We start from the raw sequence: 56001 nt of genomic DNA, 5'->3' as shown, positions 1-56001 counted from the left end.
GTTTATTGAATCTCAAAACCGGGTAGTAACCGAGGTACAGTACGATTAAAATACTCCATTTGTCGGAAGCTAAAGAAAGCACATCGCGCACAGGACATAGTTCCGGAGGATTCCGATAATCTATATGTCCGAACATTTTTTTAATTTTTTTTGCATTCTTAAGTTGCTGATTATCAATAATAGTTTCCGTTTCCATACTTAATGTTGAATTTGTAACCCAATAATTTGTAAATCGATTTGTTTATTTTTGATAACTATATATCACTAAGTTACTAAAAGTAACCGTATGGCAAAACTACTTACTCAATCTGTTCCAAAGCTCTACGGGCAACTACTTAACCTCTATACTGTTTTCAATCCAAACGACGCAGCAGAAAAAGCTTTTAAAATTTTCTGTAAAGTGAGAAAAGGTCGTGTTCTAAATAATCAAGAAGCATACTTAAACTCCGCCAAACACAAAGTTCACGACATTGCAGAACACAGTGTACAAACTTATAAGTGGGAAGGTACCAGGGAAACGGTGCTACTGGCACACGGTTGGGAAAGTAATGCATGGCGCTGGCATAGACTTATCCAAAAGCTAACGGAAGCTAATTACGATATTATTGTTTTCGACGCTCCTGGACATGGAAACTCCTCTGGAAGTTATCTTCATGTACCCTTATATGCCGAAATCTTACATTTTATGATTGAAAAGTACAATCCTAAATTCTTAATTGGTCACTCCGTGGGCGGTATGACTATCTTATACAACGAAAATTTAAGGCCCAGCCCTATTGTAAAGAAAATTGTGACTATCGGCTCTCCTTCAGAATTTCATGAAATCATAGCCCACTTTCAAACCTTGTTGGGTTTTAATGGCAAAGTACTTAGTGCTTTAGATACTTATATTCATAAAAGATTTGGATTTACGATTCGTGAGTTTTCTACTTCTAGATTTGCAAGGACCAATAGAAAAAAGGGGCTTTTATTTCATGACAGGTTTGACAAAATTACACCCTACCACGCTTCGGAACAGGTAAGTTCACAATGGGAAAACAGCGAACTCAGGACTACCGAAGGTTTGGGCCACTCCATGCATCAAGACGAAGTAAATGACCAAATCGTAGCCTTTCTAGAATCCTAGAAAAGCACTATTTTTATTGAAACTAAAAATTCAATGACCAAGGTTACTCCTTTCCATATTGCCATTCCGGTCCACAACTTATCGGAGTGTAGAACATTTTACAGGGAAATACTTAATTGCGAAGAAGGTAGAAGCAGTGACCACTGGGTGGATTTTAACCTCTTCGGACATCAATTGGTTATTCATTACAAGCCAAAAACGGATGACCAACGCCTTCACCACAATCCAGTGGATGGACACGACGTACCGGTACCACATTATGGGGTAGTCCTACCTTGGGAAACTTTTGAGTCGTTTGCAGAGGAGCTAAAGTCCAAAAAAATAAAATTCGTTATAGAGCCCTATGTCCGTTTTAAAGGACAGGTAGGGGAGCAAGCGACCATGTTCTTTTTAGACCCTGCCGGCAATGCCTTGGAGTTCAAAGCATTCAAGGATATGAATCAGCTTTTTGCAAAGTAAAAACCACCTCTATTCCTTTTTACAAGAAATTATTGTGACCAAGCTGTCGGTTTTCTATCCCAACGGTGCTTTTTCAATTCTTGATACAAGTCCGAGGACAAACCTTTTCCATCACTTGTGGCAGTATTCGCCAAAACGTTCCGCTGCTTTCTCATGCCTGGAATTACGGTTCCTACACTTTTATTCATCAAAATAAATCGCAATGCCATTTCTGCCATGGTCATTCCTTCAGGGATTAGGGGGCGTAGAGCATCCGCATGCTCCACTGACGAATTCAAATTCTCAGGGACAAAATAGGTGCCACGCCAATCACCTTCTGGAAATGTAGTCTCCTTGGTAATATTACCCGTTAATGTACCCTCATCAAAAGGAACACGGGCGATAACTCCAATATCCAATTTATCACATAACGGGAAAAGCTTGTCCTCAGGGGCTTGGTCAAAAATGTTGTAGATGACTTGGACCGCATCTAGAACACCCGTTTCTAAGGCCTTGATTCCGTTCTCCGGCTCCCATCGATTCATACTGATGCCCATGGCCGCAATCTTACCCGAAGTTTTTAAATCTTCTACCGCCCGCTGCCATTCTTCCCGATGGCTCCAACCATCATCCCAAGTATGAAACTGCATGAGATCTAATTTTTCCGTTCTCAGATTTTTTAAGGTTTTGTGAGTAAAATCCATGATGTGTTCCACCGGGTAGGACTCTTCAAAACTATATTCAGGTTTTGCCGGCCATTTGAAATTCTTTGGAGGAATCTTACTTGCCATGTATAATTTTTTGGACGGATGCCTTCTAACCAATTGACCCAGAAGTTCTTCGCTATGTCCTTCACCATAGCCCCAAGCGGTATCAAAAAAATTCACGCCATTTTCAACTGCCAGGTCTAAAGACAAAGCGGATTGCTTATCACTACTTTCCGTCCATCCGGCCATTCCCCACATGCCATAACCTACTTCACTAACTTGCCAATTGGTTTTACCAAATCTTCTATATATCATAATTTAAAGCCCTTTTTATTTATATCGATTGCAGGATTAATTTTTAAAATATCCTTTATAAAATTGGATTTATCTTTTGGCGAAATAATAATAGAACTGTACTTACCATAATTAATTTCGAGTCGGTCAAAAGATGCTGCCGGTGCACTCATAATACTACTTGTCTCCGAAATCTTTCTGATTAAATCAATAGCTAACTTTTTATCTACCACGAACCCTGATTTTATAATCAAGTCTTTACCATCAATGATGTAATACGTATTCCAAAATAGATGGAAAATAAATATTAAAACAAAAAGGTTAATGATTATCACTAAAATATTGAAAGGTAAAAAAATTATGGGAGCGATTATAATAACGATGATAGCAGCTAAGAGTCCGTAACTTATTCCTGATTTATATTTTTTCATATCAAAAATATCCTAAAACAACGTATAGTTGTTATCAGTATTGATGAAAAGCCTCGGAAACAAATCCCAAGACCGTTGGAAGTGATTCTCGCCAGTACGTCCAATTATGGGCACCTTCCCTAACTCGATACTCGTGTGGGATTTCTTTTTTCTTCATTGCGATATGCACCAAACTATTCCCTTCATATAAAAAATCATCGTCCCCACAATCTATATACCAACGAACAGATTTCACCTCATCAACAGGCGTAATTTTGAGCAGTTCTAAAACATTGTGCCGTTCAAAATATGCCTTCAGTTCGGCCTTGGTATATGTTTCTTTGTACCATTCCATCCGTTCTTCCAATTCCTTCATTGTCAAAGGACCGACATACGCGCTTAACGGGCAGGCTGATGAAAACAACTCGGGACGGTGTAGCGCATACATAAAAGAACCGCCACCGCCCATGGAAAGTCCGGCAACCGCCCGGTACCTTTTCTCTCTTTTAATCCGATATTTTTCTTCAACATGGGGCATAAATTCTTCAAAAAAGAAATCTTCGTACTTCCAATCCCCAGCATTAAAATAACCCATTCTGCCAGTATCCGCATCGGGCATAACTATAATCATCGGGGTTGCAGTACTGTCTTTTATGGCATTATCCGTTATACGTAGTACTTCGCCAAACTGTATCCAACCCGTATGGTCATCGGTAGCACCGTGCAAGAGGTATAGCACAGGATAACTCCGTTCGGAACTATTATAATCCGGCGGAAGGTAAATGGCGTACTTACGTTCGCCTTTTAACAGCTCGCTGGTCATGGTAAGGTTATCGTAAACTTTACCTGATTGAGCCAATACTACACTTAATGTGCAGGTCAAAATCAGACTAAAGAGTATTAAGTTTTTCATCTTAAATGGAATTAGACTTATCTAAAAGTAATTCTATAATTTTAAAATGGTAAATGTTTACAAACCAAATTGATTGAAATGGTGATTCAAATGATATAAGGTTAAACGTATCCATTTTTCTTTGTTCATTTTACCAAAATAAGGATGTAATCCAAATTCGAAATTCTCGTTTAACATTGAGAAATCCAATATGTGCTGTTTCAAAAGTTTTACATCGGTTGAAAAATTAATAGGTTTCGTTCCGCCACCTTCCACCTGACCAAGACCTTTAGCGGCAGGGACTGTTTTTCCGGCTTTGGACAAGGCAATGACTTCTTTGGGTTTCAATCTACCGTATTCCTCTGCCATAAAAGTACCTAGCGCAAGCCTAATTTGGTCTGTACAATGACAAACCATTTGATGCGCGTTCATCTTACCGAATAAAGGGCTACTATCTATTTTTAGCTGGTCCAATCTTTGGAAAATAATTTCTATTTCTTCCTTCATTTCTCTTAGTAGCAACGTCATTTGGTAGCTATCATCCTAAAGTCAATCCTTTTCTACGCACCCAAAAGTAGGCAAAAACCATATTCGGAACCCAACATAACCAAGCTACAACTCGGTAGGCCGGAATAAAAGATCCAAAGGCTATTGTGAGTAGCGGCAACCAAATACGCAGCGTTACAGCGGCAAAGCACGCGGCATAGCTATAAATCATAAACACCCGATGCTTATCTATATCCCTAGCTCTTATTGCCCTGTACGCCATCAGCGTAAAATAAAGCCAAACTATGCCCAAGCTTAAAAATCCAGCTTGTGCTATTAGCCCACCCGTGGCGTAAAAAGCAATACCAACACCACATAGGCCACTAATTAAAACTGCCCCAACATAAATCTTTCCAATGGTACGGTGACGCTTTAAATTGGCATTACGAAAGCGTTTGCTGAATTGCACCCAACCCACCATCAACGCTAGGCCCCCTAGGCATATATGACCGAAAAAACCGATGTTCCATGCAAGATTGGCCAACAACTCTTCGGATTTTGACAAACGCAATCCAATTTCACCATCTGCAAATACATACATAAGCGGATAGAGGCCAACCCCAATCGCCAGGAATCCAAATACAAACCACGCTACTTTGTTCGTTTTGTTCATTTGTAGAACTCTTATTTGTACCTCCAACTGGTCAAATCCGCATCCTTGGGTGCGCTCTCCGCTATACGCTTCATGATTTTTGGCACATACATGCTATTGTATCGTAATCTGCTAATGGCATTAGGCAGTTCCTGATCGCCGTTCCAACAGTGCTCGGCACGATCTCCATATAAAATTTCCCCTTCGTAATAGGGCTCCGTGGTGTTTTCTAAGAAATCCTCCATCAGATAGACCGCGTTGTTCAAATAATAGTTGTCCATATCGCCACAATAAATGTGGATTTTACCCTTTAGGTTTTCCCCTAATTTATCCCAATCCCGTTCTAGTATATGGCGAAGGTCAAAATTCTCCTTCCAATATTCGGCCACCTCATGATCAATATCCCCGGTCATTTTATCCCATATCCTTACAGGGTACCCATCGTCTCCTTGGGGAGAATAGGTAGCTTCCCAAATATCCCATTGTTGGCCCGAGCGCGATTTATCGCCCAATACCAATTCCAGATGATTGCCTTCTCTTAAGGTAGATTGAATGTTACCCAGATAATCTCTATGCGCGGGAACTTCCAAGATTTTATTTGCACTCTCGTAATAATAGGCATTTTCGTCCTCATAAATGTTGGTGAGGCAATAGGCCCTGAAATCTATGGGATCCGGGCAGGCCGCAAAACAGCCATTGTATTCCTCTGGGTATTTGACTTGTACCGCTAGAGCTTCCCAACCTCCGGTTGAACCACCGTACAAAAATCGGGACCAACCTTCGCCCATTCCCCTAAAACGTTTTTCGATTTCAGGAATCAATTCGTAAGTGATAGCATCCCCATAAGGTCCCTGATTTGCGGAGTTTACGGCATAAGAATCGTCATAATATGGTGTAGGATGCTGGATTTCTATAATGAGCATTCTGGGAAAGTCAGGCTCGTTCCATCGCTTGTAAAAATCATAGGCCTCCTGTTGTTGAATAATGTTATATCCTTCCAAATCAAAACGCTCTGAATATTCTGGTTCCATTTCAGGATCAGGAGGGGTAGTTCTAAAACCTCCAAAATCGTCCGGGAAATGACCATGAAATACCATAAGTGGATATTTAGCCTCGGGATGCTCATCAAATCCCTTAGGCAATAAGACATGGGCCCCCAGATACATATCCCTTCCCCAGAACTCGGACAGTTTTTCCGATTTTATTTTTATATGCTTAATCCACTTCGTATCTTCTGGCTCTGGAATTGGTGGGATAACCTGATCCATTACTACCTCAACATTTTCAATTCCATTCTCCACCACCCTTATCATAAAGGGTTTACTGTATAAATTTCCCGGAGAACTGCGCCATTGCTGACCTTCCCCATTATCCATAGGTAATTTTACTGTGTGGCCAGTAGAAAGATTGAAGGTTTCGTAGGTATGCAGAAGTGCTTGAACCGAATATTCCCCTGGAGGAACTTCTGCCAAACTAGAAAATGGATACCCAAAAATGGTTTCATCAAAAGTGATAATGTCCCCAGGCTTCATCCCATCAACATTCATCCCAAAAACCAGTTGTCCCGCAAGGCCGTCATTTATCTGAAAACGTGGTTCTTTTTCGTCATTATTCGAAAGCATTAATAATAGCCTACCATCTTTAGGGATTTCGCTTGCCGTATTATTGAACGAAACATGAATGGAAATGGATGGTTCTTTTTTGTTCTGATCACATCCTACAAATAGCAGAACACCCAGTAGGCCAATAATTAAAATTTTTTGCATGGTTGGAATTGTTTCCTAAAAGATACGTTATTCCCCAAAAGGAGCAAATAACAATTTCAAGATTTCTACGTTAAATTAAAGTATGTACGAGGTGATTGCACCTACTGAATTACTACGTCATGAAAAAAATAATACACTTTATGGTAGCAATCGGGTTTATGACTTTCATTATTAGTTGCGAGTATGATGACAGCAACGACATTGATATTCTTAAACCTATTGATTCCACCGCAACAGGTATGACCATATCGGACGCGCCAAAATAAAAAACCTCCAATCCTAGGATTGGAGGTTTTTCTGTTAACTAGATTTTTTTGCTACCAAATCTTGACCCGTTCTTCCGGAGCCAAATAAAGTGAATCTGTCTCCTTAACATCAAAGGCACTATAGAACTCCGGCACATTTCTTACGATACCGTTTACCCGTAAATCCGCCGGAGAATGTGGATCTGTATTAATTTGAACGCGTAAGGCTTCGTCTCGCATCTTATTCCTCCATGCTTGTGCATATCCAATAAATACCCGCTGATCTCCAGTAAAACCATCCATTACGGGAGCTTCCTCATCTCCTAAAGACATTTTATAGGCCTTGAGTGCGATACTCAGCCCTCCTAGGTCGCCTATATTTTCACCTAAGGTGAATTCTCCGTTTACATTTACTTCAGGTAATACTTCAAATCCATTATACTGCTCTACCAATGCCCCAGTACGCTTTTTAAACTCTTCCTTATCGGCATCGGTCCACCAGTTGCGCATGGCACCGTCACCATCGAATGTACTACCCATATCATCGAATCCGTGTCCAATTTCATGTCCGATTACAGCTCCGATAGCTCCATAATTTACCGCATCTTCTGCATTTAAATCGAAAAATGGAGGTTGTAATATTGCCGCAGGAAATACAATTTCGTTCATGGTAGGATTATAATAGGCATTAACCGTCTGCGGTGTCATGCCCCATTCATCCTTATCTATAGGTTGACCAAGTTTAGCTAGTTCCCTGTTATATTCCATTAAGCTAGACCTGCGTAGGTTCCCATAAAGGTCGTCGGGCTCTATGTCCAAATCGTAGGCTTTCCATTTATCGGGATATCCAATCTTTGGGGTAAACTTACTTAACTTATCCAAGGCTTCGTTTTTGGTTTCTTCGCTCATCCAGTCCAATTCCTTAATACTTACTTCATAAGCCTTAAGTAAGTTATTTACAAGGGTCTCCATATGTTCCTTGGCCTCTGGCGGAAAAATGCCTTTTTACATATACCTTGCCCACAACCTCTCCCAAAGTTCCATTCACCGTAGACACTCCTCTTCTCCACATGGGACGCTGCTCTTGGGTTCCTCTTAATTCCTTACTGAAAAATTCCCAATTCTGATTGTCCAAAGATTCGGATAAGCGTGATGCATTGGCATCCAAAACACTCCATTTCAAATAGGTCTTCCAAATATTCAAATCCGTTGAAGAAATGATTTTATCCAAAGCTTTGGTGTAATCCAGCATTAAGACCCCTAACTTGTCTTGATTGGCCAATCCGGCCTCAGAAAGAAAATTGGTCCAATTAAATTTCGGCATTATGTTGGACAAGGTATCAACGGGAAACATATTGTACAACCCTACCAAATCCCTTGTTTTTTCTTTTTCCAGGTGTTTGGAAGCAATTTTTGTTTCCAAATCCAATATTTTTTCTGCAGATTGAGCGCCATTGGGTAGTCCTGCTAAATCGAACATTGTCTCTATATGTGCAACATATTTGGACCTAATTTCCTTGGATCGCTCGTCTTCCTTTAAATAATATTCCCTATCCGGCAATCCCAATCCCGCTTGCCAAGTATAAACGGTGTAGATGGTTGGATCTTTAAAATCTTGATAAACAAACAGTCCTAAGGGACTATTAATGCCATACTTGTTAGCATAAGCAAAATAAGTGGCCAGTTCATCGTAATTCTTAATCGATTCTATTTTTTCAAATTCAGGTTGCAACGGGGCAACACCCAATTCATTTCTTTTCTCCATGTCCATGAAAGATTTGTAAAGGTCACCAACCTTCTGTTCGTCCGATCCCTTTTCGAAATCGCCAGAAGCCGACTCTTCAATAATCTTTTTTACATTGTCCTCGGATTCTTCATGGACTATATATCCTACCCCATACGAAGATTTGTCGGCAGGTATCTCTGTGTTCTTTACCCATGTACCATTTACGTAAGCCGTAAAGTCATCTCCGGGATTTACAGAGGTGTCCATATACTCCGTGAGTATTCCGGAAGTCAACTCCTTCTCAGCGGTTTCCTCTTTCTCCGTTTTACATGACGATACTACCAGAATAGTAGAAAGTATACCAATTTTAAAAATTCTTGTTTTGTTCATTTTGTTATTATTGATTTTAGCTTCTAGTTAGACTTACTAATGAGTCCTGTGTTACGTAACAAATGTTAATATTTAGAAATAAAAAAAGCCCTTTCGGACTTTTATTCTTTATTTCTGTGTCGTTCTCTTGCCAGTAAAGTATTTTTCAACAACATGGCTATGGTCATAGGCCCTACTCCTCCAGGAACTGGAGTAATAAAGGAGGCTTTCTTGCTTACATTTTCAAAATCCACATCCCCAGTAATATAATAGCCCCTTTCACGCGAATCATCTGGGACACGAGTAATGCCTACATCTATTACCACGGCATCGTCCTTTACCATTTCTGCTTTAAGGAAATTTGGAACTCCTAAAGCAGAAATAACAATATCTGCCTGAGAAATAATCTGAGTAATGTTTTTGGTATGGCTATGTGTTAAAGTTACTGTGGAGTTTCCTGGCCATCCTTTTCGCCCCATTAAAATACTCATGGGTCTCCCTACAATGTGGCTACGACCTATTACCACGGTGTGTTTTCCTTTTGTATCCACATTATAGCGCTCCAAAAGCTCTAAAATACCAAAAGGAGTGGCTGGAATGAACGTACTCATATCCAATGCCATCTTACCAAAGTTGGTGGGGTGAAAACCGTCAACATCTTTATCAGGATGCACGGCCATTATAACTTTTTGGGTATCTATTTGTTCCGGTAATGGAAGTTGTACGATAAAACCATCGATGTTATCATCCTCATTAAGTTCGTGGATCTTTTTCAATAATTCTTGCTCTGAAGTGGTACTGGGCATCTTTACCAGCGTAGACTCAAAACCAACCCGTTCACAGGAACGTACCTTACTACCTACATAGGTTAAGCTAGCACCATCGTTCCCTACAATTATAGCCGCTAAATGAGGCACCTTCTCCCCTCGCTCCCTCATTTTTGCCACTTCCGCCGCTATCTCTTGCTTTATATCGTTCGATACTTTTTTCCCGTCAAGAATTTCCATGCTAACTTGTATACTTAAATTATTACTACTTCCTAAATCACTTCATATTCTGCATCATCTGCATCATTTTTTTACCTCCGCCACCTTGCATCATTTTCATCATCTTGCTCATTTGATCAAACTGTTTCAGCAGCTGATTAACTTCTTTAACATCCCTACCGCTGCCCTTGGCAATCCTTTTTTTACGACTTGCATCCAGCTTGGCGGGCGTAGATCGCTCGTCCGGGGTCATGGAATGTATAATCGCCTCAATATGTTTAAACGCATCATCATCTATATCCAACCCTTTAAGGGCCTTACCAGCCCCGGGAATCATACCCATGAGGTCCTTCATGTTCCCCATTTTTTTAATTTGCTGTATCTGACTTAAGAAGTCATCAAAACCAAACTTATTCTTGGCAATTTTCTTTTGGATTTTGCGGGCCTCTTCCTCGTCAAACTGTTCCTGGGCACGTTCCACGAGAGAAATAACATCTCCCATACCCAAAATACGGTCCGCCATACGGTCGGGATAAAATACATCTATGGCCTCCATCTTCTCCCCGGTACCAATGAATTTTATGGGCTTATCCACAACCGATTTAATGGATATGGCAGCACCACCTCGGGTATCACCATCCAATTTGGTTAATATGACCCCATCAAAATTTAGGATATCGTTAAATGCCTTGGCTGTATTAACGGCATCTTGACCCGTCATGGAATCCACTACAAACAGAGTCTCTTGCGGCTCTATGGCTTTATGGATTTCGGATATTTCCGCCATCATTTTTTCATCCACTGCCAAACGACCTGCAGTATCTATGATGACCACATTATTACCTTGAGCTTTTGCTTGTGCAATTCCAGCTTTAGCGATGGCTACCGGATCAGTATTCTCCCGGTCGGAATATACGGGAACATTAATTTGCTCACCGACTATATGTAACTGATCTATGGCCGCAGGTCTGTAAACATCACAGGCCACCAACAAAGGGTTTTTGGATTTTTTCGTTTTTAGGAAATTGGCAAGCTTACCCGAAAAGGTGGTTTTACCGGAACCTTGGAGCCCGGACATTAATATTATAGATGGATTACCAGAAAGATTAATACCTTCCGACTCTCCGCCCATTAATTGGGTCAGCTCGTCCTTAACGATTTTGACCATTAATTGACCGGGTTGCAAGGTCGTCAATACATTTTGACCCAGCGCTTTTTCTTTAACCCTATTGGTAAATTCCTTGGCAATCTTAAAGTTGACATCTGCATCCAACAATGCCCTTCGCACCTCTTTGGTAGTCTCCGCTACATTTATCTCTGTAATCTGCCCATGTCCCTTTAGGACGTGGAGGGCTTTATCTAGCTTCTCGCTTAAATTATCAAACATCTGTCTTCAATTTTATGGGGAGAGCAAATTTAACAATATCAACGGGAAGTACCGTAGCAAGTACCTTAAAATCTATGAAACAAAAAAGCATCCATATTACATGGATGCTCTCTTTCTGGGTTGTGGGGCAAAAAAGGTGTTACGATTTTCAAATACTTCCCAGTTTAACCTCCATCAATACCGCTAACGAGGCCCAACTCATTACTGTTAGCGGTATGTATTTGGATGTTTATTTTCATTATTGTTTTTCGAATATAAGCCTGTCCACACTACCGTCCCCTCCACTTACATGTCTAAGCTCAATACGCGTACTGCTATAGGATACAATTTCCCAATCTTCTGAAATTTCAGCAAAGTTTGCAGGTGATGTAAAGAAAATATTGAAATCGATATCATCATTGTCATTACTATCGTCATCACTACTGCTAGAATCTGAAAGTATTGACCATGCACCGGAAATTGATGTAGATCCATTACTCACATTTATGATCCCGTCCGCATTGAAGCTAAATCCGTAGCCCGAAAAATTTGAGGTTTGATCCATGCCGTCCTCCTCATAAGTTGCCACAGACCAGGTGCCTGATGCTATCACGGCCTTAACCTGTTCAACATCGATTGTCGACACCTCTATAGTACCGTCATCTTCACTTTCGCAAGAGATCATCAAAAAGCATACTAGCAAGCAAGGAATAAATTTTAGAACCGATTTCATAATTAAAAAATTAGCGTTGAACAATAATTAACCTTCAGGCCGGGGGAGTACCTGAAGGTTATATTTACTTTATGGTTTTTCGAATACTAGAGTGGAAATTGAACCGTCGCCTCCACTAATATCCTTCAACTCTATCCGAGTATCGGTGATAGAAACGAGTGTCCAATCATCGGTCAACTCATCAAATGGGAAGCTATCCCCAAAATTCAAATAAACTTTAAGTCCTTCCTCACTGTCCCTAAGCGCTCTCCATAGTCCAGCACCGAAAGCTTGTCCACCTTCCAAAACTGATATCTGATGATCAGCCATGAATTGAACGCTGTAACCGTTGTAATCTACAGTACTATCCATACCATCCTCTATATAGGAAGCTACATTCCATTCACCTCCCATCATGATGTTTCGTATTTCAGGAACATCGCCATCATTAGCACTATCATCACAAACACGTTGCAATACCAGTTCGTAATCAATCTCCTCAACTTCAAACTTCAACCTATCATTTCTTAGATCGGACAGTGGCCACTCAAAACTCACACCTGGTTCATCTCCCATGGTAATGGCCATTACGAGTCTACCTTCTGTATTAAGGTTAATTTCCCAAGAACCTTCTGAAGTATTGATTCCGTTACTCAAGGTAACAACACCTTCGGCCATGAATTTAAATTCGTAACCTAACAGCCTATCAATTTCTTCCCCTTGGTTCTTAACTTTCTTTATGATCCACTCACATTCTTTCAATACTTCCCTTAACGTATTTGGATCTTTAGGTTCATCATCTTCACACACTTTCTTCATGATAATCCTATTGCTTTCCCCATTTATTAATTTTATCCGACCTTCAGCAGTCTTATAAATATTCCATTTCAGATTAAAGTCCGTTATAGATTCAATATTAAGGGTAACTGTTGCTCCGTTTTCACCAATGGTATAAGACCACGTTCCAATTGCTTCATCAAGAGTTAATCTATTCTTTAAAACAACATTACCATCTTCCATAAAATTGAACAAGTAGTCTACGTATAGCATAGTTTCATCAACATCACTATTAAGAACTCCCAAAACATACCATGGGCAATCCACTAAGTACGATTCAATATCCTCCTCATCAAAATCATCATCGTTATAATCGTCGTCGTCATCCTCATCACAAGCATCTTTGGCATTCTCTATTACTCTTGCCAATTCTTCGTTACCGTTGACTTCAACTTTAGTGCCGTCGTAAAGTTCCAATGTTATTGGGAAATTAAAACTCACTAAGTCATCATCATCCAACCCATCAAAGAAAATCCTAAGGTCTTTATCGCTCTCCACAACAACACTTCCGGTTTGTTCTAGATTAATATCAAACGTAAACAGCGTCATAGGATACACGAAATCCACGCATTCAATATCATCATCCTCACCACCTTCTTTACATTCGGCGGCCAGTTCCCTCAAATCATCGATGCCGTTAATGGTTATTTCCGTAAAATCACCAGAGGTTATGGTAATTGGAAAAAGAATTTCTAAAAAGTCCTCGTCATCATCAATCTCATCAAAAATTTCTTCTATTAAATGTAAATCTTCCCTAGAATTGATAGTTAGTTCCAATCCGTTTACTTCAACCGTGTAAGGGAATTTTATATCGATACAACTTGCACCGTCCACGATATTGTCAAAAGAACCATCCCGTGTCGCGGTTTTTTGAACTAAAATTGCGGTCGATGAATTAGCCATGATAGCTTGTGGTTCATCACCGGTATTTATTTCTTCGAATTCGTCCTGACACGAATTAAAACTTAGTACTGCCATAAGTAGGATGGCATAGACTTTAAAACTAAAAAACTTTTTCATAACGATTTGGTATTAATTGTTCGTATGGTCTTAAAACAACCCACTTCTTAAAAACCCTACCCGTTTTTTTAATTTTTTTAAAATATCTTTGAGAAAACAGCAGTATTCCATGCCAGCCGACAACCAAAACGTTTGCGAGGAACAAGTATACAGTAGTATCTTTTCAGCGCACTCAAAAACCATTTTCAACTATATTTTCTATAAGTTCGGTAACGAAGAAAAAGCGAACGATGCCGTGCAGGAAGCTTTTGTAAAGCTCTGGGAGAACTGCGCGAAGGTTACCCCGGAAAAAGCAAAATCCTTTTTATATACTGTTGCGAACAATCTTTATTTAAATGTTATAAAGGCAGAAAAAGTCCGATTAAAATATGCAGACAAAACGTTAAAAACCACGAACGAATCCCCAGAGTTTTTAATGGAGGAAAACCAGTTCAAGGAGAAATTGGACAAAGCCCTAAATGATTTACCAGATAACCAGCGCACTACTTTTTTGTTAAATCGAATCGACGGAAAAAAATATGCTGAAATAGCTGAAATGGAAGGTGTAAGTGTTAAGGCCATTGAAAAAAGAATGCATTTGGCACTTAAGAGCTTAAGGGAACGGATTGATGGAATTTAAGGGTTGATGGTTGATGGTTGATGGTTGATGGTTGATGGTTGATGGTTGATGGTAAAAAGAAAAAATAATTAAGTCGCGTACTAGAAAACTATTTACTTGTCCTACTTAATAGTAACATCTGAATACCAAATACAGAAAAGTAAAGTAGGGTTTTTAAATTGTAAGTTGTTATTAAGGTATAAAGCTAGAAATCATGCAAGAAAATTACTTGGCAAAATGGCTGAACAATGAACTCTCTGAGGCGGAACTTTCGGAATTTAAAACGTCCGAGGAATACGCCACTTATCAGCGAATTCTAGAAACTTCGAGTACGCTTGAAGCACCTTCTTTTGACGAAGAAAGGGCCTGGGAGGCAATTGTAACTAGACGTGCAGAGCGACCTAAGGTTATAACTTTATCTCCTTTTAAAACGTTCTTGCGTATTGCGGCCGTAATAGCTGTACTTTTAACCGGTTCCTATTTCTATTTAAGTACGCTAGATGAATCCTTTACTACGGATTATGCGGAAACTAAAGAAATAGTATTACCGGACAATTCTGAAATTATATTGAACGCAGAATCTCAACTATCGTTTAGCGAAAAAAACTGGGATAAAGAACGAAACATATCTCTAAGTGGAGAGGCTTTCTTTAAGGTTGCCAAGGGTGAAAAATTCACTGTAGAGACAGAACAAGGGACTGTAACAGTTTTAGGTACTCAATTTAATGTGGAAAATAGGGGCGACTTTTTTGAAGTTTCCTGTTTTGAAGGTTTGGTGAGCGTAACCTTTAATGGAAAAGAAATGAAGCTCGCTGCAGGAAATTCCTTTGTCGCAATTAATGGGGAAGAAACTAAATCTACCGTTGCGAAAAATGGACAGCCTTCGTGGATGAAGAATGAAAGTTCTTTTAAAAGTATTCCTTTAAAATATGTTTTAGAGGAGTTTCAAAGACAGCATAATCTAACCGTTCAACTTAAGAATATTGACACCTCACAGCTGTTCACAGGTACTTTTAGTAACTCGGATACAGATTTAGCCCTCAGGAGTATTAGCGTTCCTCTTCAAATAAAGTTTAAATTAGAGGGGAATAAAGTGCTGTTCTATGGGGAAAGCGCACCTTAATACGCTTGCATCTTTACTACTTCTTTTTCTATTCTTACTCTCCGTGGGTAAGGGTACGGCTCAAACCGCCCCAAATACTAAAATTAATATTATCACCCTTATCCAAGAAGTGGAGTCGATTTACAATATTAAATTCTCTTTTATTGATGAGGATTTAGAATCCATATTCATTAATCGCCCCACTGACGAAACCCTAAAAGGCATATTGGAAACCATTAGGGAACAGACACAACTTAAAATCCAAAAGTTAAGCGACAGATATTACACTATTTCCAAAAGTACTACAGTAGATATCTGTGCCCGGGTTTTGGATAATTTTGAGAACAATACCATACCAGGAGCTTCCGTGCAGGTGCTTGGTAGCTCCATTGCCGCTATTACCGATTTTCAGGGTAATTTTCAATTTGACAACATTCCAAGGAAAGCGGTAGTCCAAATAAAACACCTGGGATATAAGACCTTATTTGTTACGGCAGAGCAGTTGGTTTCGCAAAATCCCTGCATTACGATTGCTTTGGCTTTGAGCTACCAAGAACTGGACGAGGTGGTCGTTTATAAATTCTTGACCAGTGGACTCTCCAAACTTACGGATGCCAGTATTCAGCTGAACACAGCTGAATTCGGTATACTGCCCGGACTTATAGAACCTGATATTTTACAGACCATACAAGCCCTTCCAGGAATTAGGAGTGTAGACGAAACCGTTTCCGACATAAACATAAGGGGAGGAACAAATGACCAAAACCTTATTCTCTGGGACGGTATTAAAATGTATCAATCTGGACATTTTTTTGGATTGATATCCGCTTTTAACCCCTACCTGACCGATAAAGTTACCGTAATAAAAAATGGGACAAGTGCCCAATATGGGGATGGAGTGAGTGGGGTTTTGGATATGCGGACCAAAAATTCCGTCCAAAGTGAACTCTTTGGAGGAGCTGGAGTAAACCTCATTAGCGGTGATGTTTTTGCTCAAATACCTATAAAAGAAAATCTGGCCATGCAATTTTCGGGAAGACGTTCCTATACCGACTTTTTAAATACCCCTACTTATGATACGTTTTCGGAAAAAGCCTTCCAAGATAGCGACGTGCAAGCGGATAGCGATTTTTATTTTTATGATTTCACAGGAAAGGTTTTGTACGATATCAACCGTTACCAGCGCGTAAGGTTCAGTCTTATCAATATAAATAACAATTTAGACTATCTGGAAACCAATGCTGATGGAAGTCGTTCCAACGAAAGTAATCTTGATCAAACTAATATTTCCTTTGGCAGTTCATTGGAAAGCGATTGGACTGATGATTTCTCTACACATTTAAATCTGTATTACACAAGATACCGTCTAAATGCCTTAAGTATTTCCAATAATGATCGGCAACGTCTCATTCAAAACAACCTAGTACTGGAAAAAAGTGCCAAACTAACCAGCAATTATAAGATCAACGACAAACTTAGCTGGATCAATGGCCTACAGGTAACAGAAACAGGCATACAGAACAAGACCGATTTGAACGAACCACAGTTTATAAGTAATGTCAAAGGTGTTATCTACACCAACGCTGTTTTTTCAGAAGTCAATTACATTTCCGAGAACCGAAAATTCTTTGCGCAAATTGGCGGGCGCTTAAACTACATATCCAATGTGAATACCTTTGATGAATTTATTCTAGAACCCAGATTGAACATCAGTTATCAGCTGGCACCAAATTTTAAGACCGAGCTTTTAGGTGAGTTTAAAAGTCAGACGACCAATCAAATTATAGACTTGGAACAAAATTTTCTAGGTCTTGAAAAACGAAGATGGATTTTAGCGGACGGAAGCACATTGCCTGTAACCAAGAGTAAGCAAGGCTCCCTAGGTTTCAATTATGATGAGAATCGATTTTATATAGGTATTGAAGGGTTTTATAAAGAGGTAAATGGTATAAATGTACGAACCCAAGGTTTTCAAAATCAAAATCAATTCGACGGCGAGGTAGGCAGCTATACCATTAAAGGACTTGAGTTTCTTATTAATAAAAAGAACAATGATTACAGTGCATGGCTTAGTTACACCTACAATTTAAACGACTACACGTTTGAGGCTATCGCACCGCCAAATTTTCCCAACAATTTGGACATTCGTCATTCATTTACGTTAGCCGGGAATTATAATCTTAAAAATCTAAAAGTGGGAGTGGGTTTGAATTATCGTTCCGGTAAACCCTTTACGCAACCCGATACCGAAACTCCTATAAATACTTTGGTTTTCCCAAATGAAATCAATTATCAAGAACCCAACACTAGCAGGTTACCGGAATACTTTAGGGCAGATGCTTCTGCTAATTACAACTTCTCTCTTTCGCCTAGGATAAGATCCTCATTTGGAATATCCATCTTAAACTTCACGAATCGAAAAAACACTCTGAACACCTATTATCGTCTAAACGATGCCAACGAAGTGGAAACGGTGCAACGAATCTCGCTGGGAGTAACGCCGAATGCCAGTTTTAGGGTAAGCTTTTAATTTTTATTTAGTTTTTTAATGACCAACACATGTGGAAATGTGATTGCCGCTAGAAACGAAAAGAAAAATGCTAAGGACGTGCTTAAACTGTCCTTGAAAATAAAGAGAATTAAACCCATGCCTATCACCGAGATTATCCAATAAGGAAACGAGGAGAAGAAGTACTTCTTCATAGTTTTTGCATTAGTCCTTCCGTATAAAAACTGAATTTGATCAACCATAGATGGTAAAGAATGCCAGAGTATAAAATAAATAGCAAAGGCCCACAATAACGAGGCAGAATTGAAAACGATATAAAAAATGGCGATATAAAAAATCTGTTTGACTATATTAAAGACGAAAATTTTTCTTAAGTATCCAAAAGCACCAAGAAAGAAGGTCATTAGACCAAGACAAATAGTGCCATAGTGATAGAAACTATTTGCAGGACTAAAACCGCATATCTTCTCTACAATTTGAGAAACCTCAAAACTGTGTGCGGAAAAAATGAGAAAAAGAATAAAAAGTCCGTAAGAAAGAAAAAACAACGAATTAAAAATTGAATGTCCTCTTGTTTTACTGATCCAATGTTGCTCTCCAAAATGATAGCCACTAAATAAGACAAAAAGTCCCAACGCAAGCAATGGAAGAAAAAGAAAGAAAAGACCACTCCCCCCACGAACAAAACATAATAGAACAAGGTTATAAGAAAACCTTTTTTTGTATTTATCTTTTTATTTACTTTTTGGAGCAACTTAATGTCATTGGCCCCGTGTAAAATCCCAAAGGTCAGGATTAGTACATAGGCCATGATATCTTCAATATCCTTCTCAAAAGAAACCGCTAGCCACAAAGAAAAAAAAGTAGCGACTATAGCAAAACTTCCTAAATCCACATTTTTGACTAACTTTTTTTCCACAGAATATAAAATAATTTTACTTTGAATAAATAATTAACATTTTTATAGAACAATTTATGTTTAATTTTATCTAAATTTACTTAAACAAAATCAATTAATCTAAAAATTATGGAAAATTTAATGACTTCAATTCCCCTTGTAGCTAAAATGGCTACAAATGATTACGTTGGCTTTACCTTCTTTGTAGGATGTATGGCTATGATGGCCGCTTCGGCTTTTTTCTTCTTTTCTATGAACGACTTTGATAGAAAATGGAAAACCTCGATTTTAGTATCGGGATTAATTACCTTCATTGCAGCGGTACACTATTGGTACATGCGCGACTATTGGGCAACCGTAGGTGAATCTCCTACATTCTTTAGGTATGTAGACTGGGTATTAACAGTGCCGCTAATGTGCGTTGAATTTTACCTCATCCTAAAAGTTGCTGGAGCTAAAAAATCGTTAATGTGGAAACTCATATTTGCATCGGTAATTATGCTTGTAACTGGATACTTTGGAGAAGCTGTTTACAACACTGGATCCGGACCAGCTATATGGGGTTTAATTTCAGGTTTGGCTTACTTCTATATTGTATATGAAATATGGTTCGGTTCGGCAAAAAAATTGGCCGAACAAGCAGGTGGTTCAGTCTTAACAGCACACAAAACTCTATGTTGGTTTGTGTTGGTTGGATGGGCAATATACCCATTAGGATACATGGCCGGTACACCAGGATGGTACGATGGACTCGGAAACCTTGGACTTAACATGGATGTTATTTATAACATAGGTGATGCCATCAATAAAATTGGTTTTGGCCTTGTAGTATATGGTGCGGCAGTAGCTGCCTCCAAAAAGACAGCATAAAATAAAATAGCAACTATATTTAGTTGGTTATATCTTAAGTTGCTATGTGAAAGACCGCTTTTAAGCGGTCTTTCTTATTTACATTCTATCTGGAACTTCTATACCTAAAAGCTTAAACGCAGACTGTATTACCTCACCCACTTTTTGGGACAATTGTACACGTAGCACTTTTTTAGTTTCATCTGCCTCACCTAAAATGGAAACTTGCTGATAAAAGGAATTAAACTCCTTGACCAAGTCATAGGTATAATTTGCTATCAAGGCAGGACTATAGTTCTCAGCAGCCATCTGAATAGTCTCAGGAAACAATTGTAGTTGTTTAATAAGTTCTTTTTCTTTTGGATGTAGCTCATCTACCGTGTCCATCGGGGTCGACAGATTTACATGAGTATCCTCAGCTTTTCTTAGGATGGATTGAATTCGGGCATAGGTATACTGAATAAATGGTCCTGTATTTCCTTGAAAATCCACAGATTCTTCCGGGTTAAAAAGAATTCTCTTCTTGGGATCTACTTTCAAGATATAATACTTTAAAGCTCCAAGTCCAATCATTTTATAGAGATCTTGCTTTTCAGCTTCGGAGTATTCTTCCAACTTTCCCAAATCCTCGGATATTGCTGCTGCCGTTTTCGTCATATCGGCCATTAAATCATCCGCATCTACCACGGTGCCTTCCCTACTTTTCATCTTTCCGCTTGGAAGATCGACCATTCCATAACTCAAGTGATACAATTTTTCCGCCCAAGAAAATCCGAGTTTCTTTAAAATCAGAAACAGTACTTTAAAATGGTAATCTTGTTCATTTCCTACCGTATAGACCATTCCGCTAATGTCCGGGTAATCCTTTACCCGTTGAATAGCCGTACCAATATCTTGAGTCATATATACCGCTGTGCCATCTGAGCGCAATACTATTTTTTCGTCCAAGCCTTCATCGGTCAAATCGATCCAAACACTACCATCGTCTTTTTTATAGAAAACACCTTTATCAATACCATCGGCTACCACATCCTTTCCTAATAAATAGGTATCACTTTCATAATAAAACTTATCAAAGTCTACCCCAAGGTTCTTGTATGTCTCTTCAAAACCTTCATAGACCCATCCGTTCATCTTTTTCCAGAGAGAAACCACTTCCTCATCCCCGGCTTCCCATTTTTGAAGCATTTCCTGCGCCTCCAATAAAATTGGCGCTTCTTTTTCCGCTACTTTTGGATCAATTCCTAAAGCTACGTTTTGGGCAATCTGTTTTTTATATGCCTTATCAAAAGCGACATAATAATTACCAACTAGCTTGTCTCCTTTTAAACCAGTGGATTCAGGCGTTTCTCCATTTCCAAATCGCTGCCAGGCCAACATACTTTTACAAATATGGATTCCCCGGTCATTAATAATCTGTGTTTTGTAGACCTTTTTTCCCGAGGCCTTTAATATTTCAGCTACGGAATAGCCCAATAGATTATTTCGGATATGCCCTAGATGCAAAGGTTTGTTGGTATTGGGGGATGAATATTCCACCATCACCGCCTCATTATTCGCATTTACAAGACCGTAATTTATCTGAGCTTGTATTTCATTGAAAAACTTTAGATAAAAAGTATCCGCTATTATAATGTTTAAAAATCCTTTCACCACATTGAAACCGAAAACAGCTTCTACTTCCTTTTCCAAATATTCACCGATCTGTTCACCTATTTGAACCGGGTTGCCTTTCACATGCCTTAGCATAGGAAAAACCACAACGGTGATATCTCCTTTAAAATCCTTCCTGGTAGGCTGAAATTCCACTGAGGGCAAGGCCACCTTGTAAAGGGACAAAACCGCTTCTTTTACTTTATTATCAAGGACTTCTTGGAGATTCATTATCAGTGTTTCTTAAGGCTGCAAAACTAAACAATTTTAAGCTTTTATAAAGATAATGTGGTCATTCCCTATCCTTTTAATTAACTTTAAAGAAAAAGCTTAAAAAGAAGATTTATGTTGTTAAACGTGTCCTACAATAACAAAAGTATTACCCAAAAAGTAGACGAAGCTGTTGGAAAACCGTTCACCTTGAAGGAAAGATGGGCTATGGGAGGTATTGGATCCCCCAAATTAATTATTACGGAAACCAGCTTAGAAATTGGGAACCTGTTATTACTCGATAATAATAGGAATACTTGCAATATAGAAATGAGACCTAAAGGAATCATTGTACGGTTTAGATCTTTGTTGGAAACCTTTGCTCTTGTTATCCCCTATTACAAACTAACTCTTTATAAAGGAGATGCCTCAGTATATAGCATATATCGCGACAGCTATTTTATAAAAGTAGAATCCGATACCAAAGCTGTACAAAAGTTCTTTCAGAAGATTTTAGGCTATAAGGCCGATAACGCACCGACTTCAATAGAGGATTTATGAAAATTCTACTTACAGGTGCCAATGGTTATATAGGAATGCGTTTGCTGCCGCAATTATTGGATGCTGGCCATCAGGTTGTCTGTGCCGTAAGGGATGCTGCTCGCTTATCCGTTGATGATCAGGTAAAAAAGCAAATTGATATTGTTGAAATTGATTTTTTAAAAGATGTTGAACCGGACAAACTTCCAAAGGACCTGGATGCCGCATACTTTCTGATACATTCCATGAGTACGTCCACCAAGGATTTTGACGAAATGGAAGCCACCACAGCGGTAAATTTTAATACTTATGTTGCCGAAACCAACATTAAACAGGTAATCTACTTGAGCGGTATTGTCAATGACGAAAACCTCTCTAAACATTTATGGTCCCGCAAAAATGTGGAAGAAATCCTTTATAAGGGAGATTTCAGCCTAACCGTTTTGCGCGCTGGCATTATAGTTGGGTCCGGGAGTTCCTCTTTTGAAATTATACGAGATCTTTGTGAGAAATTACCTTTTATGATTACGCCGAAGTGGGTACTCACAAAAACGCAGCCCATTGCCATTAGGGATGTCATCTCTTTTTTGACCGGGGTTTTAGGCAATGAAAAAACGTATGACGAATCTTTTGATATTGCCGGACCAGATGTTCTCACTTATAAAGAAATGCTACATCGGTACGCCAATGCGAGAGGTTTCAAAAATTGGATTGTGACCGTTCCGGTCATGACCCCTAAACTGTCCTCCTACTGGTTGTATTTCGTAACCTCAACTTCCTATAAATTAGCGTTGAATTTAGTGGATAGTATGAAAATTGAGGTCATTGCCAATGATGACCGATTAGCAAAATTATTGAACATTAAGCCACACAGTTATACTGAAGCCATTGATATGGCTTTTAAGAAAATAGAACAAAATTTAGTTATTAGCAGTTGGAAGGACAGTATGATCAGTGGCCGATTCAATCGGAATCTAGAAAAGTACATCCAGGTGCCAAAGTTTGGAGTTCTAAGGGACGTTCAAACAATGAAAGTTAATAATCCAAAGCAAGTTTTGCAGAATATTTGGACAATAGGTGGTGAAAAGGGATGGTACTATGGGGATTGGCTTTGGAAATTAAGAGGATTCTTAGATAAGCTTATCGGTGGTGTAGGACTAAGGCGCGGAAGAACCCACCCGGATAAGATATATCCGGGAGACGCTTTGGATTTTTGGCGTGTTCTATTAGCCGACAAAAAAGGAAAAAGACTTTTATTGTTTGCAGAAATGAAATTACCCGGTGAAGCATGGTTAGAGTTCAGAATCGATGAGCAAAATGTTCTGCACCAAACGGCCACTTTTAGACCTAGAGGGCTAAGGGGTCGTTTGTATTGGTACAGTATTGTACCGCTACATTATTTTATTTTTGGAGGGATGATACGTAACATTGCAAAGGCCAAATCATGACAACTGCAACGGCATCTCCCGAAGTCTTTTCCCGGTAAGCCTGAAAACGGCGTTCGCAATAGCCGCACCAATAGGACCTAATGGAGGTTCACCTACCGCACCTGGAAAGTCCGAACCTTGCAAGAGGATAACATCAATCTCTTTTGGAGCATCCTTCATTAATGCCATCTGATAGGGTCCGTAGATTGTAGGCGTAAGTTCACCGTTCTCCACTTCCATCTTTTCGAACATCGCAGCACTCATCCCCATTATGATAGCTCCTTCACATTGTGCCCGTACCTGATCCGGGTTCACAGCTAGTCCAGGGTCTATGGCGCAAGTTACTTTATGAACTTTGATCTCGTTATCCTGTATGGAAACCTCAGCGATTTCCGCACAAGGCGTATTGGCATCCGTCGAGACAGCGAAGCCCATGGCCCTGCCATTGATTACTTTATCCGTGTAACCAGATTTTTTGACCACTGCATTTATGACCGATTTTAAACGTTTACCCCGTTCATCATCCTGTATTTGGGCCAAACGAAATTCAGCCGGATTACTTCCTGCTTTTACAGCCAATTCATCTATAAAACTTTCAATTGCAAAGGTATTGGCCAAAAGCCCAAGACTACGCCACCAACTTGTAGCAAATGGCAGTTTTACGCGCCACGAAATAGCACGGTAGTTGGGTATTCCACTATATTGAATCATCCCGCCCCGCCATGCGCCTAAATCGGCTCCTAATATCGGCTCCAGGATGCCGGGCAGCATAGGAGAACCAAAAGCTACGTCCCCGCTGGAAACATTGTGCTCTAAAGCATCAATCATTCCCTCGGCACTTAGTTTTCCTTTCATAACATGGTGGGTCGGGGGCCTAAACGTATCATTTTGAAATTCTTCCTTCCTAGTAAAAAAACATTTCACGGGTTTCCCAACAGCCTTTGATAAGACCGCTGCCTGTATCCCATTTGGAGTGTGTAATCTTCTACCAAAAGCACCGCCCAGAAATGTAGGTACTATATTCACTTGCTCCACATCAAAACCTAAACGCTCTGCAATTTCATCACGGGTAACACTCACCACTTGGGTGGATATCATTATAGTAGCCTTGTCTTTCTCCACATAGGCAAGTGCTCCACAAGGTTCCAATTGGGCATGCGCTCCTATCGGACTCCAATATTCCGAAACAATTGTTTGATCTTCATCCTGTAAAATTTCTTCAGCATCGCCTACCTTCTGGATAACGAAAGGCTCACCTTTTCCCATGGTGACCATACCCCTAATATCCGCTGTCTGCAATTCCTTTTGTCCTTCCCACTGGGCTTCAATGACAGCTTTTGCATTCTCGGCCTGTATCAGTGAGTTTGCTACTACACCAACAAAGTCATTTTCCTTTACAATTTTGACGACCCCAGGCATACCTTCGGCCTTTGAGGTATCCGCACCTACGTATGTTGACCCTATTCTTGATGAACGGACCACGGAACCATAAAGCATATCAGGCATGGTCGCATCCATTCCAAAGATAGGTGCCCCATATACCTTATCGATTAAATCTACGCGTGCTATGGGCTTACCTATAAATTTATAATCGGCTAGAGGTTTCAACTTTGGGGTATCCGGGATATCCCATTCAGAAACACCCTCTACCACAGCTGCAAACGTCATAGTTTTGCCCCCTGAGGAAACGATACCGTTTTCTAGGGCCAGCCCAGAGGCATCCACCCCCATTTTTTTGGCTGCCTCGGCTTTTATCATTTCTCGCATGGTAGCCGCTAGCTCCCTTAGTGGAACCCACAGTGCGGAAACCGAAGTACTTCCTCCTGTAGCAAATTGGTCCATATTGCCGGAAGCTGAATCCGCATGGACTACACTAATTTGCTCCATAGCGACTTCCAGCTCGTCCGCTGCCATTTGTGCCAAACTGGTAAAAGTTCCTTGACCCATCTCTACTTTTGGACTGTATAGAACAACCCTATTTTCGTTCGTTATTTCAAACCAAATAATTGGTGTCTCCGTATTTCCCTGGTAGGGAGTTTCTATCGTATTGATGACCCCGGCAATCATCCTTCTAATCGGATTTCTGAATAAATAAGTTCCCACGGCCAAAACACCAATGGTTCCTAGTCCGCCTCTAACCAAAAATTTACGCCTAGATACTTTTTTCTTTTCTGCCATCACTTAAGTATTTTGGGTTTTCGGCGCCTCTATTTCCCTATTCAATTCAGCTGCCCTATGAATGGCCTTTCGCATACGATAGTAGGTAGCGCAACGACAAACATTAATAATGTTCTTGTCGATATCCTCATCGGTTGGTTCTGGGACTTCATTAATTAGTGCAGCAGTAGCCATCATAAAACCAGGTTGACAGTAGCCACATTGTGGTACTATTTCTTCGGTCCAAGCTTGCTGCACGGGGTGTGGGTTTTCTTTGGTACCTAATCCCTCTATAGTAGTGATTTCCTTTCCTTCCGCAAATTTAATCGCATAGGAACATGACCGTACGGCTTCTCCGTCCACGTGCAAGGTACAAGCTCCACAAGCGGCCTTTCCGCAACCAAATTTTGTCCCTTTTAAATCCAACATATCCCTGATAATCCAGAGTAAGGGGGTGTTTTCGTCTTCTACCTCGATGGTATGGGAAGTACCGTTCACATTCAAAGAAACTTTCATCATATTCTTAATTTATTTCGATGGAATCCTAGCACCATCCTTGAACCATTCTTTTACAGCTTTTGCGAATTCTTCTTCGGAAACAGGAGGAGGAGTTCTCATGTTTCCATCGGCATCCACTCCTGGTTTCCAAGCCCATAATACCAGCTCGTCCTCGGTCATGTGCTCAATTAATTCCTCATGGGTTTTACCTCCATTCGTTTCTTTATCCAACAATTGCTCCGCAATTTCAATCCTACTCAGACCCTGCCAACCCATGGAAGCAGGAGCCAAAGACCAGTGAGGTGCTCCTGGAACACCCGAGTATTCATTATTTTCAGATTGATGACAGGTGGCACATTGAGTAGCTTGAAAACCCATATTATCATCCCCTCTCGCCATGTCAAAATAATGGGGATGGCTATCGTCTCCTTGTTTGGGAATATTATCATTTGGATGACAGTTCATACACCGTTGGTGCGTCAACACGTCCATCATCTTGTCAAAAGCTGGATTAGAGACCTTGCTATCATTTTTCTGCAAATAAGCCAAGTCATATTCTGAAGAACTGGGTCCTCTGGTCGATGCTATAAGAACTCCTACTAGGCAAAGAAGTAGGGGTAATACAATTCTAGTTTTCATAAAAAGGTACTTTTAACGAGTTACCTAAAAGTTAAGCAATCTTTGGCGGGATTACACCATAGGACGCGATATCATATAAATAATAGTGACTAAGCCCGAGGTAAGAAAACCTCGGCCATCATACATCTTGCACTTCCACCACCACAGGTTTCTATCGTAGCTAATGAGCTATGGATAATCTCGCAGTGTTTTGTAATGGCCTCGATTTGATTTGGTTGAAGACTATTGTAAGCGGCAGAACTCATTACCATGTAACGTTTATCGCTCGCCCCAATTACCTGAAGCATATTGCCGGCAAAGTGATGCATCTGCTCTTCCGTAATAGCAATGATTTCTTTTCCATCTTTTTTTAAGTGGTCAACCACGTTCTTACGCTCTTTTTTGTCGTCGATGGTGTCCAAACAAATAACAACAAAAGTCTCCGCCATGGCCATCATCACATTGGTATGATAAATTGGTAACCGCTGACCATTTACAGATTGGTAAGCCGTAAAAATGACCGGAAAACAATCAAAATCCTCGCAGAATTCTATAAATAGTTCCTCGTGAGCTCTTTCGGAGAGGGCACAATAGGCTTTTTGATTCTCCCTATCCTTCAAGATACTGCCCGTACCTTCTAGAAACACCCCTTCTTTCTCTGCAGAGGTATAGTCGATGATATCCTTGATTAGAAAACCCTCTTCTTCCAAAATAGCAAAGATATCCTCTCTCCGTTCCTTTCGACGATTCTCGGCGAACATGGGATATATGGCTACTGTTCCACTTTGGTGAAAAGATACCCAGTTATTGGGAAAAATGGAGTCCGGAGTATCGTTTTCCTTTTTGTCGTCCACCACTATGACGTTAACTCCGTTTAGTCGTAGTGTTTTTACAAAATCATCAAACTCCTTTTGGGCCCGTTCATTTATCGTTTGATTCTGTAGGTCCAAATCCTCTTGAAAATAATTGTTCACGGCAGTCTGTTCGTTCATTCGAAAGGCCACTGGGCGAATCATTAATATTGTATTAGTTATTTGCATATAGATTATTTCCTTATTAGGGGTAAAGTACTACATCGTAAAAGTCCTTCCTGCTTCGATATTTCAGCATAGGGTATTTCCTCCACGGTAAAACCTTGTTCTCTAAGCCAATTGTTCAATCTGGTAAAATTCTGTTCGGAAACTATGACTTCTGGTGAGATAGAAAAAACGTTACTGAACATCTGGTACATTTCATCTGCCGTTATTTCAAAAACATTTTCCTTTCCGAAAAAATTGACCAACCACTCATACTCCTCTTCAACTAAAAACCCGTTCTTATGAATAATGGCCTTACCCTTACCCAGTGGTTGAAAACAGCAATCTAAATGTAAGGCGTTTTCCCTTGCATTAGTAGATTTTCGTAATTCAAAGGATTTCACTTTCTTATGTGGAAATTGATCCTTTATATATTCTACCGCAGCGCTATTCGTCCTAGCGGTTATATGATTCGAATAGTCTGGCGCGGTATAAGTACCGATAAAAATATAATCGTTCCAAGGCATTACATCTCCACCTTCTACATGAACTTCTGGCGGTGGTTGTAGAATATTTGAATCATCTATTTTATCCAGAACATGTAAAATTGCTTCCACCTCTTTGTCGCGATCTGGAAGGATATTGGCAATGATTAATTTATCCTCGATAACAAATGCGATATCACGGGAAAAAATCTGATTACAATCTTCCAGAACTTCCGGCCTAAATACCTTAACACCATACTTTTCAAAAACTTCAGCAAAAGCATCCATTTCCTTAATCATATCACTTTCTTTTGGATATGTTCCCGCTAGAATATGTTCCACGGACTTAGGGTCATATGCATCCTCAACCTTCGGGACAGGTCCGCAACTTTTAGCTGTTCCCAAAACAACAGCCTTCAACGGGGAAATTTCATCATTAATATTCAGCTGAAGCATTCCTATTCTTTTTTATCAAAATTAAAATTCATTTTTGGCATAAAAAAAGCTCCTTTAAAAATAAAAGAGCTTTCATTGTTTTTTTAATAAGGTAGCAATCTACCGTTTATCGACTTCAACAAATGGCCTTAGTGTAGCCCCTGTGTAAATTTGCCTTGGCCTACCAATAGGTTCATTGTTCAATCGCATCTCTCTCCACTGCGCAATCCACCCCGGAAGCCTGCCTAAAGCGAACATGACGGTAAACATCTCTGTAGGAATTCCTAAAGCTCTATAAATGATACCTGAGTAGAAATCAACATTAGGATAGAGTTTTCTATCCACAAAATATTTATCTTCCAAAGCCTCCTTTGCCAATCCTTTGGCAATCTCAAGAATTGGGTCCTCCATACCCAGATCAGCTAAAACTTCCTCGGCGGCTTTTTTAATAATTTTTGCCCTAGGGTCAAAGTTTTTATATACCCTATGCCCAAAACCCATTAATCTAAAAGGATCACTCTTGTCCTTTGCCTTGGCCATATATTTCTTCGTATCCCCACCATCCTTCTCAATAGCTTCCAACATTTCCAGAACAGCTTGGTTCGCCCCTCCATGTAAAGGACCCCATAATGCAGAAATTCCTGCAGAGAGGGAGGCAAACAATCCGGCATGAGAAGATCCTACGATTCTTACCGTAGAAGTCGAGCAGTTTTGCTCGTGATCGGCATGAAGAATTAAAAGTTTATCCAAGGCATCGATAACTGTCTTGTTTCGCTTATACTCTTGGGAAGGCCTTTTGAACATCATTTTATGAATGTTCTCCACATATCCTAAGTTATCATCACCATAATCTAAAGGCAATCCTTTTTTCTTTCTCATGGTCCAAGCGACCAAAACAGGGAACTTGGCAAGTATACGAACAATGGCACCGTACATCTCATCCTTTGAGGTAACGTTGACCGAGATAGGATTAAAGGCGATCAAAGCGCTGGTCATGGAAGAAAGCACACCCATTGGATGTGCTGACTTTGGAAAAGCATCCAAAATCTTTTTCATTTCCTCATCCACATGGGACTCATTCTTTATATCGATATGAAAAGCCTCTAATTGCTGTTTGTTCGGCAATTCTCCAAAAATCAATAAATAAGCGACTTCCAAAAAGTCAGCTTTCTCCGCTAATTCTTCTATGGCATAACCCCGATATCTAAGGATTCCCTTCTCTCCGTCCAGAAACGTAATAGCGCTTTCACAGGAACCCGTATTCTTGTATCCTGGATCAATAGTGATGAGACCACTCGTGGCAGAGCGCAATGTTTTTATATCAATTGCAGATTCGTTTTCTGTACCCTTTATTACAGGAAATTCAAATTTTTGACCATTAAATTCTAACGTAGCTTTGTCTGACATTTGTAGTGATTACTTATTATATGAGAGTCGTAAATTTAAGTAAAAGAGCTGGTTTTAACAATTAAACAAAACCCTTTAAAGAATTATTAACAGGGGTGATTTTTCAGTGAAAGAACATCATCTATAGGACTAAAGGAGATACAATGATTTGTAGTATTCGTCCAAGGATTTTTTCCAGGTAAACCTCATTTTCTTGGCATTGGCTTTTATCTTTTTCCACTTTGGTTGGTCATTTTCCCACATGTCCAAAGCTTGATCAAAAACCTTGACCATGTTTTTTATTTTTTCATCATATGTTTTACCATCGAAGGCGAACCCGGTTTTTAGATGTTCAACGGTATCCTTAAGACCACCTGTATGATGAACTAGGCAGGGATTTCCGTTCCTCATGGCTAACATTTGACTTATTCCGCAAGGCTCGAAAAGACTTGGCATAAAATAAAGGTCAGTTTCCAAATACATAGAATCGATTAAATCCTCCGATTGGCCATTTGTAAATATGAAATTTTTATGTTTATAACTCATATTCCTAAAGTGCTCCTCGTAGCCGGGATCCCCAGTACCTAGTACCATAAAAATACCATCTACTTTTTCCAGCCGCTTTAGCATTGTTTCCAAAGCCTCTGGCGAACGCATAAAGAAATAAAACTTTTGTTCTGTTAAGCGGGCAACACTGGATACAATAAATTTTGGACGGTTCCCAACATATTCCATAATTTTTTCCCCTGTATGGGCCAAGAAATCTGCTTTGTATTTTTTGGATTCATCCTGCAGCCACCTGAATAATGCCTTAACGGTGTTTCTATAAAGCAATCCTTTCTCAGCTTCCCGAATATTTTCATAATTGGAGGCATTGAGAATACCGAACAAACGACCTTCATTATTGGCTTGCTGCAAGTCCTTTTCCAAACTTTCCCCACCTATAAACTCCGGCTTACGACTTGGAATCATGACGTCTTCCTTATAGGAAGGTGACACAGTATGTACGGCATCCGCTAAACGAATTCCAACCGCCATTAAATTTATACAATCTTGATACCTGGGATCCATAAGAGCCTGATGGTCCAAATTAATTTCTGGAAACCAATTATGTACCGATGCGTAATTATTGTAAAACGGACGAATACCTTGAATAGCTAAGTTATGTATGCTATATACATAACGCATCTTTTTCAGGTTTTTATAATTTGGATGATACGTTTTTAAAAACAGGACAGCGCTAGAATGCCAATCGTGCATATGAACAATATCCAAATTACCAAAAACCCCTACATTCATTGCCTCCGCCACCGCAGTATTAAAAATCATGAACTTAACAAAGTCATTGAAAAAGGGCTCTGTAGGATCGTCATGATAGATATGTGCAATACCGCCTTCCTCTATTTCCGGGTGGTGAATTACATAATGGGTAATATTCTCAATCACCTTTTTGGGAGAAACCTCATATAGTTCGGCACGGTAGGTCGTACCTCTTAACTGAAATTCCAGATAGGTCTTAAAAACACCGTTCTTATGCAGACGGCTATAAGCTGGAACCACTACGTGAACCTTATCGCCTCTTCGTGCGATTTCCCTTGGAACATCGCGTACAACATCACCCATGCCACCAGCTTTGCAATTTGGTATGGCATCATTCTCGGCAGCAACAAAAAGAAAATTATTCATAAGGAGTAAAAGAGGGAATTTATTATAGAATTAGGAAAAAGATAGGCACTTTTTTGGATTACACCAAAAAAAGCCCTTCTCATTGAGAAAGGCTTTATTTTGGAGCTTAAAGACTATTTTATTTTAAAGGCCTTTTCTTTTGGATAGTAGGCCATGCTGCCCAATTCCTCTTCAATACGGAGGAGTTGATTGTATTTTGCCATTCTGTCCGAACGCGATGCAGAACCAGTTTTAATCTGTCCCGTATTCAAAGCCACGGCCAAATCGGCAATCGTATTGTCTTCGGTTTCTCCGGAACGGTGAGACATTACCGAAGTATATCCCGCGTTCTTAGCCATATTAACCGCTGCAATAGTCTCGGTTAATGTGCCTATCTGATTTACTTTTATGAGGATTGAATTAGCAATTCCCTTTTCTATTCCGGTAGACAGTCGCTCCACGTTCGTAACGAATAAATCATCCCCTACCAACTGAACCTTATCACCAATTTTATCCGTTAGTGCTTTCCAACCGTCCCAATCGTTTTCATCCATTCCGTCTTCAATAGATATTATGGGATACTTTTTGGAAAGGTCTGCTAAATACTGTGCCTGTTCCTCTGAAGTTCTTACGACTCCTTTACTTCCTTCAAATTTTGTGTAGTCGTAAGCACCGTCCACATAAAACTCGGCAGCGGCGCAGTCTAAAGCAATCATCACATCGTCACCTAACTTATAACCTGCTTTATCAACGGCCTTTGCAATGGTGTCCAAAGCATCCTCGGTACCGCCAGCTAGGTTCGGCGCAAAACCGCCCTCATCGCCTACTGCTGTACTAAGTCCTCTATCATGTAATACTTTTTTCAGGTTATGAAAAATTTCCGTTCCCATTTGCATGGCATGGGAAAAACTGTTCGCCTTTACCGGCATCACCATAAATTCCTGGAAAGCGATAGGCGCATCGGAATGAGAACCTCCATTAATGATGTTCATCATAGGAACCGGAAGCGTATTGGCACTGACCCCACCCACGTATCTGAATAATGAAAGACCAAGTTCATTAGCCGCGGCTTTTGCAGCAGCCAAAGAAACACCCAAGATAGCATTGGCGCCTAATTTGGATTTGTTGGGAGTACCATCCAAATCTATCATAGTTTGGTCCAAAAGATTTTGTTCAAAAACGGACATTCCTAAGATTTCCTCCGCAATGACCGTATTCACGTTTTCAACGGCCTTCATTACGCCCTTACCCATAAAGGCCTTACCTCCATCTCTTAGCTCAACCGCTTCGTGCTCTCCTGTAGAAGCTCCTGAAGGAACGGCAGCTCTACCCATTACTCCGTTTTCGGTAACTACGTCCACTTCTACTGTGGGATTACCTCTTGAATCTAATATTTGTCTTGCGTGAACGCTTAGAATGATACTCATTTGATATTTTTCTTAATTTATAATTGATTGTCTACAAAAAACAAAGATACAAACACCTTTTTCATAGAAATCCTTGAATCAATGTAATTCCCAATAAAATAATGATAATTTAAACTTCTGCCGTTTGTTTTGTAGTTTTCTCGATCAATCGGAAAAAATCATCAAAAAGATAGTCCGCATCATGAGGTCCAGGACTTGCCTCTGGATGATATTGAACTGAAAAAACGTCCCTATTTTTCATTCGTATCCCGGCAACGGTCTTATCATTCAAATGCACGTGCGTAATTTCCAGATTATCGTTTGCTTCGGTCTCTTCTCTATTGATAGCAAAACCGTGGTTTTGTGAAGTAATCTCTCCTTTTCCAGTCAACAAATTGAGGATGGGATGATTTATACCTCGATGACCATTGTGCATCTTATAGGTAGAAACACTATTTGCCAAAGCAATTATTTGATGTCCCAAACATATTCCGAAAAGTGGTTTGTCCGTTTTAATAATTTCTTTTGCCGTGGCAATAGCCTCACTGAGCGGTTCCGGATCGCCAGGGCCGTTAGATATAAAATATGCGTCTGGATTCCAAGCCGATAAATCCTCAAAACTTGCATTGTAAGGAAACACCTTAATATAAGCTCCCCGTTTGGCAAGATTTCTAAGAATGTTCTTTTTTATACCAATATCCAACGCAGAAATTCTGTAGGCTGCATCCTCATCGCCAAAATAATAAGGTTCCTTTGTAGATACCTTACTCGCCAGCTCCAAACCTTCCATACTTGGCACTTCTTTCAATTCTTTCTTAAGTCCATCTATGTCATTTACCCTAGTGGAGATAACAGCGTTCATTGCACCATTATCCCGTATGTAACTTACCAGAGCCCTAGTATCCACATCTGAAATGGCAAACAATCCGTTCTTGTTCAAGAACTCCTCCAAACTGGCATCCGCAACTGGACGGGAATATTCATAACTAAAATTTCTACATATTAGACCGGCTACTTTAATGGAATCGGATTCTACTTCTTCTGAATTCGTTCCATAATTCCCGATATGTGCATTGGTCGTCACCATAAGTTGGCCAAAATAAGAAGGGTCAGTAAAAATTTCTTGATACCCGGTCATTCCTGTATTGAAACAAACCTCTCCAAAGGCGGTACCCTCCTTATCTCCTACGGACTTGCCATAAAAGATGGTACCATCGGCTAATAGTATTAAAGCTTTCTTTCTAGATTGATACTTCATAAGTGCTCTTAAAATTAAATGGTTTAACAAAAAAACATAAAAAAAGGATAAGCTTTTAGGCTTATCCTTTTATAATTATCAATATTTATTGACAACTTACTCTTTTGAATCATCTTTTTTATCCTCGCTTTCAGTTGGAGTTTCTGATTCCTGCTTTGCCTCAGCTTTTGGAGTTTCCTCCATTTCAGGGTCCGTTTCAACTTTCGTGTCTTCAGCTTGGGTGTCTTCAACTTTAGTTTCTTCAACTTTAGTTTCTTCAACTTTCGTTTCCTCAACCGCAACCTCCTCAGATTTTTCGGATTTACCACCGCTTCTTCTACTTCTTCTTGTAGATTTCTTCTTAGGCTTGCCTGCATTATATACCTCGTTAAAATCAACGAGTTCTATCATCGCCATATCCGCGTTATCACCCAAACGGTTTCCAAGTTTTATAATTCTTGTATATCCCCCTGGTCTATCAGCCACCTTTTCCGAAACTACACTGAACAGTTCTGTAACCGCATACTTGTCACGCAAGTTTTTGAAAACGATACGCCTGTTGTGCGTTCCTTTTTCTGCAGTTAGATTGTTTTCAGCTTTTGATTTTGTAATCAATGGCTCTACAAATTGTTTTAGGGCTTTTGCCTTGGCAACCGTAGTATTTATTCTCTTATGTTCAATTAGGGAACAGGCCATATTGGCCAACATGGCCGTTCTATGCGCTTTTTTTCTTCCTAAATGATTGACTTTCTTACCGTGTCTCATGTTTTCTTTTTATCATCTTGCTACCAAACTCGAAAGACCGAGGAGCAAAATATGATTAATTAATCCTTATCCAATTTATATTTTGACAAATCCATTCCAAAGCTCAATCCTTTGTTGATCACAAGCTCTTCCAGTTCTGTCAATGATTTTTTTCCGAAGTTCCTGAACTTCATCAAATCGTTTTTGTTGAAAGAAACTAAATCTCCCAAGGTATCTACCTCTGCTGCTTTTAAGCAATTCAAAGCACGTACGGACAAGTCCATGTCAACCAATTTGGTTTTCAACAATTGTCTCATATGTAAGGACTCCTCATCATATGTCTCCGTTTGTGCAATCTCATCGGCCTCCAAAGTAATACGCTCATCCGAGAATAACATAAAGTGATGTATCAACACTTTAGCACCTTCGGTTAATGCATCTTTTGGATGTATAGAACCATCGGTTACGATTTCAAAAACTAATTTTTCATAATCCGTCTTTTGCTCTACACGAAAGTTTTCGATGCTATACTTCACATTTTTAATAGGTGTGAATATAGAATCTACAGCAATAGTTCCAAGAGGAGCACCAGATTTTTTGTTCTCCTCTGCAGGTACATATCCTCTTCCCTTATCAATGGTTATTTCCATATTGATGCTCACTTTAGCATCCATATTACAGATAACCAAATCCGGATTCAAGACCTGATATCCTGAAATGAACTTTTGAAAATCGCCGGCAGTTAATTTATCTTTTCCACTAACGGAAATAGATACGACCTCTGCTTCTGAATCTTCTATTTGCTTTTTAAAACGAACTTGTTTTAAGTTCAATATAATCTCGGTTACGTCTTCTACAACACCGGAGATGACAGAGAACTCATGTTCTACTTTATCTATGCGTACGGATGTAATTGCATGTCCTTCCAAAGAAGATAGCAATACGCGCCGTAAAGCGTTCCCAACAGTTAATCCATAACCAGGTTCCAAAGGACGAAATTCAAATTTCCCTTCGAAATCTGAGGAATCGATCATTATTACTTTATCGGGTTTCTGAAAATTAAATAATGCCATAATTGGATCAGTGTTGTTTATTTAGAGTATAACTCGACTATTAATTGTTCTTTGATATTTTCTGGAATCTGAAGTCTTTCCGGAACGGCAACGAAAGTACCCTCCTTTTTTTCAGAGTTCCATGTAAGCCATTCGTACACTGCACTATTATTAGCCAATGAATCCTGAATGCTTTGTAACGATTTAGATTTTTCCCTTACACCAACTACATCACCGGCTTTTAAAGAATATGAAGGTATATTAACCAACTCACCGTTCACCGTAATGTGCCTGTGGGAAACCAACTGTCTTGCTCCGCTTCTAGTTGGAGCTATGCCCATCCTATAAACTACATTGTCCAATCGACACTCGCATAATTGTAAAAGGATTTCACCGGTTACGCCTTCTTTTCTCTTTGCCGAAGCAAAAAGATTTCTAAATTGCTTTTCCAAAATACCATAGGTGTATTTTGCTTTTTGTTTTTCCATCAACTGTACGGAGTACTCAGACTTCTTTCCTCGACGTCTTTGATTACCATGTTGTCCTGGAGGGTAATTTTTCTTTTCGAAAGACTTGTCGTCTCCGAATATCGCTTCTCCGAATTTACGGGCGATTTTTGATTTTGGTCCTGTATATCTTGCCATTTTCTTTTAGTTTGAAAGTGAGATTATGAATTAAGGCTTATCCTTCGATAATCGTAACTACACTTTCGTGAAATATATTAATACTGATTAAACTCTTCTTCTTTTAGGTGGTCTACACCCATTATGTGGCATTGGGGTAACATCAATAATCTCAGTTACTTCTATACCGGAATTGTGTAGCGCGCGTATCGCAGATTCTCTTCCATTACCAGGTCCTTTAACATAGACCTTCACCTTTCTTAAACCCGCTTCGTGAGCCACTTTAGCACAATCCTCGGCCGCTACCTGAGCAGCATAGGGAGTGTTCTTTTTTGAACCTCTGAACCCTAATTTACCAGCGGAAGACCATGAAATAACATCGCCCTTTTTATTGGTCAATGAAATGATAATATTATTGAAAGAAGCTGTTACGTGTGCCTCACCAACAGAATCTACAACAACTTTACGCTTTTTGGTTACTTTAGTATTTGCCTTTGCCATACCTCTTTATTATTTAGTAGCTTTCTTCTTGTTAGCAACTGTTTTTCGCTTTCCTTTTCTAGTCCTAGAATTGTTCTTTGTACGCTGACCTCTTAATGGCAAACCTGATCTGTGGCGAATACCCCTGTAACATCCAATATCCATTAAACGCTTAATGTTCAATTGTGTCTCGGAGCGCAATTCACCCTCAATAGTAAAAGCTGAAACCGCTTCCCTGATTCGACCGATTTCATCATCGTTCCAATCGGAAACCTTAGTATCCTCACTCACTTGGGCTTTTTCTAATATCTCCTTTGCCCTGCTTTTTCCAATTCCAAAAATGTAGGTCAAGGCTATAACACCTCTTTTTTGTTTTGGTATATCAATACCCGCAATTCTTGCCATAATTAACCTTGTCTTTGTTTAAATCTAGGATTCTTTTTGTTGATTACGTACAACCTACCGTTTCTGCGAACAATCTTGCAGTCGGCACTTCTCTTCTTAACTGATGCTCTTACTTTCATCTTGCTATCTTAATATCTATAAGTAATTCTTGCTTTAGTAAGGTCGTATGGACTCATTTCCAATTTAACCTTGTCTCCAGGTAATAACTTTATATAGTGCATACGCATCTTACCTGAAATATGCGCAGTAACCACGTGACCATTCTCCAACTCCACTCGAAACATTGCGTTGGATAATGCTTCTATTATTGACCCATCTTGTTCTATTGCTGCCTGCTTAGCCATAAATTATGCTACTTTTCTGTTTTTTCCAGTCTTCATTAAACCGTCATAATGTCTATTCAACAAATATGAATTTACTTGTTGTACGGTATCGATTGCTACACCAACCATAATCAATAGGGAAGTTCCTCCGTAGAACAGTGCCCAACCCGCTTGAACATCCATTAATTTTACCACGATTGCCGGTAATACGGCTAGAAGTGCTAAAAATATCGACCCCGGTAACGTTATCAAAGACATTATCTTATCCAAGAAATCTCCCGTTTCTTTACCCGGTCGTATACCAGGAATGAATCCACCACTTCTTTTTAGGTCATCCGCCATTTTATTGGTCGGCACCGTTATAGCGGTATAGAAATATGTAAAGATGATAATTAGCAAAGCGAATAATATGTTATAAGCCAAACCAAATATATCCGCAAATTGTACTTGCATCCACTGACCAAATGCCGTGTCATCGAATGCCCCACCAATCATACTGGGAACAAACATAATTGCTTGCGCAAAAATGATAGGCATTACCCCAGATGCATTCAATTTCAGGGGAATGTACTGTCGCGATCCCATGATATTCTTTTCATATCCACCCGAAGCTGTTCTTCTTGCATATTGTACCGGTATCTGACGTGTTGCCATAACCAACAATACACTGGCCAAAATAACTAAGAACCAGATAATGACTTCTATCAATATGAACATTAAACCACCATTGTTGTTCGTTGTTCTTGAAATGAATTCCTGAACAAAAGACTGTGGCAAAGTTGCAATGATACCAATCATGATAAGCAATGATATCCCGTTTCCAATACCCTTATCGGTAATTTTCTCTCCAAGCCACATCGCAAAAACACATCCAGTGACCAAAATAATTACTGCGGGTATCATGAAATCAAGTCCTTTTCCTAACAAAAAAGCAGAATCCCTAACACCAAAGGCCTCTAAACCATATAAATATGCTGGTGCCTGAACGATACATATACCTATAGTCAACCATCTTGTTATCTGGTTGATAGTCTTACGACCGCTCTCCCCTTCTTTTTGAAGTTTTTGAAGATATGGTATGGCAATACCCATTAACTGCACTACAATGGAAGCGGATATGTAAGGCATAATACCCAAAGCAAAAACAGAAGCATTAGCAAAAGCTCCTCCTGTAAAAGCGTTAAGCAGACCAAAAATTCCTTGGTCGGTACTATCCACAAGTCCACCTAATTGTGTAGTATCTATACCTGGAAGAACAATTTGGCAACCAAAACGATATACCAAAAGAAGACCTAAAGTAATAAGTATCCTATTCCTTAGCTCCTCTATCTTCCAAATATTGGATATTGTATCGATAAAATTCTTCATGCTCTCTTTTATGCTTATAAACTTATTGCCTCTCCACCAGCAGACTCAATGGCCTTCTTAGCGGTTGCCGTAAATTTATGTACTGTAATTTTAAGGGGGGCTTTCAATTCTCCTCCTCCTAGTATTTTAACCAGGTCGTTCTTTTTTATAAGTCGATTTTCTACAAGAGAATCTATTGTAACAGTGTCCTTAATAGCTTTGCTGTCTACTAATTCCTGTAATTTATCAAGATTGATTCCTTTGTAATCCTTACGGTTTATATTGCTGAAACCAAATTTAGGAACACGTCTCTGTAAAGGCATTTGACCACCTTCAAAACCAATTTTCTTAGAATAACCAGATCTTGATTTAGCTCCCTTATGACCTCTTGCAGCGGTACCGCCCTTTCCAGAACCCTGACCTCTTCCAAGACGTTTTCCATCTCTATTCACTGAACCTTCTGCAGGTTGTAGATTACTTAAATTCATTAGATCTTATATTTAAGCTTCTTCCGTAGAAACCAAATGTTTAACTTTATTTATCATCCCAAGAATATTGGGGGTAGTATCATGCTCCACAACCTGACCAATTTTCTTCAATCCAAGAGCCGTTAAGGTTCTTTTTTGATTTTGAGGCTTTTTTATACTACTCTTAACTTGCTTTACTTTAATCTTTGCCATAATTCCCTATGCTTAACCTTTAAAAACTTTTTCCAAAGAAACGCCTCGCTGTCCAGCAATAGTTTTCGCATCCCTAAGTTGTAATAAAGCATCAAAAGTAGCTTTAACAACATTATGAGGATTGGAAGATCCCTGTGATTTCGATAATACATCATGTACACCGACTGCTTCCAAAACGGCCCTTACGGCTCCACCGGCAATAACTCCCGTACCATGGGAAGCTGGTTGAATATATACACGGGCTCCTCCAAACTTTCCTTTCTGCTCATGGGGTAACGTACCTCCGTTTAATGGAATGCGAATCAAGTTCTTTTTACCATCTTCAATAGCTTTCGCTATGGCCGTAGCAACTTCCTTAGATTTTCCAAGACCGTGGCCTACTACCCCGTTTTCATCCCCTACAACAACAATTGCGGAAAAGCCAAAAGCTCTACCACCTTTTGTTACCTTGGTTACCCGTTGTACACCAACTAATCTATCTTTTAAATCTAAACCTCCTGGTTTTACCGTTTCTACGTTTTTATATTTTTGGAACATACTGTTTTATTAGAATTTTAATCCTGCTTCCCTTGCCCCTTCAGCCAAAGATTTAACTCTGCCGTGATACAAGTTTCCACCTCTATCAAAAGCCACTTTCTCTATACCTACTTTTTTAGACTTTTCAGCGATAGCCTTACCCACTAGAGCAGCTATTTCTGTTTTGTTGCCTTTTACAGAAGCCATATCCTTGTCCTTTGAAGAAGCGGACGCTAAAGTAACTCCCTTAACATCATCTATTAATTGTGCATAGATTTCACTATTACTTCTAAAAACCGATAATCTAGGTCTTTCAGCTGTTCCTGAGGAAACCTTACGGATTCTCCTTCGTATTCTATATTTTCTTTCTGTCTTTGATAATCCCATAATACTATTAATTAAGCTGATTTACCGGCTTTTCTTCTCAACTGTTCACCAACAAATTTGATACCTTTTCCTTTGTAAGGTTCTGGCTTACGGAAAGATCTAATTTTTGCAGCGATATGCCCTACAAGCTGCTTGTCAAAAGACGTCAACTTTACAATCGGATTCTTTCCTTTTTCTGAAATGGTCTCTACTTTAACCTCGGGTGCCAGATCAAAAACGATATTATGAGAAAAACCTAGTGCCAAATCTAATTTCTGACCCTGATTACTAGCTCTATATCCTACACCTACAAGTTCCAACTCCTTTGTCCATCCTTTAGAAACCCCTTCTACCATGTTCAAGATCAAAGATCTGTACAAACCATGTTTAGCTTTGTGCTCCTTCGAATCAGATGGTCTTGTTACCCAAGCTTGTCCATCTTCAATTTTTATCGCTACCCCAGAAAATTCTTGAGTCAACTCTCCCAACTTACCTTTAACGGTAATGATGTTTTCATTAATCTCTATTGTAACTCCTTCAGGAATTGCGATTGGATTATTACCTATTCTAGACATCTTCTAACTCTTTAATCTGTTAATATACGTAGCATAAAACCTCACCGCCAACATTGTCGGCCTTAGCCTGCTTACTTGTCATGACACCATGAGATGTAGAAACGATCGCAATGCCGAGTCCATTAAGAACCCTTGGTAAATCCTCACTACCTGCATATTTTCTTAAACCTGGCTTACTGATACGTTGTATTTTCTTTATAACCGGCTCCTTTGTAATCTTATCATACTTCAAGGCTATTTTAATAGTACCTTGAATGGCACTGTCCTCGAATTTATAACTCAAGATATATCCTTGATCGAATAATATTTTGGTGATTTCCTTCTTTAAGTTGGACGCAGGGATTTCTACCACCCTATGACCGGCCCTACTTGCGTTTCTAACCCTAGTTAGATAATCTGCTATTGTATCTGTAACCATTTTTTATTTATTCGGTGACGGTTTTCGACCTAAAAGCCGAACCTGAAACCAGTTATTCAATTTTTTCTTACCAGCTGGCCTTCTTTACGCCAGGAATCAAACCTTGGTTTGCCATTTCCCTGAACATAACCCTAGAAATACCGAATGTTCTCATATAACCTTTGGGTCTACCGGTTAGCTTACACCTATTGTGCATGCGAACAGGAGAGGCATTTTTTGGTAATTTCTGTAATGCATCATAGTCACCAGCTTCTTTCAAAGCCTTGCGCTTTTCTGCATATTTAGCTACCGTCCTTGCCCTTTTTCTTTCACGGGCCTTCATTGATTCTTTAGCCATTCTAGTTCTTTTTAAAAGGTAATCCTAATTCCGTTAATAATGATTTTGCTTCCTTATCGGTTTCCGCCGAGGTTACAAAAGTGATATCCATTCCGTTAATTCTATTGATTTTATCAATATTTATTTCCGGAAATATAATTTGTTCGGTGACACCAAGGTTGTAATTTCCACGTCCGTCAAAACCTGTAGCTTTGATACCTTGAAAATCTCTTACCCTTGGCAGAGCCGATGTAACCAACCTATCCAAAAATTCGTACATACGCTCTCCACGCAGTGTAACTTTAGCACCGATAGGCATACCTTTTCTTAATTTAAAGGCAGCGACATCCTTTTTGGACATCGTAGCAACAGCTTTCTGACCTGTAATCATGGTCATTTCGTCAACAGCGTGATCAATAAGTTTTTTGTCAGCAACCGCAGCTCCAACACCTCTACTCATCACGATTTTCTCCAACTTTGGAACCTGCATTACATTTTTGTAACCAAACTCCTCCGTTAGTGCAGCTATAATCCGCTCTTTATACTCTTTCTTTAATCTTGCAACGTAAGCCATAACTAAATTACTTCATTGGATTTCTTAGAAAACCTTACTTTCTTACCATCTCTCATTTCGTAGCCTACTCGTGTTGTTTCGCTAGACTTGCCGTCTATTAAAGCTAGGTTAGAAATATGGATTAAAGCTTCTTTTTTAACTATTCCACCTTGCGGGTTTTTCGCACTAGGTTTCTCATGTTTTGAGACCATATTGGCACCTTCCACAATGGCTTTGTTCTTTTCCAGATCTACACGCATGATCTTACCTTCGGTACCCTTGTGGTCTCCAGCGATAATTCTAACGGTGTCTCCAGTTTTTATTTTCAACTTTTTCATTCTTGTCAATATTATAATACCTCTGGGGCCAATGAAACAATTTTCATGAATTGCTTATCCCTGAGTTCTCTTGCTACAGGTCCAAAAACACGAGTACCTCTCATCTCTCCTGTTGGATTCAAAAGAACACATGCGTTGTCATCAAAACGGATATAGGAACCATCAGGTCTCCTAACCTCCTTTTTGGTACGGACAACTACTGCTGTTGAAACCGCTCCTTTTTTAATACCCCCGTTTGGTGTAGCTTCTTTTACAGTTACTACAATTTTATCACCAATGGAAGCGTATCTTCTTTTTGTACCACCGAGAACCCGGATAGTCAAAACTTCCTTTGCTCCGGTATTATCAGCAACCTTTAGTCTAGATTCTTGTTGTAACATAACTTATTTAGCTCTTTCTAAGATTTCTACTAACCTCCAACATTTGGTTTTACTCAAAGGACGGGTCTCCATAATCTTTACGGTATCCCCTTCCCTACAGTCGTTCTTTTCGTCGTGAGCAACGTATTTCTTTGTTTTCAAAACGAACTTACCGTACATAGGGTGCTTTACACGTTTTACTTCTGCAACTACAATAGACTTCTCCATCTTGTTACTGGTAACTACCCCTATTCTTTCTTTTCTTAAATTTCTGTTTTCTTCCATAAAGCAGAACCAGTTATTGGTTTTCCCTATTTGTTAATTCTGTTGCTAATCTTGCAACTGTTCTTCTTACTTTCCTTATTTGAAGAGGATTCTCCAATGGCGTAACGAAATGTGCCAATTTTAAATCGGCGTGTTGTTTCCTGTACTCAGCAAGCTTTTCCGTAAGTCCTTCAACAGACAATTCCTTAATTTCTTGTTTTTTCATTGTTCCTACGATTAATTCTCAACTGTATAGTCCCTGGCAATTATAAACTTTGTTCTCACAGGAAGCTTTTGAGCAGCCAACCTTAATGCTTCTTTTGCAATATCAAGGGATACTCCTGCAACCTCGAACATAATTCTTCCTGGTTTAACTACGGCAACAAAATACTCTGGCGCTCCTTTTCCTTTTCCCATACGTACCTCTAAAGGTTTTTTGGTGATAGGCTTATCCGGAAATATTTTGATCCACAATTGACCTTCCCTCTTCATATATCTTGTCGCGGCTATACGTGCTGCCTCAATCTGACGTGATGTCAAGAATGAAGTGTCCATTGACTTTATACCGAACATACCATTTGAAAGCTGGTGTCCTCTACCAGAATTGCCCTTCATACGGCCCTTCTGCATTTTACGGAACTTTGTTCTTTTCGGTTGTAACATCTTTCTGCTTCTTTAAAAAATTACTTTCTACGACGTGGCTTTCTACCACCATCTTGTTTCCTAGAATCCTTTCCTTGTCCTTTTTGCATACCAACCAATGGGGATAATTCTCTCTTGCCGTATACTTCTCCCTTCATTATCCATACTTTGATACCTAACTTCCCGTAGGTTGTCTGGGCTTCCTGCAATGCGTAATCTATATCCGCTCTAAAAGTCGAAAGTGGAATTCTACCATCCTTATAAGATTCTGAACGTGCCATTTCAGCCCCGTTCAAACGACCAGAAATCTGAATCTTGATGCCTTCAGCATTCATTCTCATAGCGGCCGCAATAGCCATTTTTATAGCTCTCCTAAATGAAATTCTACTTTCAATTTGACGTGCTACACTTGCAGCTACCAAATTAGCGTCAAGCTCAGGTCTTTTTATTTCATAAATATTGATTTGAACCTCTTTACCTGTAATTTTCTTAAGTTCCTCCTTAAGCTTATCAACTTCTTGTCCACCCTTACCAATAATGATACCGGGTCTTGCAGTAGTAACGGTTACCGTAATCAATTTTAACGTACGCTCAATAATCACCCTAGATACACTGGCCTTGGATAACCTAGCATGGATATACTTTCTGATTTTGCTATCTTCAGCTAATTTATCACCATAATCATTTCCGCCATACCAGTTTGATTCCCATCCTCTGATGATTCCCAGACGGTTTCCTATTGGATTTGTTTTCTGTCCCATTCTAGCTTTGTGTATTATTGTTAGAGCCCAAAACCAAGGTTACATGGTTAGAACGCTTTCTTATTCTATGTGCCCTCCCCTGTGGAGCTGGTCTTAACCTCTTAAGCATTGTACCGCTGTCAACTCTTATTTCTGATATGACCAAATCGGCTTCCTCCAAGTTACCTTCTTCATTTTTCGCTTGCCAATTGGCCAGTGCAGAAAGCAACAGTTTTTCTAATTTTCTTGAAGCTTCCTTTGAATTGAACCTTAGGATAGCCAAAGCTTTTTCAACTTTCTGACCCCTAATCAAATCAGCCACTAATCTCATTTTTCTTGGAGAGGTAGGACAGTTGTTCAGTTTTGCGAAAGCTACTTTTTGCTTTTCAGCCTTAATTCTTTCGGCCATCTGTTTTTTACGAACTCCCATAGCTTACTTTTTACCTTTATTTTTTGCACCAGCATGACCTCTAAAAGATCTTGTCGGTGAAAATTCTCCTAATTTATGCCCTACCATGTTCTCCGTTACGAAAACTGGTACAAATTGTCTTCCGTTGTGCACAGCAATTGTCATTCCCACAAAATCAGGAGTAATCATTGATGCTCTGGACCAAGTCTTTATTACGGACTTTTTTCCGGAAGAAGCGCTTTGTTGAATCTTCTTTTCTAAACTATAGTGAACGTAAGGTCCTTTTTTTAGTGAACGTGCCATTTCTTTCTTCTTTTTTTATTTCTTTCTACGTTCTATAATATACTTGTTGGTACTCTTCGTCTTAGTACGAGTTCTAAAACCTTTTGCAGGTATTCCGTTCCTTGATCTTGGGTGACCACCTGAAGCCCTACCTTCACCACCACCCATTGGGTGATCTACAGGGTTCATGGCTACTGGTCTAGTTCTTGGTCTTCTACCCAACCATCTACTTCTACCCGCTTTTCCAGACACCAATAACTGATGGTCTGAATTTGAAATGGCCCCAATTGTTGCCATACAGGTAGATAATATAAGTCTAGTCTCCCCAGAAGGCATCTTTACGGTTACAAACTTACCGTCCTTAGCCATCAACTGGGCAAAAGTCCCGGCACTTCTCGCCATAACCGCACCCTGACCTGGACGCAACTCTATACAAGAAATTATCGTTCCTAATGGAATCTCGCTCAAAGGCAAGGCATTTCCAATCTCCGGAGCGGCGTTAGCACCCGAAGTGACTTGCTGATCAACCTGCAAACCATTTTGAGCTATCACATATCTCTTCTCCCCATCCGCATACTCCAACAACGCAATAAATGCAGTTCTGTTAGGATCATATTGAATCGACTTTACGGTAGCGGCAACATCTTGCTTATCCCTTTTAAAATCAATAACACGATACCTTCTCTTATGACCTCCACCTTTTTGGCGAATCGTCATTTTTCCTTGACTGTTTCTACCTCCGGACTTTTTTAACGGAGCGAGTAAGCTCTTCTCCGGCTTATCAGTAGTAATGGCGTCAAATCCATTGACTACTCTAAAACGCTGTCCAGGAGTGATTGGTTTTAATTTTCTAACTGACATTCTTTGTCTTTATAGATTACTGTAAAAATCAATTATATCACCTTCAACCACATCAACGATTGCTTTTTTGATAGCGTTCGTTTTACCATGTTGAACTCCAGTTTTCGTATATCTGGATTTTCTTGTAGGTCCATAATTCATTGTACGCACTTTTTTTACCGAAACACCATAAGCAGCTTCAACCGCATCCTTAATCTGAATTTTGTTCGCCTTAGGGTCTACTATGAAACCATAACGGTTATTCAGCTCGCTATCAGCGGTCATCTTTTCCGTTATAATTGGCTTTATTAACACACTCATGGTTTTACTTATTATTTAAGTTCGATTCTATTCCTTCTAGAGAGCCTTCCAACAATACTACACTATTTGCGTTTAATATTTTGTAAGTACTTAATTCTGAGTTAGTTATAACCTCTGAACCCTTGAAATTACGCGAAGACAAATATACGCCTTTATTTGAATCGCCCAACACAATTAAAGATTTTTTGTTTTCTAAGCCCAAGGACTTCAAAACCTGTACAAAATCCCTTGTTTTTGGAGCATCAAAATCAAAGTCTTCAATTACTAAAATTGCCTTCTCTTTTGACTTTAAACTTAAGGCGGACTTTCTAGCCAAACGCTTTAAGTTTTTGTTCAATTTTTGGGTATAATCCTTAGGTCTAGGTCCAAAAATTCGTCCACCACCTCTAAAGATTGGAGATTTAATACTACCAGCTCTGGCAGTACCCGTACCTTTCTGTTTTTTTATCTTTCTGGTACTTCCCGCAATTTCTGCTCTTTCCTTTGCCTTATGCGTGCCCTGCCTTTGGTGTGCTAAGTATTGCTTAACGTCCAAATAAACTGCGTGATTGTTTGGCTCTATACCAAAAACATCGTCAGAAAGGTCTGCCTTTCTACCCGTGTCTTTTCCTTTAATATCTAAAACTGATACTTTCATTACATCCACCTTTGTATAGTTACATAAGCATTCTTATGGCCCGGTACGCATCCTTTTACTACTAAAAGGTTCTTTTCCGGAACTACCTTTAAAACTTTAAGGTTTTGAACGGTTACCCGATCACCACCCATTCTACCTGCCATCTTCATTCCCTTAAAAACTCTTGCTGGATAAGAAGCGGCTCCAATGGAACCTGGCGCCCTAAGTCTGTTATGTTGACCGTGGGTAGATTGTCCAACCCCGGCAAAACCATGGCGTTTAACAACCCCTTGAAAACCCTTTCCTTTAGAAGTACCAATCACATCAACGAATTCGCCTTCCACGAATACATCGACACCCACTGTGTCTCCCAATTTAAACTCACCTTCAAAACCTTGGAACTCAACGACTTTTTTCTTGGGAGAAGCGCCTGCTTTTTTAAAATGACCCAACTCGGCCTTATTTGCACGCTTTTCTGCCTTGTCATCGAAACCAAGTTGAAGGGCATTGTACCCGTCTACCTCTTCGGTTCTGACTTGGGTAACTACGCATGGACCTGCTTCAATGACGGTACAGGGAATATTCTTCCCGTTCTCGTCAAAAATGCTGGTCATACCTACTTTCTTTCCTATTAACCCAGACATACTTATTATTTATATTAATTACTGTTCAAAAAAATAGGGTCAAAAATATTTCAACCCTGAAATTATTTTTTTCCGTTTTTCCCTTGCTCGCGGCTCAGGACATGTTACTTCGGCTACGCTCGGTAACCAAGGTTCTACTTAGACCTTAATCTCAACCTCTACACCACTAGGTAGTTCCAATTTCATTAGCGCATCAATGGTCTTAGACGAAGAACTATAGATATCCAACAGTCTCTTATAAGAACTTAGTTGAAATTGTTCCCTAGACTTTTTATTGACGTGCGGAGAACGCAATACCGTAAAAATCTTCTTATGAGTTGGTAAAGGAATGGGTCCAGTTACAACAGCTCCCGTGGTCTTTACCGTTTTTACGATTTTCTCTGCGGACTTATCTACAAGATTATGATCGTAGGATTTTAGTTTTATTCTGATTTTCTGACTCATTACCTTAAATTAAGCTGTTGTTATTCCTTTTGCCTTCTTAATAACCTCTTCGGATATGTTTGAGGGTGTTTGAGCATAGTGTGAAAACTCCATAGTAGAAGTTGCCCTACCGGAAGAAAGTGTTCTCAACGAAGTAACATATCCGAACATTTCAGATAAAGGTACTTCCCCTTTAATAACTTTTGCGCCGGCCCTATCGCTCATATTACTAATTGTACCTCTTCTACGGTTCAAATCACCAACGATATCACCCATATTTTCCTCTGGGGTAATTACTTCGATTTTCATTATTGGCTCCATAATTACAGCACCCGCAGCTTTACCCGCAGCTTTATAACCCATCTTGGCAGCCAATTCAAACGAAAGTGCATCGGAATCTACAGGGTGGAAAGATCCGTCTTTCAATACCACTTTCATGGTATCCATTTCAAATCCAGCCAAAGGTCCGTTCTGCATAGCAGCAGTAAAACCTTTTTCAACGGAAGGAATGAACTCCTTCGGAATACGCCCTCCTTTAATCTCGTCTACAAATTGCAATCCATCACCTTCAAAATCGTCATCAGCAGGACTCATTTCAAAAACGATATCGCCAAATTTACCACGACCACCAGATTGCTTTTTATAAGTTTCCCTGTGCGCAGCCATTTTTGTTAATGCCTCTTTATATTCAACCTGAGGTTCACCTTGATTTACCTCTACTTTAAATTCCCTTCTTAGACGATCTACGATAATATCCAAGTGAAGCTCTCCCATTCCAGAAATTATAGTTTGTCCGGATGCTTCATCTGTTTTTACTTGGAACGTTGGGTCTTCCTCAGCCAATTTGGCTAAAGCCATACCTAATTTATCAACATCAACCTTTGTCTTAGGCTCAACAGCAATACCAATTACAGGTTCTGGGAAGTTCATACTTTCCAGTACAATCGGATGCTTCTCATCGGACATCGTATCCCCAGTCTTTATGTCCTTGAAACCAACGGCCGCTCCAATATCTCCTGCTTCGATAAAATCGATAGCATTTTGCTTATTGGAGTGCATTTGATAAATACGTGAAATACGTTCTTTTTTACCCGAACGATTATTCAATATATAGGAACCGGCATCTAATCGACCGGAATAAGTTCTAAAAAATGCCAATCGTCCAACAAAAGGATCAGTAGCAATTTTAAATGCTAAAGCAGCAAACGGCTCCTTTACATTTGGTTTTCTGCTTTCAACTTTGCCCGTATCAGGATTGGTACCTTCAATTGCCTCTTTATCAACAGGTGAAGGCAAATATCTACAAACAGCATCTAATAAAAATTGGACACCTTTATTCTTAAAGGAAGAACCACAAATCATAGGAATAATGGCCCTATCCATAACCGCAGCCCTTAAGGCAGCGTGTACTTCTTCCTCAGTAATGGAATCCTCATCCTCAAAGAACTTCTCCATCAGCTCCTCATCATACTCGGCCACAGCTTCAATTAGGGCAGCCCTATACTCCTTAACTTCAGCCTTCATATCCTCAGGAATGTCGATGACATCAAAGGTTGAACCGAAATTATCCTCGTGCCAGATGATTGCCCTGTTTTTGGCTAAATCCACAACCCCTTTGAAGTCAGATTCATCACCAATTGGTAATACAATAGGAACAGCATTAGAACCGAGCATTTCTTTTACCTGGTTACAAACCATTAAGAAATTCGAGCCTTGACGGTCCATTTTATTAACGAATCCAATCCTTGGAACCTTGTAATTATCAGCTAGCCTCCAGTTCGTTTCAGATTGTGGCTCAACACCATCAACTGCACTGAACAAAAAGACCAAACCATCCAAAACACGTAACGAACGGTTCACTTCAACCGTAAAATCTACGTGACCCGGTGTGTCTATAATGTTGAAATGATAGCTATTTGAATCTTCGGTAGGCTCACCGTCAACTCTTGGAAACACCCACTCGCAAGTAGTTGCCGCAGAAGTAATGGTAATACCACGCTCCTGTTCCTGCTCCATCCAGTCCATCGTAGCAGCACCATCGTGAACCTCACCAATTTTATGACTAACGCCCGTATAAAAAAGAATACGTTCTGTCGTCGTCGTTTTACCCGCATCAATATGCGCAGCAATACCTATATTTCTTGTTAATTTTAAATCTCTTGCCATTTCTGATTAAAATCTAAAGTGGGAAAATGCTTTATTCGCTTCGGCCATCTTGTGTGTATCCACCCTTTTCTTAACGGCGGCACCCTCTTCTTTGGAAGCTGCAAGAACTTCTGCAGCTAATTTTTGCGCCATTCCCTTTTCATTTCTCTTTCTAGCGTAACTGATGAGCCACTTCATAGCCGTAGATATTTTACGGTCCGGTCTAATCTGCATTGGAATCTGGAAGGTTGCCCCACCTACTCTTCTACTTCTCACCTCAACGTGCGGCATAACATTGGATAATGCATCCTTCCACAACTCTAAAGCTGTTTTCTCTTCATCGGTCTTTTTAGCATCCACGATATCGATTGCCTCATAAAATACGCTAAATGCCACCGATTTCTTACCGTCCCACATCATCATATTCACAAATCTTGTCACCAATTGATCGTTAAATCTTGGATCTGGTAACAGTGGTCTTTTCTTTGCCTGTCTTTTTCTCATTACTCTTCTTTAAAAAGTGTTATTACTTCTTAGGGCGTTTTGCTCCGTATTTAGATCTACGCTGCGTTCTGCCGGCCACACCTGCTGTGTCCAATGCACCACGAACAATATGGTATCTAACTCCTGGCAAATCCTTAACCCGTCCTCCTCTTACTAATACTATCGAGTGCTCTTGTAAATTGTGCCCCTCACCGGGTATGTATGCGTTTACTTCCTTACCGTTAGTCAACCTTACCCTAGCCACTTTTCTCATGGCAGAATTGGGTTTCTTTGGCGTAGTAGTGTAAACACGAGTACAAACACCTCTTCTTTGAGGGCACGAATCCAAAGCAGCCGATTTACTCTTCTTAGTAATCGTTTCTCTTCCTTTTCGTACTAATTGTGATATTGTTGGCATACTACTATATAAATATGTATAAAATTACCCTCTGTTTAAGGGTCGGCAAATGTAGTGATATTTCATAATAATTCAAACCCTACCCAATTTATTTTTAAAGTTTTTTTGAATAGCTGTAGGAGGACAAGAAAATACTAATGCTTCGGGCCGAATTTAATAAGCGTAAAACCCCAATTATATAAGTTCATTTCATTTAATACAATATTCATTCTTTCTCTAATCTTTTATATTGTAGAATTATCAATTTCTCAAAATCCCTATTGTTATATTATTCACTTCTAAATGCGGGGCATGTTTAATTTCTAACTCCCCATATAAACCTGCGTTCTTAAAGTTTTATTAAAATTAGTTTGGATTATTAACACATTATTGTGATTTTTGCGCTTAGCTAATTCAAATAATTTAAAAAATGAGAACAAAACGAAATGGATTGTTGACGCTATTATTGGCGTTTATTGTGCATCTATCCTTTGCACAAGAGAAGACAGTTTCCGGAACGGTCACTGACCAGGATGGGCTGCCTTTGCCCGGGGTAAACATTGTTGTTGAAGGAACAACGACTGGTACCCAAACCGACTTTGATGGTAACTACTCCATTACAGCGTCCCAAGGGCAAACTTTGTTATTTACGTATATTGGTCAAAAACCTACAAGACAAACCGTAGGCGCTGGAAATACCATTAACGTTCAAATGACTGAAGATGCGCAGGCGCTTGAAGAGGTAGTTGTGACGGCTCAGGGTATCAAAAAGGAGAAGCAAGCCTTGGGTTATGCTGTTGCCGAGGTCGACAAGGAGGCACTGGAACAACGTGCGGAAGGTGATGTAGGTCGTATACTAACAGGAAAGGCTTCTGGTGTAAATATTACCGCTCAAAGTGGGCTTTCTGGTTCCGGTACTAGTATTGTTATCCGTGGTCTTAGTAGTTTTAGCGGAAGTAACCAACCCTTATTTATCGTTGACGGGGTTCCCTTTGACAGTGGAACGAATAGTCAGGGAAGCATTGCGGCAAACCAAGCAGAGGGAGATGTTGCGGGCAGAGACGATTTCGTTAATGGAAATAGCGGATCTAGTAGATTCTTGGATTTAGATCCCAACAATATTGAAAGCGTTAACGTATTAAAAGGTTTGGCTGCTGCCACTTTATATGGTACAGCGGGTCGTAATGGGGTAATCCTAATCACTACAAAAAATGGTGCTGCTGGCGCAGGCGGTGTTAAGAAAAATGAAATTACGGTAAGTAGTTCCTTATTTTTCAACGAAATTGCATCACTACCAGATTATCAAGATCAGTATGGTAACGGTTTCGATCAAGCATTTGGCTGGTTCTTCAGTAACTGGGGGCCAAGTTTTGATCGCGAGGGGATTTCTGGATGGGGTAACCAATCTGCTATTGACGACCAAGGTACTTTGGCACATCCTTATTCAACATCTACATCAGCGATTCAGGCAGCTTTTCCAGAGTTTCAGGGAGCACGCTATGATTGGAGACCTTATGATAGCGTTGAAAAATTCTTTAGAACAGGTGTCGTGAAAAGCAATTCTGTCAACTTTAACGGAGGATCGGATGATGGTAAAGTAAGTTACAACGCTAACTTTGGACATCTAAATGATGAGGGTTTTACTCCCGGCAACGAACTTAATCGGTATACCTTAGGCCTGGGCGGCAGAGCAGTTCTTTCCAACAAATTTACGGTTTCCGGAACTATGAATTACTCGAATACCGATTTCGTTTCTCCGCCCGTAGCAGCAAGTACAGGGAACAGTGTTTTTGGCACAGGTTCTTCTATATTTGCTAATTTATTTTATACACCAAGGAGTATAGACATTCAAGGATTGCCTTTTGAAAGTCCTATTGATGGATCCAGTGTCTATTACAGACAAAACAATAGTATTCAACATCCGTTATGGACCGTTAAAAATGCACAAAATAGACAGGTCACAAATAGGGTATTCGGAAATGCAGCGTTGGTATATGACATCAACGATAATTTGAGTCTAACCTATCGTTTTGGTTTGGATGTTTATTCAGAAAATAACACGAATTCGCAAAATAAAGGTGGAGTTGGTGGAAGTGTTGCCACACAAAGTGGTATCCTTCAGACATGGAACAACACTAATACGATATTGGACCATAACTTGATACTCACAGGACAGTACGAGCTATCCGAGAAAATCGGTTTCAGTTTTAATGCAGGAGCAACTACAAGGAGAGAAGTTTTAGACCAAAACGGAGTGGCTAGTTCTGGCCAACAAGTATTTGGTGTTTTGCGTCATTTTAACTTTGCGCTACAGGATGAAATTCAATTCTTTCAAGAAAGAAATATTGCAGGTCTTTACGGACAGTTGGATTTTGACTATGACCGTATGATCTACTTAACGCTTTCTGGTCGTAATGATTATGTTTCAAACTTATCTACTGAAAACAATTCAATTTTCTACCCTAGTGCAAGTTTATCAGTAATACCCACAAAATTAATTCCGGGATTACAGAGTCAAGGAGGCATCAATTATTTAAAGCTTAGAGCTGGTTACGGTACATCTGCAAACTTTCCAATAGGTTATCCTGTAGCTGCCACTTTGATTCTTGACACTCAAGATTTCCAAGATGATTCAGGTAATGACGTTGTTAGTAATGTAAGTGCAAATAGGCTGGGTAACCCCAACTTACAGCCAGAATTGTTATCCGAGATTGAAGTGGGTATGGAATCTAGATTCTTTGGAAATAGACTCTCACTGGACTTTTCGTATTTCACTAGAACTACAACAGATTTAATAATTGACCGTCCATTAGATCCTTCCACAGGGTTCACAACTACACAAACCAACATTGGTGAAATTAAATCTGACGGTATTGAAGCCGACGCGACGTTAACCATATTCCGTGCCGAAGAGGCAGGTGGTTTAGACTGGAGCTTAAGTGCCAACTGGACTACCAACGATTCTGAGGTAACCGATTTAGGTTTGGATACCGACATCGTAGTTTACTCTGGATTTAGCAACCTGGGTAATGCAGCCATTGTGGGCGAGCAACTTGGAGTTATTGTAGGAAGTAGAATTGGTAGAAATGATAATGGAGAGTTTTTAGTTAATGCAGCTGGTGATTATGTAGAAGAAGAGGGAACTTTTGTAATCGGTAATCCAAATCCAGACTGGCAGTTGAATGTGGGCAATTCATTTAGTTTCAAGAATTTTAATTTTAATTTCTTGGTTAATTATACCCACGGAGGAGATATTTATAGTAGAACTGCTTCAACTTTATTGGGAAGGGGTCTTACTACGGATGTTTTGGATAGGGAAAATACGTTTATCCTTCCAGGTGTTCTGGAAGATGGTTCTCCAAATACCAGACAAATTAACAACTCTACGTTCTACTTTAACAATATTTTATTTGGACCGGATGAGTTAGGGATTTTCGATGCTTCTGTAATTCGTTTACAAGAAATTTCTGTTGGATACTCTATGCCATCAAAATGGTTAGATAGAACGCCGTTCGGCTCGTTAAGCTTTACGCTTTCTGGTTTTAACCTATGGTATGAAGCTGTTAATATGCCGGATGGCACCAACTTTGATCCAAACGTTGCGGGTGTTGGTGTAGGTAACGGTAGAGGATTCGATTACCTTAACGGACCTAGTTCTAGGAGGTACGGTTTGAGTGTTAAAGCATCATTTTAATAAAAAATATTATGACAATGAAAAAAATAATTAAATACGTGACTGCATTCTTCGTAGCAAGTGTGATATTAAACTCTTGTGAATCGGCAGAACTGGATTTGAATGCAGATCCAAATGCACTAACGCCTAGTCAGGCAAATCCAGACTTTTACCTAAATGCAGCACAAGAGCAATTCGCTAGAGCGGTGCATGTTCTGGCAGAAGTTGGCGCCGAAGTTACTCGAATTGAAAATATGGCGTCCCGAGATTATCAAAATGCTTATTCTCCGTCTTTCTTTGATTTGA

At 39.7% G+C, this 56001-nt stretch carries 65 protein-coding genes and 2 pseudogenes (2 of these 67 running past the window's edge); 11 read left to right on the top strand and 56 right to left on the bottom strand.

Translation table 11 applies throughout. The features are described from left to right. Positions 1-196, bottom strand: partial view of a winged helix-turn-helix transcriptional regulator gene (locus tag N8A89_RS12095; protein WP_281542499.1) — the 5' portion only. Its footprint begins 233 nt before the window's first position; the window shows 196 of its 429 coding nt (coding positions 1-196); its start codon is at positions 194-196; its stop codon lies beyond the left edge, outside the window. A gap of 90 nt (positions 197-286) precedes the next feature. Here N8A89_RS12095 and N8A89_RS12090 point away from each other — a divergent pair, with 90 nt between their 5' ends. Both N8A89_RS12090 and N8A89_RS12085 read left to right on the top strand, forming a co-directional pair. Continuing rightward, positions 287-1126, top strand: a complete 840-nt coding sequence (locus N8A89_RS12090) for an alpha/beta fold hydrolase (protein ID WP_281542498.1) — start codon at positions 287-289, stop codon at positions 1124-1126. A gap of 33 nt (positions 1127-1159) precedes the next feature. Then, a complete protein-coding gene (locus N8A89_RS12085) occupies positions 1160-1585 on the top strand; it encodes a VOC family protein (RefSeq protein WP_289644379.1) in 426 nt (141 codons plus the stop codon). Between the two features lie 29 nt (positions 1586-1614). Here N8A89_RS12085 and N8A89_RS12080 read toward each other — a convergent pair whose 3' ends face one another. The 6 genes from N8A89_RS12080 to N8A89_RS12055 are packed head-to-tail and all read right to left on the bottom strand — an operon-like array spanning position 1615 to position 6771. Further along, positions 1615-2586 carry an aldo/keto reductase gene (locus N8A89_RS12080; RefSeq protein ID WP_289644378.1) on the bottom strand — a complete coding sequence of 324 codons (972 nt, stop codon included), beginning with the start codon at positions 2584-2586 and terminating at the stop codon, positions 1615-1617. Continuing rightward, entirely contained in the window at positions 2583-2996 is a 414-nt protein-coding gene (locus N8A89_RS12075) for a PH domain-containing protein (protein ID WP_281542495.1), read from the bottom strand. The genes N8A89_RS12080 and N8A89_RS12075 overlap by 4 nt, the downstream gene beginning before the upstream one ends. 34 nt (positions 2997-3030) lie before the next feature. Next, positions 3031-3888, bottom strand: coding sequence for an alpha/beta hydrolase (locus N8A89_RS12070; protein WP_281542494.1), 858 nt, complete (start codon positions 3886-3888; stop codon positions 3031-3033). Between the two features lie 57 nt (positions 3889-3945). Next, positions 3946-4374 (bottom strand): DUF1569 domain-containing protein, encoded by a 429-nt coding sequence (locus N8A89_RS12065; protein WP_289644377.1) that lies wholly within the window; start codon positions 4372-4374, stop codon positions 3946-3948. A gap of 31 nt (positions 4375-4405) precedes the next feature. After that, entirely contained in the window at positions 4406-5026 is a 621-nt protein-coding gene (locus tag N8A89_RS12060; protein ID WP_281542492.1) for a DUF2306 domain-containing protein, read from the bottom strand. Between the two features lie 11 nt (positions 5027-5037). After that, positions 5038-6771: an alpha/beta hydrolase-fold protein gene (locus N8A89_RS12055; RefSeq protein ID WP_281542491.1), complete on the bottom strand. Its 1734-nt coding sequence runs from the start codon at positions 6769-6771 to the stop codon at positions 5038-5040. 119 nt (positions 6772-6890) lie between these two features. On the opposite strand from N8A89_RS12055, the gene N8A89_RS12050 reads away from it, so the two are divergent. Further along, on the top strand, positions 6891-7037 hold the full coding sequence (locus N8A89_RS12050) for a hypothetical protein (protein WP_281542490.1): 147 nt from the start codon (positions 6891-6893) through the stop codon (positions 7035-7037). Between the two features lie 51 nt (positions 7038-7088). Here the strand turns inward: N8A89_RS12050 and N8A89_RS12045 are convergent, their stop codons facing one another. The 6 genes from N8A89_RS12045 to N8A89_RS12020 form a co-directional block, all read right to left on the bottom strand. Continuing rightward, positions 7089-7988 carry a M13 family metallopeptidase gene (locus tag N8A89_RS12045; RefSeq protein WP_289644376.1) on the bottom strand — a complete coding sequence of 300 codons (900 nt, stop codon included), beginning with the start codon at positions 7986-7988 and terminating at the stop codon, positions 7089-7091. Further along, entirely contained in the window at positions 7969-9132 is a 1164-nt protein-coding gene (locus tag N8A89_RS12040; RefSeq protein ID WP_289644375.1) for a M13 family metallopeptidase, read from the bottom strand. Before N8A89_RS12040 ends, N8A89_RS12045 begins: the two co-directional genes overlap by 20 nt. Before the next feature lie 101 nt (positions 9133-9233). Next, the gene (locus N8A89_RS12035) at positions 9234-10118 is read right to left on the bottom strand and encodes a bifunctional 5,10-methylenetetrahydrofolate dehydrogenase/5,10-methenyltetrahydrofolate cyclohydrolase (RefSeq protein ID WP_281542488.1); all 885 of its coding nucleotides are present in this window, start codon (positions 10116-10118) and stop codon (positions 9234-9236) included. 37 nt (positions 10119-10155) lie between these two features. Then, positions 10156-11484 (bottom strand): signal recognition particle protein, encoded by a 1329-nt coding sequence (ffh, locus tag N8A89_RS12030; RefSeq protein ID WP_289644374.1) that lies wholly within the window; start codon positions 11482-11484, stop codon positions 10156-10158. A gap of 238 nt (positions 11485-11722) precedes the next feature. After that, positions 11723-12196 (bottom strand): hypothetical protein, encoded by a 474-nt coding sequence (locus tag N8A89_RS12025; RefSeq protein WP_281542487.1) that lies wholly within the window; start codon positions 12194-12196, stop codon positions 11723-11725. A 69-nt stretch (positions 12197-12265) separates the two neighbouring features. Continuing rightward, positions 12266-14032, bottom strand: a complete 1767-nt coding sequence (locus tag N8A89_RS12020; protein ID WP_281542486.1) for a hypothetical protein — start codon at positions 14030-14032, stop codon at positions 12266-12268. A 109-nt stretch (positions 14033-14141) separates the two neighbouring features. On the opposite strand from N8A89_RS12020, the gene N8A89_RS12015 reads away from it, so the two are divergent. The 3 genes from N8A89_RS12015 to N8A89_RS12005 all read left to right on the top strand — a co-directional run bounded on the left by N8A89_RS12015 (position 14142) and on the right by N8A89_RS12005 (position 18262). After that, positions 14142-14651 carry an RNA polymerase sigma factor gene (locus tag N8A89_RS12015; protein WP_281543383.1) on the top strand — a complete coding sequence of 170 codons (510 nt, stop codon included), beginning with the start codon at positions 14142-14144 and terminating at the stop codon, positions 14649-14651. Positions 14652-14844: 193 nt separating this feature from the next. Beyond that, positions 14845-15753 (top strand): FecR family protein, encoded by a 909-nt coding sequence (locus N8A89_RS12010; protein ID WP_281542485.1) that lies wholly within the window; start codon positions 14845-14847, stop codon positions 15751-15753. Beyond that, the gene (locus tag N8A89_RS12005) at positions 15734-18262 is read left to right on the top strand and encodes a TonB-dependent receptor (RefSeq protein ID WP_281542484.1); all 2529 of its coding nucleotides are present in this window, start codon (positions 15734-15736) and stop codon (positions 18260-18262) included. The genes N8A89_RS12010 and N8A89_RS12005 overlap by 20 nt, the downstream gene beginning before the upstream one ends. Here the strand turns inward: N8A89_RS12005 and N8A89_RS17815 are convergent. Continuing rightward, positions 18259-18897 (bottom strand): annotated as a pseudogene (locus N8A89_RS17815) (Brp/Blh family beta-carotene 15,15'-dioxygenase); the annotation flags it as partial. The gene N8A89_RS12005 and the pseudogene N8A89_RS17815 overlap by 4 nt on opposite strands. A gap of 371 nt (positions 18898-19268) precedes the next feature. Between N8A89_RS17815 and N8A89_RS11990 the strand changes: the two are divergent. After that, positions 19269-20009, top strand: coding sequence for a bacteriorhodopsin-like (locus tag N8A89_RS11990; RefSeq protein WP_289644371.1), 741 nt, complete (start codon positions 19269-19271; stop codon positions 20007-20009). A 78-nt stretch (positions 20010-20087) separates the two neighbouring features. Here the strand turns inward: N8A89_RS11990 and argS are convergent, their stop codons facing one another. Beyond that, complete coding sequence (gene argS, locus N8A89_RS11985) at positions 20088-21872, bottom strand: arginine--tRNA ligase (RefSeq protein ID WP_289644369.1); 1785 nt, start codon at positions 21870-21872, stop codon at positions 20088-20090. Positions 21873-21986: 114 nt separating this feature from the next. Here argS and N8A89_RS11980 point away from each other — a divergent pair, with 114 nt between their 5' ends. Further along, on the top strand, positions 21987-22412 hold the full coding sequence (locus N8A89_RS11980; RefSeq protein ID WP_281542481.1) for a hypothetical protein: 426 nt from the start codon (positions 21987-21989) through the stop codon (positions 22410-22412). Then, the gene (locus N8A89_RS11975) at positions 22409-23839 is read left to right on the top strand and encodes an SDR family oxidoreductase (protein ID WP_281542480.1); all 1431 of its coding nucleotides are present in this window, start codon (positions 22409-22411) and stop codon (positions 23837-23839) included. Before N8A89_RS11980 ends, N8A89_RS11975 begins: the two co-directional genes overlap by 4 nt. On the opposite strand, the gene N8A89_RS11970 is transcribed toward N8A89_RS11975, so the two are convergent. From N8A89_RS11970 to rpsL, 41 genes and pseudogenes are all read right to left on the bottom strand, one after another. Then, positions 23834-25996 (bottom strand): xanthine dehydrogenase family protein molybdopterin-binding subunit, encoded by a 2163-nt coding sequence (locus N8A89_RS11970; RefSeq protein ID WP_281542479.1) that lies wholly within the window; start codon positions 25994-25996, stop codon positions 23834-23836. The genes N8A89_RS11975 and N8A89_RS11970 overlap by 6 nt on opposite strands. A 3-nt stretch (positions 25997-25999) precedes the next feature. After that, positions 26000-26491: a (2Fe-2S)-binding protein gene (locus tag N8A89_RS11965; RefSeq protein WP_289645560.1), complete on the bottom strand. Its 492-nt coding sequence runs from the start codon at positions 26489-26491 to the stop codon at positions 26000-26002. Positions 26492-26503: 12 nt separating this feature from the next. Continuing rightward, on the bottom strand, positions 26504-27112 hold the full coding sequence (locus N8A89_RS11960; protein ID WP_281542478.1) for a hypothetical protein: 609 nt from the start codon (positions 27110-27112) through the stop codon (positions 26504-26506). Positions 27113-27201: 89 nt separating this feature from the next. Further along, positions 27202-28131 carry a citrulline utilization hydrolase CtlX gene (gene ctlX, locus N8A89_RS11955; protein WP_281542477.1) on the bottom strand — a complete coding sequence of 310 codons (930 nt, stop codon included), beginning with the start codon at positions 28129-28131 and terminating at the stop codon, positions 27202-27204. Positions 28132-28136: 5 nt separating this feature from the next. Then, on the bottom strand, positions 28137-29048 hold the full coding sequence (locus N8A89_RS11950) for a dimethylarginine dimethylaminohydrolase family protein (protein ID WP_281542476.1): 912 nt from the start codon (positions 29046-29048) through the stop codon (positions 28137-28139). Positions 29049-29147: 99 nt separating this feature from the next. Then, positions 29148-30434, bottom strand: coding sequence for a citrate synthase (locus N8A89_RS11945; RefSeq protein ID WP_289644368.1), 1287 nt, complete (start codon positions 30432-30434; stop codon positions 29148-29150). 129 nt (positions 30435-30563) lie between these two features. Then, positions 30564-32099, bottom strand: a complete 1536-nt coding sequence (locus tag N8A89_RS11940; RefSeq protein ID WP_281542475.1) for a glycogen synthase — start codon at positions 32097-32099, stop codon at positions 30564-30566. A 113-nt stretch (positions 32100-32212) separates the two neighbouring features. Further along, entirely contained in the window at positions 32213-33505 is a 1293-nt protein-coding gene (gene eno, locus N8A89_RS11935) for a phosphopyruvate hydratase (RefSeq protein ID WP_281542474.1), read from the bottom strand. A 109-nt stretch (positions 33506-33614) separates the two neighbouring features. After that, on the bottom strand, positions 33615-34742 hold the full coding sequence (carA, locus tag N8A89_RS11930; protein WP_281542473.1) for a glutamine-hydrolyzing carbamoyl-phosphate synthase small subunit: 1128 nt from the start codon (positions 34740-34742) through the stop codon (positions 33615-33617). A gap of 246 nt (positions 34743-34988) precedes the next feature. Next, positions 34989-35486, bottom strand: a pseudogene (gene rplQ, locus N8A89_RS11925) (50S ribosomal protein L17); the annotation flags it as partial. A gap of 59 nt (positions 35487-35545) precedes the next feature. Next, a complete protein-coding gene (locus N8A89_RS11920; RefSeq protein WP_281542472.1) occupies positions 35546-36538 on the bottom strand; it encodes a DNA-directed RNA polymerase subunit alpha in 993 nt (330 codons plus the stop codon). Between the two features lie 17 nt (positions 36539-36555). Continuing rightward, on the bottom strand, positions 36556-37161 hold the full coding sequence (gene rpsD / locus N8A89_RS11915; RefSeq protein WP_289644366.1) for a 30S ribosomal protein S4: 606 nt from the start codon (positions 37159-37161) through the stop codon (positions 36556-36558). 87 nt (positions 37162-37248) lie between these two features. Then, positions 37249-37641 carry a 30S ribosomal protein S11 gene (gene rpsK, locus N8A89_RS11910; RefSeq protein ID WP_289644365.1) on the bottom strand — a complete coding sequence of 131 codons (393 nt, stop codon included), beginning with the start codon at positions 37639-37641 and terminating at the stop codon, positions 37249-37251. 9 nt (positions 37642-37650) lie between these two features. Continuing rightward, a complete protein-coding gene (gene rpsM, locus N8A89_RS11905) occupies positions 37651-38025 on the bottom strand; it encodes a 30S ribosomal protein S13 (protein ID WP_281542471.1) in 375 nt (124 codons plus the stop codon). A gap of 2 nt (positions 38026-38027) precedes the next feature. Continuing rightward, positions 38028-38144, bottom strand: a complete 117-nt coding sequence (ykgO, locus tag N8A89_RS11900; protein ID WP_281542470.1) for a type B 50S ribosomal protein L36 — start codon at positions 38142-38144, stop codon at positions 38028-38030. 9 nt (positions 38145-38153) lie between these two features. Beyond that, the gene (infA, locus tag N8A89_RS11895) at positions 38154-38369 is read right to left on the bottom strand and encodes a translation initiation factor IF-1 (protein ID WP_013305172.1); all 216 of its coding nucleotides are present in this window, start codon (positions 38367-38369) and stop codon (positions 38154-38156) included. 3 nt (positions 38370-38372) lie between these two features. Next, positions 38373-39716, bottom strand: coding sequence for a preprotein translocase subunit SecY (gene secY, locus N8A89_RS11890; protein WP_281542469.1), 1344 nt, complete (start codon positions 39714-39716; stop codon positions 38373-38375). A 14-nt stretch (positions 39717-39730) separates the two neighbouring features. Further along, positions 39731-40183 (bottom strand): 50S ribosomal protein L15, encoded by a 453-nt coding sequence (gene rplO / locus N8A89_RS11885; RefSeq protein ID WP_289644363.1) that lies wholly within the window; start codon positions 40181-40183, stop codon positions 39731-39733. Between the two features lie 12 nt (positions 40184-40195). Next, positions 40196-40375 carry a 50S ribosomal protein L30 gene (gene rpmD, locus N8A89_RS11880; RefSeq protein ID WP_281542468.1) on the bottom strand — a complete coding sequence of 60 codons (180 nt, stop codon included), beginning with the start codon at positions 40373-40375 and terminating at the stop codon, positions 40196-40198. Positions 40376-40387: 12 nt separating this feature from the next. Then, positions 40388-40912: a 30S ribosomal protein S5 gene (gene rpsE, locus N8A89_RS11875; protein WP_281542467.1), complete on the bottom strand. Its 525-nt coding sequence runs from the start codon at positions 40910-40912 to the stop codon at positions 40388-40390. A gap of 9 nt (positions 40913-40921) precedes the next feature. Beyond that, positions 40922-41278 carry a 50S ribosomal protein L18 gene (gene rplR / locus N8A89_RS11870; RefSeq protein ID WP_281542466.1) on the bottom strand — a complete coding sequence of 119 codons (357 nt, stop codon included), beginning with the start codon at positions 41276-41278 and terminating at the stop codon, positions 40922-40924. A gap of 11 nt (positions 41279-41289) precedes the next feature. Beyond that, the gene (gene rplF, locus N8A89_RS11865; protein WP_281542465.1) at positions 41290-41832 is read right to left on the bottom strand and encodes a 50S ribosomal protein L6; all 543 of its coding nucleotides are present in this window, start codon (positions 41830-41832) and stop codon (positions 41290-41292) included. A gap of 19 nt (positions 41833-41851) precedes the next feature. Beyond that, on the bottom strand, positions 41852-42250 hold the full coding sequence (rpsH, locus tag N8A89_RS11860) for a 30S ribosomal protein S8 (RefSeq protein ID WP_281542464.1): 399 nt from the start codon (positions 42248-42250) through the stop codon (positions 41852-41854). Positions 42251-42317: 67 nt separating this feature from the next. Continuing rightward, positions 42318-42587, bottom strand: a complete 270-nt coding sequence (gene rpsN, locus N8A89_RS11855; protein ID WP_281542463.1) for a 30S ribosomal protein S14 — start codon at positions 42585-42587, stop codon at positions 42318-42320. A 1-nt stretch (position 42588) separates the two neighbouring features. After that, positions 42589-43140 carry a 50S ribosomal protein L5 gene (gene rplE, locus N8A89_RS11850; RefSeq protein ID WP_281542462.1) on the bottom strand — a complete coding sequence of 184 codons (552 nt, stop codon included), beginning with the start codon at positions 43138-43140 and terminating at the stop codon, positions 42589-42591. A gap of 2 nt (positions 43141-43142) precedes the next feature. Then, a complete protein-coding gene (rplX, locus tag N8A89_RS11845) occupies positions 43143-43457 on the bottom strand; it encodes a 50S ribosomal protein L24 (RefSeq protein ID WP_281542461.1) in 315 nt (104 codons plus the stop codon). Positions 43458-43468: 11 nt separating this feature from the next. Continuing rightward, on the bottom strand, positions 43469-43837 hold the full coding sequence (gene rplN, locus N8A89_RS11840) for a 50S ribosomal protein L14 (protein ID WP_013993867.1): 369 nt from the start codon (positions 43835-43837) through the stop codon (positions 43469-43471). Positions 43838-43840: 3 nt separating this feature from the next. After that, positions 43841-44101: a 30S ribosomal protein S17 gene (gene rpsQ, locus N8A89_RS11835; RefSeq protein ID WP_281542460.1), complete on the bottom strand. Its 261-nt coding sequence runs from the start codon at positions 44099-44101 to the stop codon at positions 43841-43843. A gap of 13 nt (positions 44102-44114) precedes the next feature. Beyond that, positions 44115-44306, bottom strand: coding sequence for a 50S ribosomal protein L29 (rpmC, locus tag N8A89_RS11830; protein ID WP_281542459.1), 192 nt, complete (start codon positions 44304-44306; stop codon positions 44115-44117). 11 nt (positions 44307-44317) lie between these two features. After that, positions 44318-44743 (bottom strand): 50S ribosomal protein L16, encoded by a 426-nt coding sequence (rplP, locus tag N8A89_RS11825; protein ID WP_281542458.1) that lies wholly within the window; start codon positions 44741-44743, stop codon positions 44318-44320. Positions 44744-44763: 20 nt separating this feature from the next. Continuing rightward, entirely contained in the window at positions 44764-45483 is a 720-nt protein-coding gene (gene rpsC / locus N8A89_RS11820; RefSeq protein WP_281542457.1) for a 30S ribosomal protein S3, read from the bottom strand. A gap of 1 nt (position 45484) precedes the next feature. Further along, positions 45485-45892 carry a 50S ribosomal protein L22 gene (gene rplV, locus N8A89_RS11815; RefSeq protein ID WP_281542456.1) on the bottom strand — a complete coding sequence of 136 codons (408 nt, stop codon included), beginning with the start codon at positions 45890-45892 and terminating at the stop codon, positions 45485-45487. Between the two features lie 3 nt (positions 45893-45895). Continuing rightward, positions 45896-46174 (bottom strand): 30S ribosomal protein S19, encoded by a 279-nt coding sequence (gene rpsS / locus N8A89_RS11810; RefSeq protein WP_027078352.1) that lies wholly within the window; start codon positions 46172-46174, stop codon positions 45896-45898. Between the two features lie 15 nt (positions 46175-46189). Further along, positions 46190-47014, bottom strand: coding sequence for a 50S ribosomal protein L2 (gene rplB, locus N8A89_RS11805; RefSeq protein WP_281542455.1), 825 nt, complete (start codon positions 47012-47014; stop codon positions 46190-46192). 9 nt (positions 47015-47023) lie between these two features. Further along, a complete protein-coding gene (gene rplW, locus N8A89_RS11800; protein ID WP_126592174.1) occupies positions 47024-47314 on the bottom strand; it encodes a 50S ribosomal protein L23 in 291 nt (96 codons plus the stop codon). Between the two features lie 4 nt (positions 47315-47318). After that, positions 47319-47951 (bottom strand): 50S ribosomal protein L4, encoded by a 633-nt coding sequence (gene rplD, locus N8A89_RS11795; RefSeq protein ID WP_281542454.1) that lies wholly within the window; start codon positions 47949-47951, stop codon positions 47319-47321. Further along, positions 47951-48574 (bottom strand): 50S ribosomal protein L3, encoded by a 624-nt coding sequence (gene rplC / locus N8A89_RS11790; protein WP_281542453.1) that lies wholly within the window; start codon positions 48572-48574, stop codon positions 47951-47953. The genes rplD and rplC overlap by 1 nt, the downstream gene beginning before the upstream one ends. Positions 48575-48712: 138 nt before the next feature. After that, a complete protein-coding gene (gene rpsJ / locus N8A89_RS11785) occupies positions 48713-49018 on the bottom strand; it encodes a 30S ribosomal protein S10 (RefSeq protein ID WP_007094989.1) in 306 nt (101 codons plus the stop codon). A gap of 9 nt (positions 49019-49027) precedes the next feature. Next, positions 49028-51163 (bottom strand): elongation factor G, encoded by a 2136-nt coding sequence (gene fusA / locus N8A89_RS11780; protein WP_281542452.1) that lies wholly within the window; start codon positions 51161-51163, stop codon positions 49028-49030. A gap of 6 nt (positions 51164-51169) precedes the next feature. Beyond that, complete coding sequence (rpsG, locus tag N8A89_RS11775; protein ID WP_281542451.1) at positions 51170-51646, bottom strand: 30S ribosomal protein S7; 477 nt, start codon at positions 51644-51646, stop codon at positions 51170-51172. A gap of 22 nt (positions 51647-51668) precedes the next feature. Beyond that, positions 51669-52043: a 30S ribosomal protein S12 gene (gene rpsL, locus N8A89_RS11770; protein ID WP_281542450.1), complete on the bottom strand. Its 375-nt coding sequence runs from the start codon at positions 52041-52043 to the stop codon at positions 51669-51671. A gap of 409 nt (positions 52044-52452) precedes the next feature. Here rpsL and N8A89_RS11765 point away from each other — a divergent pair, with 409 nt between their 5' ends. Continuing rightward, complete coding sequence (locus N8A89_RS11765; RefSeq protein ID WP_289644360.1) at positions 52453-55716, top strand: SusC/RagA family TonB-linked outer membrane protein; 3264 nt, start codon at positions 52453-52455, stop codon at positions 55714-55716. 17 nt (positions 55717-55733) lie between these two features. Beyond that, on the top strand, positions 55734-56001 hold the 5' end (the start) of the coding sequence (locus tag N8A89_RS11760; RefSeq protein ID WP_289644359.1) for a SusD/RagB family nutrient-binding outer membrane lipoprotein. It continues 1370 nt past the right edge of the window; 268 of the gene's 1638 nt are visible here — the first part of the coding sequence; its start codon is at positions 55734-55736; the stop codon falls past the right edge of the window.

Origin of the sequence: Maribacter aestuarii, assembly GCF_027474845.2 — a bacterium.
In the GTDB taxonomy this organism is placed as follows: Bacteria; Bacteroidota; Bacteroidia; order Flavobacteriales; family Flavobacteriaceae; genus Maribacter; species Maribacter aestuarii.
Note: the sequence above shows the minus strand (reverse complement) of the source record. Positions and strands in the feature narration are given on the sequence as shown.

Coding starts and splice junctions, on each gene's coding strand:
- N8A89_RS12090 (WP_281542498.1), top strand. CDS start 287: ATGGCAAAACTACTTACTCAATCTGTTCCAAAGCTCTACGGGCAACTA.
- N8A89_RS12085 (WP_289644379.1), top strand. CDS start 1,160: ATGACCAAGGTTACTCCTTTCCATATTGCCATTCCGGTCCACAACTTA.
- N8A89_RS12080 (WP_289644378.1), bottom strand. CDS start 2,586: ATGATATATAGAAGATTTGGTAAAACCAATTGGCAAGTTAGTGAAGTA.
- N8A89_RS12075 (WP_281542495.1), bottom strand. CDS start 2,996: ATGAAAAAATATAAATCAGGAATAAGTTACGGACTCTTAGCTGCTATC.
- N8A89_RS12070 (WP_281542494.1), bottom strand. CDS start 3,888: ATGAAAAACTTAATACTCTTTAGTCTGATTTTGACCTGCACATTAAGT.
- N8A89_RS12065 (WP_289644377.1), bottom strand. CDS start 4,374: ATGAAGGAAGAAATAGAAATTATTTTCCAAAGATTGGACCAGCTAAAA.
- N8A89_RS12060 (WP_281542492.1), bottom strand. CDS start 5,026: ATGAACAAAACGAACAAAGTAGCGTGGTTTGTATTTGGATTCCTGGCG.
- N8A89_RS12055 (WP_281542491.1), bottom strand. CDS start 6,771: ATGCAAAAAATTTTAATTATTGGCCTACTGGGTGTTCTGCTATTTGTA.
- N8A89_RS12050 (WP_281542490.1), top strand. CDS start 6,891: ATGAAAAAAATAATACACTTTATGGTAGCAATCGGGTTTATGACTTTC.
- N8A89_RS12045 (WP_289644376.1), bottom strand. CDS start 7,988: ATGGAGACCCTTGTAAATAACTTACTTAAGGCTTATGAAGTAAGTATT.
- N8A89_RS12040 (WP_289644375.1), bottom strand. CDS start 9,132: ATGAACAAAACAAGAATTTTTAAAATTGGTATACTTTCTACTATTCTG.
- N8A89_RS12035 (WP_281542488.1), bottom strand. CDS start 10,118: ATGGAAATTCTTGACGGGAAAAAAGTATCGAACGATATAAAGCAAGAG.
- ffh (WP_289644374.1), bottom strand. CDS start 11,484: ATGTTTGATAATTTAAGCGAGAAGCTAGATAAAGCCCTCCACGTCCTA.
- N8A89_RS12025 (WP_281542487.1), bottom strand. CDS start 12,196: ATGAAATCGGTTCTAAAATTTATTCCTTGCTTGCTAGTATGCTTTTTG.
- N8A89_RS12020 (WP_281542486.1), bottom strand. CDS start 14,032: ATGAAAAAGTTTTTTAGTTTTAAAGTCTATGCCATCCTACTTATGGCA.
- N8A89_RS12015 (WP_281543383.1), top strand. CDS start 14,142: ATGCCAGCCGACAACCAAAACGTTTGCGAGGAACAAGTATACAGTAGT.
- N8A89_RS12010 (WP_281542485.1), top strand. CDS start 14,845: ATGCAAGAAAATTACTTGGCAAAATGGCTGAACAATGAACTCTCTGAG.
- N8A89_RS12005 (WP_281542484.1), top strand. CDS start 15,734: ATGGGGAAAGCGCACCTTAATACGCTTGCATCTTTACTACTTCTTTTT.
- N8A89_RS11990 (WP_289644371.1), top strand. CDS start 19,269: ATGGAAAATTTAATGACTTCAATTCCCCTTGTAGCTAAAATGGCTACA.
- argS (WP_289644369.1), bottom strand. CDS start 21,872: ATGAATCTCCAAGAAGTCCTTGATAATAAAGTAAAAGAAGCGGTTTTG.
- N8A89_RS11980 (WP_281542481.1), top strand. CDS start 21,987: ATGTTGTTAAACGTGTCCTACAATAACAAAAGTATTACCCAAAAAGTA.
- N8A89_RS11975 (WP_281542480.1), top strand. CDS start 22,409: ATGAAAATTCTACTTACAGGTGCCAATGGTTATATAGGAATGCGTTTG.
- N8A89_RS11970 (WP_281542479.1), bottom strand. CDS start 25,996: ATGGCAGAAAAGAAAAAAGTATCTAGGCGTAAATTTTTGGTTAGAGGC.
- N8A89_RS11965 (WP_289645560.1), bottom strand. CDS start 26,491: ATGAAAGTTTCTTTGAATGTGAACGGTACTTCCCATACCATCGAGGTA.
- N8A89_RS11960 (WP_281542478.1), bottom strand. CDS start 27,112: ATGAAAACTAGAATTGTATTACCCCTACTTCTTTGCCTAGTAGGAGTT.
- ctlX (WP_281542477.1), bottom strand. CDS start 28,131: ATGCAAATAACTAATACAATATTAATGATTCGCCCAGTGGCCTTTCGA.
- N8A89_RS11950 (WP_281542476.1), bottom strand. CDS start 29,048: ATGCTTCAGCTGAATATTAATGATGAAATTTCCCCGTTGAAGGCTGTT.
- N8A89_RS11945 (WP_289644368.1), bottom strand. CDS start 30,434: ATGTCAGACAAAGCTACGTTAGAATTTAATGGTCAAAAATTTGAATTT.
- N8A89_RS11940 (WP_281542475.1), bottom strand. CDS start 32,099: ATGAATAATTTTCTTTTTGTTGCTGCCGAGAATGATGCCATACCAAAT.
- eno (WP_281542474.1), bottom strand. CDS start 33,505: ATGAGTATCATTCTAAGCGTTCACGCAAGACAAATATTAGATTCAAGA.
- carA (WP_281542473.1), bottom strand. CDS start 34,742: ATGAAGTATCAATCTAGAAAGAAAGCTTTAATACTATTAGCCGATGGT.
- N8A89_RS11920 (WP_281542472.1), bottom strand. CDS start 36,538: ATGGCATTATTTAATTTTCAGAAACCCGATAAAGTAATAATGATCGAT.
- rpsD (WP_289644366.1), bottom strand. CDS start 37,161: ATGGCAAGATATACAGGACCAAAATCAAAAATCGCCCGTAAATTCGGA.
- rpsK (WP_289644365.1), bottom strand. CDS start 37,641: ATGGCAAAGGCAAATACTAAAGTAACCAAAAAGCGTAAAGTTGTTGTA.
- rpsM (WP_281542471.1), bottom strand. CDS start 38,025: ATGGCAAGAATTGCGGGTATTGATATACCAAAACAAAAAAGAGGTGTT.
- ykgO (WP_281542470.1), bottom strand. CDS start 38,144: ATGAAAGTAAGAGCATCAGTTAAGAAGAGAAGTGCCGACTGCAAGATT.
- infA (WP_013305172.1), bottom strand. CDS start 38,369: ATGGCTAAGCAGGCAGCAATAGAACAAGATGGGTCAATAATAGAAGCA.
- secY (WP_281542469.1), bottom strand. CDS start 39,716: ATGAAGAATTTTATCGATACAATATCCAATATTTGGAAGATAGAGGAG.
- rplO (WP_289644363.1), bottom strand. CDS start 40,183: ATGAATTTAAGTAATCTACAACCTGCAGAAGGTTCAGTGAATAGAGAT.
- rpmD (WP_281542468.1), bottom strand. CDS start 40,375: ATGGCAAAGATTAAAGTAAAGCAAGTTAAGAGTAGTATAAAAAAGCCT.
- rpsE (WP_281542467.1), bottom strand. CDS start 40,912: ATGTTCCAAAAATATAAAAACGTAGAAACGGTAAAACCAGGAGGTTTA.
- rplR (WP_281542466.1), bottom strand. CDS start 41,278: ATGGGATTATCAAAGACAGAAAGAAAATATAGAATACGAAGGAGAATC.
- rplF (WP_281542465.1), bottom strand. CDS start 41,832: ATGTCTAGAATAGGTAATAATCCAATCGCAATTCCTGAAGGAGTTACA.
- rpsH (WP_281542464.1), bottom strand. CDS start 42,250: ATGGTTACAGATACAATAGCAGATTATCTAACTAGGGTTAGAAACGCA.
- rpsN (WP_281542463.1), bottom strand. CDS start 42,587: ATGGCTAAAGAATCAATGAAGGCCCGTGAAAGAAAAAGGGCAAGGACG.
- rplE (WP_281542462.1), bottom strand. CDS start 43,140: ATGGCTTACGTTGCAAGATTAAAGAAAGAGTATAAAGAGCGGATTATA.
- rplX (WP_281542461.1), bottom strand. CDS start 43,457: ATGAAAAAGTTGAAAATAAAAACTGGAGACACCGTTAGAATTATCGCT.
- rplN (WP_013993867.1), bottom strand. CDS start 43,837: ATGTTACAACAAGAATCTAGACTAAAGGTTGCTGATAATACCGGAGCA.
- rpsQ (WP_281542460.1), bottom strand. CDS start 44,101: ATGGAAGAAAACAGAAATTTAAGAAAAGAAAGAATAGGGGTAGTTACC.
- rpmC (WP_281542459.1), bottom strand. CDS start 44,306: ATGAAAAAACAAGAAATTAAGGAATTGTCTGTTGAAGGACTTACGGAA.
- rplP (WP_281542458.1), bottom strand. CDS start 44,743: ATGTTACAACCGAAAAGAACAAAGTTCCGTAAAATGCAGAAGGGCCGT.
- rpsC (WP_281542457.1), bottom strand. CDS start 45,483: ATGGGACAGAAAACAAATCCAATAGGAAACCGTCTGGGAATCATCAGA.
- rplV (WP_281542456.1), bottom strand. CDS start 45,892: ATGGGAGTTCGTAAAAAACAGATGGCCGAAAGAATTAAGGCTGAAAAG.
- rpsS (WP_027078352.1), bottom strand. CDS start 46,174: ATGGCACGTTCACTAAAAAAAGGACCTTACGTTCACTATAGTTTAGAA.
- rplB (WP_281542455.1), bottom strand. CDS start 47,014: ATGTCAGTTAGAAAATTAAAACCAATCACTCCTGGACAGCGTTTTAGA.
- rplW (WP_126592174.1), bottom strand. CDS start 47,314: ATGAGTGTGTTAATAAAGCCAATTATAACGGAAAAGATGACCGCTGAT.
- rplD (WP_281542454.1), bottom strand. CDS start 47,951: ATGAAAGTATCAGTTTTAGATATTAAAGGAAAAGACACGGGTAGAAAG.
- rplC (WP_281542453.1), bottom strand. CDS start 48,574: ATGTCTGGGTTAATAGGAAAGAAAGTAGGTATGACCAGCATTTTTGAC.
- rpsJ (WP_007094989.1), bottom strand. CDS start 49,018: ATGAGTCAGAAAATCAGAATAAAACTAAAATCCTACGATCATAATCTT.
- fusA (WP_281542452.1), bottom strand. CDS start 51,163: ATGGCAAGAGATTTAAAATTAACAAGAAATATAGGTATTGCTGCGCAT.
- rpsG (WP_281542451.1), bottom strand. CDS start 51,646: ATGAGAAAAAGACAGGCAAAGAAAAGACCACTGTTACCAGATCCAAGA.
- rpsL (WP_281542450.1), bottom strand. CDS start 52,043: ATGCCAACAATATCACAATTAGTACGAAAAGGAAGAGAAACGATTACT.
- N8A89_RS11765 (WP_289644360.1), top strand. CDS start 52,453: ATGAGAACAAAACGAAATGGATTGTTGACGCTATTATTGGCGTTTATT.